The 55,467-nt window shown below is 74.6% G+C and carries 50 protein-coding genes and 1 pseudogene (1 of these 51 cut by a window edge); 20 read left to right on the plus strand and 31 right to left on the minus strand.

Translation table 11 applies throughout. The annotated features are described in order from the left end of the window. From ACH4J0_RS07380 to ACH4J0_RS07390, 3 genes are all read right to left on the minus strand, one after another. On the minus strand, positions 1–1,399 hold a 1,399-nt coding region (locus ACH4J0_RS07380; RefSeq protein ID WP_396237149.1), incomplete at its 3' end, for a hypothetical protein. A 203-nt stretch (positions 1,400–1,602) separates the two neighbouring features. Further along, entirely contained in the window at positions 1,603–3,249 is a 1,647-nt protein-coding gene (locus tag ACH4J0_RS07385; protein ID WP_396237489.1) for a lipase maturation factor family protein, read from the minus strand. A gap of 315 nt (positions 3,250–3,564) precedes the next feature. Beyond that, a complete protein-coding gene (locus tag ACH4J0_RS07390; protein ID WP_396237151.1) occupies positions 3,565–4,641 on the minus strand; it encodes a GAF domain-containing protein in 1,077 nt (358 codons plus the stop codon). Positions 4,642–5,069: 428 nt separating this feature from the next. Here ACH4J0_RS07390 and ACH4J0_RS07395 point away from each other — a divergent pair, with 428 nt between their 5' ends. The 5 genes from ACH4J0_RS07395 (at position 5,070) to ACH4J0_RS07415 (ending at position 10,399) form a co-directional block, all read left to right on the plus strand. After that, positions 5,070–6,404, plus strand: coding sequence for an acyl-CoA dehydrogenase family protein (locus ACH4J0_RS07395; RefSeq protein ID WP_396237153.1), 1,335 nt, complete (start codon positions 5,070–5,072; stop codon positions 6,402–6,404). A 411-nt stretch (positions 6,405–6,815) separates the two neighbouring features. Further along, positions 6,816–8,936 (plus strand): sensor histidine kinase, encoded by a 2,121-nt coding sequence (locus ACH4J0_RS07400; protein ID WP_396237155.1) that lies wholly within the window; start codon positions 6,816–6,818, stop codon positions 8,934–8,936. Further along, entirely contained in the window at positions 8,936–9,367 is a 432-nt protein-coding gene (locus tag ACH4J0_RS07405) for a roadblock/LC7 domain-containing protein (protein ID WP_396237157.1), read from the plus strand. Before ACH4J0_RS07400 ends, ACH4J0_RS07405 begins: the two co-directional genes overlap by 1 nt. Further along, complete coding sequence (locus tag ACH4J0_RS07410) at positions 9,364–9,747, plus strand: DUF742 domain-containing protein (RefSeq protein WP_396237159.1); 384 nt, start codon at positions 9,364–9,366, stop codon at positions 9,745–9,747. Before ACH4J0_RS07405 ends, ACH4J0_RS07410 begins: the two co-directional genes overlap by 4 nt. 76 nt (positions 9,748–9,823) lie before the next feature. Next, a complete protein-coding gene (locus ACH4J0_RS07415) occupies positions 9,824–10,399 on the plus strand; it encodes a GTP-binding protein (RefSeq protein WP_396237161.1) in 576 nt (191 codons plus the stop codon). Between the two features lie 94 nt (positions 10,400–10,493). Here the strand turns inward: ACH4J0_RS07415 and ACH4J0_RS07420 are convergent, their stop codons facing one another. From ACH4J0_RS07420 to ACH4J0_RS07455, 8 genes are all read right to left on the minus strand, one after another. Next, positions 10,494–10,946 (minus strand): MarR family winged helix-turn-helix transcriptional regulator, encoded by a 453-nt coding sequence (locus ACH4J0_RS07420; RefSeq protein ID WP_396237163.1) that lies wholly within the window; start codon positions 10,944–10,946, stop codon positions 10,494–10,496. 102 nt (positions 10,947–11,048) lie between these two features. Beyond that, complete coding sequence (locus ACH4J0_RS07425; protein ID WP_396237165.1) at positions 11,049–13,082, minus strand: hypothetical protein; 2,034 nt, start codon at positions 13,080–13,082, stop codon at positions 11,049–11,051. Beyond that, entirely contained in the window at positions 13,079–16,993 is a 3,915-nt protein-coding gene (locus ACH4J0_RS07430) for a DUF5682 family protein (protein WP_396237167.1), read from the minus strand. Before ACH4J0_RS07430 ends, ACH4J0_RS07425 begins: the two co-directional genes overlap by 4 nt. A 2-nt stretch (positions 16,994–16,995) precedes the next feature. After that, a complete protein-coding gene (locus ACH4J0_RS07435; protein ID WP_396237169.1) occupies positions 16,996–18,159 on the minus strand; it encodes an AAA family ATPase in 1,164 nt (387 codons plus the stop codon). Continuing rightward, complete coding sequence (locus ACH4J0_RS07440; RefSeq protein ID WP_396237171.1) at positions 18,156–23,231, minus strand: hypothetical protein; 5,076 nt, start codon at positions 23,229–23,231, stop codon at positions 18,156–18,158. The genes ACH4J0_RS07435 and ACH4J0_RS07440 overlap by 4 nt, the downstream gene beginning before the upstream one ends. Beyond that, positions 23,228–24,085 (minus strand): DUF4132 domain-containing protein, encoded by an 858-nt coding sequence (locus tag ACH4J0_RS07445; protein ID WP_396237173.1) that lies wholly within the window; start codon positions 24,083–24,085, stop codon positions 23,228–23,230. The genes ACH4J0_RS07440 and ACH4J0_RS07445 overlap by 4 nt, the downstream gene beginning before the upstream one ends. A 221-nt stretch (positions 24,086–24,306) precedes the next feature. Continuing rightward, positions 24,307–24,846 (minus strand): GNAT family N-acetyltransferase, encoded by a 540-nt coding sequence (locus tag ACH4J0_RS07450; RefSeq protein WP_396237175.1) that lies wholly within the window; start codon positions 24,844–24,846, stop codon positions 24,307–24,309. Positions 24,847–24,867: 21 nt separating this feature from the next. Then, positions 24,868–26,010 (minus strand): CapA family protein, encoded by a 1,143-nt coding sequence (locus ACH4J0_RS07455; protein ID WP_396237177.1) that lies wholly within the window; start codon positions 26,008–26,010, stop codon positions 24,868–24,870. A gap of 397 nt (positions 26,011–26,407) precedes the next feature. Here ACH4J0_RS07455 and ACH4J0_RS07460 point away from each other — a divergent pair, with 397 nt between their 5' ends. From ACH4J0_RS07460 to ACH4J0_RS07475, 4 genes are all read left to right on the plus strand, one after another. After that, positions 26,408–27,157 (plus strand): universal stress protein, encoded by a 750-nt coding sequence (locus tag ACH4J0_RS07460; protein WP_396237179.1) that lies wholly within the window; start codon positions 26,408–26,410, stop codon positions 27,155–27,157. Between the two features lie 117 nt (positions 27,158–27,274). Next, complete coding sequence (locus ACH4J0_RS07465) at positions 27,275–28,594, plus strand: M48 family metalloprotease (RefSeq protein ID WP_396237181.1); 1,320 nt, start codon at positions 27,275–27,277, stop codon at positions 28,592–28,594. 48 nt (positions 28,595–28,642) lie between these two features. After that, entirely contained in the window at positions 28,643–29,065 is a 423-nt protein-coding gene (locus tag ACH4J0_RS07470; protein ID WP_270142454.1) for a MarR family winged helix-turn-helix transcriptional regulator, read from the plus strand. Between the two features lie 198 nt (positions 29,066–29,263). After that, entirely contained in the window at positions 29,264–30,403 is a 1,140-nt protein-coding gene (locus ACH4J0_RS07475) for a PP2C family protein-serine/threonine phosphatase (protein WP_396237491.1), read from the plus strand. A 304-nt stretch (positions 30,404–30,707) separates the two neighbouring features. Here ACH4J0_RS07475 and ACH4J0_RS07480 read toward each other — a convergent pair whose 3' ends face one another. Together ACH4J0_RS07480 and ACH4J0_RS07485 are read right to left on the minus strand one after the other, a co-directional pair. After that, on the minus strand, positions 30,708–31,484 hold the full coding sequence (locus ACH4J0_RS07480; protein ID WP_396237183.1) for a GNAT family N-acetyltransferase: 777 nt from the start codon (positions 31,482–31,484) through the stop codon (positions 30,708–30,710). Between the two features lie 56 nt (positions 31,485–31,540). Continuing rightward, on the minus strand, positions 31,541–31,924 hold the full coding sequence (locus ACH4J0_RS07485) for a MerR family transcriptional regulator (protein WP_396237185.1): 384 nt from the start codon (positions 31,922–31,924) through the stop codon (positions 31,541–31,543). A 77-nt stretch (positions 31,925–32,001) separates the two neighbouring features. Between ACH4J0_RS07485 and ACH4J0_RS07490 the strand changes: the two genes are divergently transcribed. After that, positions 32,002–32,961, plus strand: coding sequence for an NAD(P)-binding domain-containing protein (locus ACH4J0_RS07490; RefSeq protein ID WP_396237187.1), 960 nt, complete (start codon positions 32,002–32,004; stop codon positions 32,959–32,961). 42 nt (positions 32,962–33,003) lie between these two features. On the opposite strand, the gene ACH4J0_RS07495 is transcribed toward ACH4J0_RS07490, so the two are convergent. Then, a complete protein-coding gene (locus ACH4J0_RS07495; RefSeq protein WP_396237189.1) occupies positions 33,004–33,933 on the minus strand; it encodes an NADP-dependent oxidoreductase in 930 nt (309 codons plus the stop codon). Between the two features lie 208 nt (positions 33,934–34,141). Here ACH4J0_RS07495 and ACH4J0_RS07500 point away from each other — a divergent pair, with 208 nt between their 5' ends. Genes ACH4J0_RS07500 through ACH4J0_RS07510 form a run of 3 tightly spaced genes read left to right on the plus strand, consistent with a single transcriptional unit; the run spans position 34,142 to position 36,213 of the window. Further along, positions 34,142–35,470, plus strand: a complete 1,329-nt coding sequence (locus tag ACH4J0_RS07500) for a LuxR C-terminal-related transcriptional regulator (protein ID WP_396237191.1) — start codon at positions 34,142–34,144, stop codon at positions 35,468–35,470. 42 nt (positions 35,471–35,512) lie between these two features. Continuing rightward, on the plus strand, positions 35,513–35,761 hold the full coding sequence (locus ACH4J0_RS07505; RefSeq protein ID WP_396237193.1) for a hypothetical protein: 249 nt from the start codon (positions 35,513–35,515) through the stop codon (positions 35,759–35,761). 8 nt (positions 35,762–35,769) lie between these two features. Continuing rightward, on the plus strand, positions 35,770–36,213 hold the full coding sequence (locus tag ACH4J0_RS07510; protein WP_396237195.1) for a protein phosphatase: 444 nt from the start codon (positions 35,770–35,772) through the stop codon (positions 36,211–36,213). Positions 36,214–36,312: 99 nt separating this feature from the next. Here ACH4J0_RS07510 and ACH4J0_RS07515 read toward each other — a convergent pair whose 3' ends face one another. From ACH4J0_RS07515 to ACH4J0_RS07525, 3 genes are read right to left on the minus strand one after another with little or no spacing between them, the layout of a single operon-like run. Further along, positions 36,313–36,648, minus strand: coding sequence for a hypothetical protein (locus ACH4J0_RS07515; protein ID WP_396237197.1), 336 nt, complete (start codon positions 36,646–36,648; stop codon positions 36,313–36,315). A gap of 22 nt (positions 36,649–36,670) precedes the next feature. After that, positions 36,671–36,844 (minus strand): DUF2867 domain-containing protein, encoded by a 174-nt coding sequence (locus ACH4J0_RS07520; RefSeq protein WP_396237493.1) that lies wholly within the window; start codon positions 36,842–36,844, stop codon positions 36,671–36,673. 27 nt (positions 36,845–36,871) lie between these two features. Then, a complete protein-coding gene (locus ACH4J0_RS07525) occupies positions 36,872–37,744 on the minus strand; it encodes an NmrA/HSCARG family protein (protein WP_396237199.1) in 873 nt (290 codons plus the stop codon). A 68-nt stretch (positions 37,745–37,812) separates the two neighbouring features. Here ACH4J0_RS07525 and ACH4J0_RS07530 point away from each other — a divergent pair, with 68 nt between their 5' ends. Next, positions 37,813–38,340, plus strand: coding sequence for a MarR family winged helix-turn-helix transcriptional regulator (locus ACH4J0_RS07530; protein ID WP_396237201.1), 528 nt, complete (start codon positions 37,813–37,815; stop codon positions 38,338–38,340). On the opposite strand, the gene ACH4J0_RS07535 is transcribed toward ACH4J0_RS07530, so the two are convergent. The 10 genes from ACH4J0_RS07535 to ACH4J0_RS07580 form a co-directional block, all read right to left on the minus strand. Then, positions 38,337–39,287: an urease accessory protein UreD gene (locus ACH4J0_RS07535; RefSeq protein ID WP_396237203.1), complete on the minus strand. Its 951-nt coding sequence runs from the start codon at positions 39,285–39,287 to the stop codon at positions 38,337–38,339. The genes ACH4J0_RS07530 and ACH4J0_RS07535 overlap by 4 nt on opposite strands. After that, on the minus strand, positions 39,284–39,904 hold the full coding sequence (ureG, locus tag ACH4J0_RS07540; RefSeq protein WP_396237205.1) for an urease accessory protein UreG: 621 nt from the start codon (positions 39,902–39,904) through the stop codon (positions 39,284–39,286). The genes ACH4J0_RS07535 and ureG overlap by 4 nt, the downstream gene beginning before the upstream one ends. A 26-nt stretch (positions 39,905–39,930) precedes the next feature. Then, a complete protein-coding gene (locus tag ACH4J0_RS07545; RefSeq protein ID WP_396237207.1) occupies positions 39,931–40,635 on the minus strand; it encodes an urease accessory protein UreF in 705 nt (234 codons plus the stop codon). Further along, the gene (ureC, locus tag ACH4J0_RS07550; RefSeq protein WP_396237209.1) at positions 40,632–42,356 is read right to left on the minus strand and encodes an urease subunit alpha; all 1,725 of its coding nucleotides are present in this window, start codon (positions 42,354–42,356) and stop codon (positions 40,632–40,634) included. The genes ACH4J0_RS07545 and ureC overlap by 4 nt, the downstream gene beginning before the upstream one ends. Then, entirely contained in the window at positions 42,356–42,784 is a 429-nt protein-coding gene (locus tag ACH4J0_RS07555) for an urease subunit beta (protein WP_396237211.1), read from the minus strand. Before ACH4J0_RS07555 ends, ureC begins: the two co-directional genes overlap by 1 nt. A gap of 23 nt (positions 42,785–42,807) precedes the next feature. Next, a complete protein-coding gene (locus ACH4J0_RS07560) occupies positions 42,808–43,695 on the minus strand; it encodes a sirohydrochlorin chelatase (RefSeq protein WP_396237213.1) in 888 nt (295 codons plus the stop codon). A gap of 3 nt (positions 43,696–43,698) precedes the next feature. Further along, complete coding sequence (locus ACH4J0_RS07565; protein WP_396237215.1) at positions 43,699–44,004, minus strand: urease subunit gamma; 306 nt, start codon at positions 44,002–44,004, stop codon at positions 43,699–43,701. A 98-nt stretch (positions 44,005–44,102) separates the two neighbouring features. Next, a complete protein-coding gene (locus tag ACH4J0_RS07570) occupies positions 44,103–45,095 on the minus strand; it encodes an urea transporter (RefSeq protein ID WP_396237495.1) in 993 nt (330 codons plus the stop codon). Positions 45,096–45,514: 419 nt separating this feature from the next. Next, complete coding sequence (locus tag ACH4J0_RS07575) at positions 45,515–46,327, minus strand: alpha/beta hydrolase (RefSeq protein WP_396237217.1); 813 nt, start codon at positions 46,325–46,327, stop codon at positions 45,515–45,517. A 294-nt stretch (positions 46,328–46,621) separates the two neighbouring features. Continuing rightward, complete coding sequence (locus ACH4J0_RS07580) at positions 46,622–47,386, minus strand: alpha/beta fold hydrolase (protein ID WP_396237219.1); 765 nt, start codon at positions 47,384–47,386, stop codon at positions 46,622–46,624. Between the two features lie 96 nt (positions 47,387–47,482). Here ACH4J0_RS07580 and ACH4J0_RS07585 point away from each other — a divergent pair, with 96 nt between their 5' ends. Genes ACH4J0_RS07585 through ACH4J0_RS07595 form a run of 3 tightly spaced genes read left to right on the plus strand, consistent with a single transcriptional unit; the run spans position 47,483 to position 49,526 of the window. After that, entirely contained in the window at positions 47,483–48,040 is a 558-nt protein-coding gene (locus ACH4J0_RS07585) for a GNAT family N-acetyltransferase (RefSeq protein WP_396237221.1), read from the plus strand. 56 nt (positions 48,041–48,096) lie between these two features. Next, positions 48,097–48,630, plus strand: a complete 534-nt coding sequence (locus ACH4J0_RS07590) for a SigE family RNA polymerase sigma factor (RefSeq protein WP_396237223.1) — start codon at positions 48,097–48,099, stop codon at positions 48,628–48,630. Further along, entirely contained in the window at positions 48,627–49,526 is a 900-nt protein-coding gene (locus tag ACH4J0_RS07595) for a hypothetical protein (protein WP_396237225.1), read from the plus strand. Before ACH4J0_RS07590 ends, ACH4J0_RS07595 begins: the two co-directional genes overlap by 4 nt. Before the next feature lie 76 nt (positions 49,527–49,602). On the opposite strand, the pseudogene ACH4J0_RS07600 reads toward ACH4J0_RS07595, so the two are convergent. The 4 genes and pseudogenes from ACH4J0_RS07600 to ACH4J0_RS07615 form a co-directional block, all read right to left on the minus strand. Further along, positions 49,603–49,783 (minus strand): annotated as a pseudogene (locus ACH4J0_RS07600) (MarR family transcriptional regulator); the annotation flags it as partial. Positions 49,784–49,825: 42 nt separating this feature from the next. Continuing rightward, positions 49,826–51,031 carry a glycosyltransferase gene (locus ACH4J0_RS07605; protein WP_396237227.1) on the minus strand — a complete coding sequence of 402 codons (1,206 nt, stop codon included), beginning with the start codon at positions 51,029–51,031 and terminating at the stop codon, positions 49,826–49,828. Positions 51,032–51,153: 122 nt separating this feature from the next. Beyond that, positions 51,154–51,966, minus strand: a complete 813-nt coding sequence (locus ACH4J0_RS07610) for a nucleotidyltransferase domain-containing protein (protein ID WP_396237229.1) — start codon at positions 51,964–51,966, stop codon at positions 51,154–51,156. A gap of 158 nt (positions 51,967–52,124) precedes the next feature. Next, a complete protein-coding gene (locus ACH4J0_RS07615) occupies positions 52,125–53,045 on the minus strand; it encodes a LysR family transcriptional regulator (protein ID WP_396237231.1) in 921 nt (306 codons plus the stop codon). A 99-nt stretch (positions 53,046–53,144) separates the two neighbouring features. Between ACH4J0_RS07615 and ACH4J0_RS07620 the strand changes: the two genes are divergently transcribed. The 3 genes from ACH4J0_RS07620 to ACH4J0_RS07630 all read left to right on the plus strand — a co-directional run. Then, entirely contained in the window at positions 53,145–54,035 is an 891-nt protein-coding gene (locus ACH4J0_RS07620) for an NAD-dependent epimerase/dehydratase family protein (protein WP_396237233.1), read from the plus strand. Beyond that, positions 54,032–54,928, plus strand: coding sequence for an aldo/keto reductase (locus tag ACH4J0_RS07625; RefSeq protein ID WP_396237235.1), 897 nt, complete (start codon positions 54,032–54,034; stop codon positions 54,926–54,928). Before ACH4J0_RS07620 ends, ACH4J0_RS07625 begins: the two co-directional genes overlap by 4 nt. 303 nt (positions 54,929–55,231) lie before the next feature. Continuing rightward, positions 55,232–55,467, plus strand: the 5' portion of a protein-coding gene (locus ACH4J0_RS07630; protein WP_396237237.1) for an SDR family NAD(P)-dependent oxidoreductase. Its footprint extends 715 nt past the window's final position; 236 of the gene's 951 nt are visible here — the first part of the coding sequence; its start codon is at positions 55,232–55,234; the stop codon falls past the right edge of the window.

The raw sequence follows: 55,467 nt of genomic DNA on the forward strand, positions 1-55,467 counted from the left end.
CCTCGGTCACGGGCTCCCCCACCTCAAAGGCGATGGCCTCCGGCTCGCCCTCGACCTCGACCTCGGCAGTCACTGCCTCGGCACCGGCCACGGCCTCGACCTCAGCGGCAGGCTCCTCGACCTCCACCTCAGCGGCAGGCTCCTCGACCTCGCCGACAGGCTCCTCGACCTCAGCCGCTTCGGCCTCCACCGCCACCTCATCCGCTGCGGCGGCCTCGGCCAGCGCGGCGGTCGCGGCGGCCACGAGGTCGTCGGCGGCCGGGGAGGGCGCCGGGAGGGAGACCACCGCAGCCGGGGCTTCCTCCGTCACCTCCTCCACCGCGACCGACTCGAGTTCGGCGGAATCGGTGTCCGAGCCCGAGGCCACCTCGACATCCTCGGCCTCTGCCCCGACCTCCGCCTCAGCGACGTCCTCGACCGGAGCCGTCACCGAAACCGGCGTCTCCTCCGTCAGTCCGTCCCGCTGCCCACCCGCCAGCGCCTGACGCGCAGCGTACGCGGCCTCGGCGGCGCGGCGGTCGGCCTTGGCGGCGGTGAGTTCGGCGAGCAGGTCGGCGAGGCCGGCCTCCTCAAGGGTGGCGCGCAGGCCACGGATGGTGGGCAGGCGGTAGAGGGTACCCTCGTCCGCGGCGAGGCGCTCGACCAGGTCCGCCAGTTCCGCGAAGGCGAGCCCGTCCAGGTCGTGGTCGGGCAGCAGGCGGGCGAGGTCGCGCAGGCCGGTGTTGATCGGCTCGAAGGCCTGGGCGGTGCGCTCGACGAGGGCGCCGTCGGCGGGCACGTTCGGGAGGGTGCCCGCCGGGGCGAGGGCGGCCCAGGCGCGGCGCTCGATCTCGGCGGAGGTGAGCGCCTCGTGCAGGTCCTCGCGGCGGACCTTGCGGTCGTGGGCGAGGGCGGTGGCCTGCTTGCGCAGCGAGCGAGCGCGCAGCCAGGAGAGCTTGACGCCGTTCTCTCGGCGCCAGGTGCTGTCGGCGGTGGCGGCGGCGAGGGCGACGAGGTCGGCGTCGTACGCGGCGGCGCTGAGAGTGGCGGAGGTGCGGTGAACGCGCTGGAGCATCTCGACCAGCAGCGCGGCCTTGGCGACGGTGTCGGGTTCGTCCAGCTTGGCCTCGGTGGCCAGGGCCGTGACGGCTTCCCAGGTCTGCCGGAGGTCACGGCCGCGCAGTTCGGCGAGGGCGGTCGAGGCGGCGCGGGCGTCCTCGGGCGTGGCGACGGTGTCGACGGCCGCGTACCAGGCGTGGGTGTCGGCGCTGAGCGTGAAGGCCCCGAGTTCGGCGTAGCGGCCGAGGTCTTCGCGGAGGTCGGGTTCCGCTGCGGCGTCCTGGGGGTCCTTGACGTCTGCGGCGTCGGCGACGTCCGCCGGGTCGGCTGCGTCGGCGTTGCGCGAGTGAAGCACTGTCATGTGAGGTCCGGTTCTGGGCGACGACGGCGGGGCTGGCGGCGGGGGCGGCGGACCGGTAGCGCGGGGTGCCCCGGAGGCGGGGCACGGGGGCGCGCGGTCGGGCCGCCGGTTGTGGAGGCCCAGAATACGGGTGCCCGTTCGAGCCTTGCACGCACCCACCGCCGGTCGGGCCGGTGTCGTGTGCCATACCGCCCGCCTGGCCGCTACCCGGGAGGTCCGCCCGGGTGGTCCCGGCCTGGTCCGTACGGGTGACCGGACGGATGACCGGGCTGGTCACCGGGCCCGTCACCGGCCCGTCCTCCGCGCCGGTCACCGGAGCGGTGACCGGGGGGCTCCGCCCGGGTCCGGCCCGGGCGCCGCAGCCGGTCCAGCGGGACGCGGCGGACGCCGCGGGCCGGGCGGCCGAGCGGCGGACGGAAGCCGGCCCGGCCGAGGGTGGGCAGGTCGACCGGCGCGAGGTACTCGTGGAGCGCGGTGCGGTGCCACCACGCGCCGGTTTCCCGTAGTTCGCGCCATCCGGTGAACCGGTAGAGATAGAGGGTCGCCCGGACGTGGGTCGGTGGGGCGTCGGGGAAGGGGTTGTGGCGCAGCAGCCGCAGGGTCGCCCGGTCGCCGGTGAGCAGGCGGGCGACGAAGGGCAGGAACCAGGGGCGGGCGTAGGCCGGGGAGATGCCGGCGAACCACATCAGCCAGTCCAGCCGCAGGTGGTACGGGGCGTACTGGCGCGGCAGGCGGCGCACGTCGCCGGGTTTGCCCTTGAAGCCGTACTCGCGCCAGACGGTGCGCGGGGTCAGGACGGCTTCGTCGGTGCCCTCGATGACCACCTCCTGGCGGAGGCGGTTGACGCTGCCGAAGGCGCCGTAGGTGTTGACGAGGTGCAGCCGGTTGAAGGAGCGGTTCATCGCCTGGCCCCGCGAGAGCATGTTCCGCACCGGCCAGTAGCTGAGCACCAGGACGGCCGCGGTCACGGCGGTCACCAGTGCCTGGTACCAGACGGGGGTGCCGGGGAAGTCGTGGGCGTGGCGCGGCAGTCCGAGGCGGGCCGGTTCGACGGCGGCGAGTGCGAGGACGACGGTCAGCCAGTTGAGCCAGGCGAAGTTTCCGGAGGCGATCAGCCACAGCTGGGTGGCGACCACGGCGCAGGCCGCGTAGCTCGCGACCGGCTGCGGGAGCAGCAGGGCGATGGGGACGACGAGTTGGACGAGGTGGTTGGCCGCCACCTCGACCCGGTGCAGCGGGTCGGGCAGGTGGTGGAAGAACCAGCTGAGCGGTCCGGGCATGGGCTGGGTCTCGTGGTGGTAGCGCAGGCAGGTCAGGTCACGCCAGCAGCTGTCGCCGCGCAGTTTGATCAGTCCGGCGCCGAACTCGACCCGGAAGACCAGCCAGCGCATCAGCCAGAGCACGGGGGTGGGCGGCGCGGTGTCGGCGTTGCCGAGGAAGACGGCCAGCGAACCCGCTTCGAGCAGCAGCGACTCCCAGCCGAAGGAGTACCAGGTCTGTCCGACGTTGACGATGGAGAGGTAGAGGAACCAGAGCGCCGCCCAGAGCAGGATCGAGCCCCAGAGCGGGACGGCGTCGCCGAACCCGGCCACGACGGCGGCGGACAGCGCGGCGCCGCTCCAGGCGACGGCCGCGAAGAAGCGGTCGCTGTAGTGGAGGTGGAAGAGCCCGGGCGCCTGGCGGAAGGGGACCCGGGCGGTGAAACGGGGCACCGGCAGCATGCCGTCGGTGCCGATGAGGGCGCGGAACTGCGCGGCGGCGGCGAGGAATCCGATCAGGTAGAGGCCGGCGAGCAGACGTTGGACGAGCAGTCGGCTCAGCCAGTAGTCGGGGGCGGCGAACCAGTCCATCCAGTCCATGCGGCCCATGCCTACCACCGGCGGACCGCCGCCGCGCCCGGCCGGGGGTGGGGGCGGCGGGCGGTTCACCCGCTCGGCCCGGAGCGGCGGGTCCGACTGCCTCGGCGACGGGGGCGGCAACCGCGGCGGCTGCTGCCGTGGAGGAGGGTGAACCGCCGCGGGCCCGCCGGCCCCGGACGGCAGCGTGGCGGGGAGCCTCTCCTCGGGGGTGAGAGGCGCCCCGCCACGGTGGTGGACGGTACGGATGGTGCGGTCGGCGGGTGAGGGCGCGGGCCGCGCTGCCGCGCACGGGCGACGGTCGGCCGCTCAGCTCGGCAGGACGAGTCCGGACCCGCCGGCGATGCCGGGCCGGCCGGTCGGGGTGGCGGCGCCGTTCTGCTGGAGCCGGTCGACCAGCAGCGCGGCCAGCGTGCCGAGTTCCTCCTCGGTGCGGGACTGGGCGGTGACGTCCATGCCGACGGTGAGGACGCCGTTGACCTGGCCGGTGCGCGCCACCCGGAGCGGGGTGCAGGTGAAGCTGAAGATCTGCTGGATCCGCTGCGCCTCGGGACGGCCGGACTGGACCCGGACGTCGTTGAGGACGGTGGCGCGACCGGTGTGGTACGCCTCCGAGACGGCCTGCTGGAGGCCGGCGGCGCCGAGCTGCGGGTAGGCGGCGCCGATCGAACCGTAGGCCACCGGGGCGCCGAAGGTGTCGGCGTGCTGGGCGTTGGCGTAGCGGATCTCCTGACCGGGGCCGTCGGTCAGCATGATGGGGAACGGGGATCCGTCGAAGGCCGCGAACATCTCCTGCTGCTGGGCGAGCAGGTTGTCGCGCAGCCGGATCTCGGAGAGCAGCGCCTCGGCGAGGTGCTGGATGTCGCGCAGCCGCTCGCGCCCCCACTGCCGGGGTTCCCGGTCGAGGACGCAGACGGTGCCGATGACGGTGTTGGTGTCGTCGACGAGCGGGGCTCCGAGGTAGGCCCGGACGCCCAGTTCGTCCACGACGGGGTTCCCGGCGAACCGGGGGTAGGCGAGGATGTCGTCCAGCGCGAGGGGCGAGCGCTGGGCGACCACGTGCGGGCAGAAACCGTGGCTCATCGGCATCTGCCGGGTGGGAAGGTCGAAGGCGATGCCCCGATCCGCCCAGGAGGCGCCCTCTTCGGCCGCGACTTCGGAGGAGTTTGGCGGAATGTAGAGCCCCCGGAACATCTGGCGCTCGTCGTTGATGAAGTTGACCATCGCGATGGGAGCGCGGGTGATGCTGGCTGCCAGGTGGGCGAAGCGGTCGAAGGCCTCGTCCGCGGAGGGTTCGTTGAGACCCAGGCTGCGCAGCCTGCGGGTCCGCTCGGACTCCCCGGCAGCACCCGGGAACTGGCCTTGAGTGCTCATCACATCAGTCATGGCGCACATGTAATCAGACATCCGGGCGCCGCGGTGCTACCGGGACCGATCGCCGCCCTTGCTGATGAACAGCCAAAGCAGCATGTGGGCGACCCCGCGGTGGACCGCCGGAGCGGGGCAAGGTCAATCCCCACCCGATGTGGCGGTGAAACCCGTTGGTGGTGCGACGGGCCGAATCCCGCCATTCCAAGATCAACTATGTGTGTAGCCCATGTGCACATATGACAATGAGCCCTGCCGAAGACACGGACGGTAGTTCCCCAGCCCCACGGGAAACCCGATCCAGGGTCCGCATGCACCGATGGCTTCGACGCGATCGGCACCGCCACACCTCCACACCCCCACCCTGATCTCGCAGGGGGAGCGGCCGGAGCGGCATCTACGGCGTGAACGGAGGCACGACACCCACTGGAACGAGAGGACCAAGCATGGCGATGGACTACTTCACCGACGAGCGACACGAGAGCCTCCGAGCGGAGGTCCGTGAGTTCGCGGAGAAGGAGGTACGTCCTCAGGTGGCCAGAATGGAGGCCGACCGGGAGATCGAGTTCGAGCTCTCGCGGGAGATCGCCCGCCGCGGCTGGATCGGCGTCACGATCCCCCGCGAGTTCGGCGGCCTGGGCTTGGGGCACCTCGCCAAGACCATCATCGTCGAGGAGCTGGCACGGGTCAGCGGCGCGATGGGCGCGATGGCGCAGGCCTCCCAGCTCGGCGTCGCCAAGGTCATCCACTTCGGCTCGGACGCCCAACGGCGCTTGTGGCTGCCGAAGTTCGCCTCCGGCGAGTCCCTGCCGACGATCGCGGTCACCGAGCCGGAGTCCGGCGGCCACGTGCTCGGCATGGCCGGCACCGCCCGCCGCGAGGGCGACGAGTACGTGCTCAACGGCCGCAAGGTGTTCGTCGGAAACTCGCACATCGGCGACGTCCACGGCGTGGTATTCCGCACCGACACGGGCAGCAAGGGCCTGTCCGCCTTCCTGGTGGAGAGCGACCGGCCCGGCTTCCGCGCCGGCGCGACCGGCACCCAGGGCGGCCTCCACGGCTTCAGCTTCGGCGAGCTCGTCTTCGAGGACTGCCGGATCCCGGTCGGCAACCGGCTCGCCCGGGAGGGCCAGGGCCTCGACGTCGCGTACTCCTCCTCCACCCTGTACGGCCGGCTCAACCTCGGCGCCGTCGCGCTCGGCATCCACGTCGCCGTGGTCGAGGACACCGTGCGCTACGCCGAGGAGCGGGTGCTCTACGGCAAGCCGATCAACCAGCTGAACAGCATCGCGCTGAAGCTCGGCGAGATGCAGTCCCGGCTGATGACGGCCAAGTTGGCCGCCTACCACGCCTCGCACCTGCTCGACCACGGCAAGGCCTGCGACGCCGAGCTGATGAACGCCAAGCTCATCAACACCGAGTACGCGATGGACTCGGCGCGCCAGGCGATGGAGATCTTCGCCGCGCGCGGCACCCAGGAGGAGCACCACGTCATCCGCTACCTGCGGGACGCCACCCACATCTACGCCCCGGCCGGCACGTCGGACGTGCAGAAGCTGCGGCTCGGACAGGTGGCGGCGGGCACGTACGGCAAGCAGTGGTCGGCCGAGCTGTCCGACCTGACGAGCTGGGCGTGGACCGAGCTCAACCAGCTGGAAGCCGAGGCCGCCGCGGCGTCCGCGGCCTCCGTGCTCTCCGCCTCCTCGGTCTCCGCAGCCTCTGCCGCCCCCGCGGCGGAGGAGCGGTACGGCCGGGTGGTGCCGTTCTCCGCGGCGAGCTGAGCCGCCGGAGGAGCCGCCGCCCGCACGGTGGTGAACCCTCGGCGCGGCGACGGTTTGACCTGTTCCTGACGGCTCCCGGAGAGGCCCGTGCGGCCTCCCCGGGAGCCGTTTCCGCTCCGCGGCGACCGTACTGAGCTGCGGCGCTACGTCGGCGAACGCTCCGGCGAGAACCGCCCGGCACTGCCATCAGCCGTTCACATATCGTCAGTTGATGTTGCGATGAGGCCACCTGGGACTGATAGGTTTCCTGCCGTCGGCGGCCGCGCTGCACTCCGCCCGGACGGTGACACCGCGTCACCCGTCCGGCGACCCCGGCCTCGGCGCCCTGAAGCCCGGTCCGGGCCGCTCGGGCCGATCCGCCGTTCGGACCCGAGACCCGGCCTGCACCTCGGCCCTGCAACAAGGAATCAGATGCCAGGCATATCGGCCCCCCGCACGGGCCACCGCGCCGGCCGGTCCGGCTCCCTCCGCAGCTCGCTCCTCGCCCTCGTGCTGGTCCCCAGCCTGGGCCTCGCCGCCGCCTGGGGCTACGCCGCCTACCTGCTGCGCGACGCCGGGAACCGCACCGCGCTGGCGGCCGGCACCGCCGTCGTCGCCGTGGTGCTGCTGGTCAGCCTGGTCCGGGGTATCCGGGCCGCCCGGGCCCTGTCCGCCCGGCTGGCCGGACTGCGCACCGACACCCTCGCCCTCGCCCAGCAGGAGATCCCCGAGGTCGTCGAGCGGCTGCGCGCCGGGGAGCCGGTGCCCACCCCGCCCACCTGGGCGCCGTCCCGGCGGGTCGGCGACGAGGTCCAGCAGACCTCCGACGGCCTGGCCGCCGTCCGGCAGGCCGCCGTCGCCGCGATCGTCCACCAGGCCCAGGGCCGCGAGGGGACGAAGAAGGTCTTCCTCAACATCGCCCGGCGCACCCAGATCCTGATCCACCGGCAGATCAGCATGCTCGACGCGCTGGAGCGCGAGCACGAGGAACCCGAGCTGCTCCGCGAACTGTTCGCGGTGGACCACCTGGCCACCCGGATGCGGCGCAATGCCGAGAACCTGGTCATCCTCGGCGGCGCGCTGCCCGCCCGGCGCTGGCGCAACGCCGTGCCCATGGTCAACGTGCTGCGCAGCGCCGTCTCCGAGACCGAGAACTACGCCCGGGTCGTCGTCCAGGGCGTGCCGCGCGCCTCGCTCAGCGGGCAGGCCGTCGCCGACGTGATCCACCTGGTCGCCGAGCTGATCGAGAACGGCACCACCTTCTCCCCGCCCTACACCCAGGTGCAGGTCTCCGCGCAGGAGGTCCCCAAGGGGCTGGCCGTCGAGGTGGAGGACCGCGGCCTCGGCATGACCGAGGACGAGTACGAGCGGCTCAACGAGTACCTGGCCAACCCGCCCGAGCTGGACGTCTCCGCGCTCGGTGACGACCTGCGGCTCGGCCTGTTCGTGGTCGCGCGGCTGGCCGCCCGGCACGACATCCAGGTCACCCTGCGGCCCTCGCCGTACGGCGGCACCCGGGCCGTGGTGCTGGTGCCCGCGGTGCTGCTGGAGCAGCCCGACCAGCCTGCCGCGGTGCCCGGGCTGCCGTCCGGCGCCCGGGTCACCCGGACCCCGGTGCCGGAACCGCGGCCGTCGGACGGCGACTTCGGTGAGGTCGACGGGGAGCTGTCGGGCGCGCTGGCGGGAGTGCTCACCGGACTGCTCGGCGGTGGACCGGCCGGGCCGGCGGATCCGGCGGCTGCTGGTGCGGCCCCCGCTGCTGATGCCGAGGGGCCCGCGGCCGCCGCCCCGGGGGCCGTCGCTTCCGGTTCCGCCGCCTCCGTCCGGGAGGACGGCGGGGTGATCATCGGTGAGCTGCTCGGGCGGCAGGACGGTGTGGCCGGCGGGGCCGCCCCCGACGACGCCGCGCTGCCGGTCGGCGCCGAGATCCCCGGGCTGCCCGGTGCCGTGGTGGTCCCCCGGCCCGCGCTGCCGCGTCCCTACGACCTGCCGACCGATCCGTCGACGGACCTCGTGGCGGGGCTCGTGCCGGGGCTCGTGCCTGGACCCGCCGGTGAGGTCGGCGCCGACGACGGCGTGACGGGCCCGCTCGCGGACGCGGCGGCCGGGTTCGACGGGGTACCCGGCGACCGGTCGACGCCCACCCACGAACGCCCGCAGGAGGACCACGTGGAGCACGGCCCGGACGGCGAACTGCGCACCCCGCGGGTCCTGCCGCAGCGGGTCCGCAACGCCAGCCTCGCCGAGCAGCTCCGCGAGGCCAACGCGCCCGGCGGCCTGATCCCGCCGTCGGTGCCGGCCGGCCCGACCGCCGCCCCGGCGCCGTACGGGGCCCACGCCGCCCCGACCGGTCCGCGGTCCGGCGAGGCCGATGACGCCTCGCCGGCGCGGTCCCGCGCCACCATGGCCGCCATTCAGCGCGGCACCCGGAGCGCCCGCGCGACCGGTTCCGAACCGGACGCGCCCGCCATTGCCCCCAACCCGGCCGCGGCCTCCGCCCCCGCGGAAGCCGCGGAAGCCTCCGCCGTTCAGGAAGCCAAGGAACAGCAGTGATGACGCAGCACACCGACACCCAGCGCGACCTCAACTGGCTGCTGGACCAGCTGGTGGCGCGGGTACCCGAGACCCGCCACGCCATCGTCCTCTCCGAGGACGGCCTGCTGGTCGGCATGTCCCAGGGCCTCGACCGGGCCGACGCCGAGCACCTGTCCGCCGTCGCCTCCGGCCTGCAGAGCCTGGCCCGCGGCGCCGGGCACCGCTTCAACGGCGGGCGGGTCCGGCAGACCGTCGTCGAGATGGACCAGCTGTTCCTGTTCGTCACCACCGCCGGGCAGGGTGCCCGGCTCGCCGTGCTCACCAGCGAGCAGGTGGACGCCGGGCTGATGGCCTACGAGATCAACATGCTGGTCAAGCAGGTCGGCCAGTACCTCACCGCGGCGCCGCGCAGCGACGCGGGCCAGGTCGGCGTGGGTGGCGGTGCGTGACCACCGCCGACGCCGACGAGGGCTGGTTCTACGACAAGGACGCCGGCCACCTGGTCCGCCCCTACGCGATCACCAACGGGCGCACCGGCCCGGTCCGTGACGGCTTCGCGCTGATCACCCTGGTGGTCACCGCCGACCCGCGCACCGACACCAGCCGGTTGACCCCCGAACCGGCCGCGATCCTCGACATGTGCCGCGAACGCCCGCTGGCCGTGGCCGAGATCGCGGCCGCCATGGACCTGCCGGTGAGCGTGGTCAAGGTGCTGCTGGACGATCTGGCGGAGGCCCGGCTGATCCTCACCCGCGCCCCGGTCCAGCTCGCCGAGGCGCCGGACATCTCACTGATCCAGGCCGTGATCGAGGGTGTCCGCCGGCTCTGACGGACGGCCCGGGGGCGGCGACGCCCCCTCTCCTCCCCTCCTCGAAAACTCCCCGTTCCCTTCCAGGAGACCCGAATTGACGACCCAGAGCCTGGTGCCGGGCGCGGTCAAGATCCTCGTCGCCGGCGGCTTCGGCGTCGGGAAGACCACCATGGTCGGCTCCGTCAGCGAGATCGAACCGCTGCAGACCGAGGAGCGGATGACCCGCGCCAGCATCGGGGTCGACAGCCTCGAAGGCGTCCAGGACAAGTCCACCACCACGGTGGCGATGGACTTCGGGCGCATCACCGTCCGCAACGACCTGGTGCTCTACCTCTTCGGCACGCCCGGGCAGTTCCGGTTCTGGTTCATGTGGGACGACCTCGCGCTCGGTGCCCTCGGCGCGATCGTCCTCGCGGACACCCGGCGGCTCGAATCCAGCTTCGCCGCCGTGGACTTCTTCGAGCAGCGCGGCATCCCGTTCGCCATCGGGGTCAACTGCTTCCACGGGCGCCGGGAGGCAACCCCGGAGGACGTCCGCCGCGCCCTCGACCTCGGGCCGGAGGTGCCGGTGGTGCTGTGCGACGTCCGGGAGCGGGCGTCCAGCAAGGAACTGCTGCTCGCCCTCCTCGACCGGGTGCACCGGGACGCACTGGCCGCCGGGCGGCGGTGAGGGCCGCCTCCCGGCGGTGGTGATCCGGCGGGAGGTGTTTGGATGCCGGGCGATCCGGCGGTCGTGCTCCGGCGTCGCTGATCCGGTGCCGCGGTTATGCCTTCGCCGGGGTGAGTTCGGCGAGCGCGTCCACCAGGGGGGCCAGCTCGGGGAGTTCAGCGGCCTGCGTCAGGGTCGTCTCCAGGGTGGCGTCGTGCACCGGGCGGGCTGCCTCCAGCAGGGCGCGGCCCTCCGGGGTCAGCTCGGTGTAGATGCCGCGCCGGTCGTCCGCGCAGAGGTAGCGGCCGAGCAGTCCGCGGTCCTCCAGGCGGCTGACCAGCCGGGTGGTCGCGCTACTGCTCAGCGCCGCCGCGCGGGCCAGCTGCTGCATCCGCATGTGCCAGCCGTCCTGCCGGGAGAGTGCCTCCAGCACCGTGTACTCGACCACCGAGAGCTTGTGCTCCGCCTGGAGCGCCTTCTCCAGCGCGGCGTCGATCAGCCCGTGCAGCGCGGCGAGCGTCCGCCAGCCACCGGCCCTGACCTCGGCCGCGTCGTCGCGGATGGACATGGCTCGCCTTCCCTTCGCGTTGCTCCATGTGCCGCTGTGGTCCCTGCTCTCCCCCAAGTATGCCAGTTTGCGCTGGTAATCGGTCTCTGCAATTACCTCGGCTCATACCCGCGTTGTCCGCCGGGCCTCGGCGGTGGTCGTTTCCGCGGCTCCCCCGGTGGCTTCCCAGGCGGCTCCCCCGCCGGCTTCCCAGGTGGCTTCCCAGGTGGCGGAGCAGAGCGCGGTGGCCAGCGCCTCGGTGTAGTCGGCGGCGGCCAGCCAGGCCGTGGCGAAGGCGTCGTGGTCGTCCGGGGCGACCCTGCCGAACACGTCCCGCCGCTGGTTCATCGCGGTCGCCCGCAGGCCGTCCAGCAACTGGGCGGCGGTGGCCAGTCCGGCGGCGCGCAGCAGGCTCCGGTCGGCCGCCGCCGTGGCCGCGCTCGGGCCGAGGGCGGACCGGCCGGTGGTCACCGTCTGCTCCACCCGACGGCCGAGCACGTGCACGGGCGGGCCGACCGGGGGTGCGGTGGGGAGCAGCGGCACGGGCCCTGTCGGGTGTTCTGAGGTCAGGTCGACGGTCTGGAGGTCGGCGGTCTGGAGGCGTTCCAAGCCGAGGTTGGCCCGGCCCGCGCGGTCGGCGGAGAGGGCGAGGCGCACGGGCGACGACTGGTCGGGGGCAGGGTGGTCGGGGGCGTCCGGGGGTGTGCCGATCGCGAGCAGGCGCAGTTCCGGACGGTCGGCCCGTTCCAGTCGGCCGATCAGCCGGAGCCGCAGGCCGGGGACGGTGGCGAGCAGGGCGAGATTGGCCCGGAACGCCAGGTCGGGGTGCTCGTGCCCCGGGCGCAGCGCGATCACCAGGCCGCGCCCGGAGGCGCGGGCGAGCAGCTGGAGCGCTCCGCCGGATCCGGTCGCGGCGGCGCCCAGCAGGGTGACGTCCAGGAACAGCAGGTCGCTCCCGGCCGGGCGGCTCTCGTACGGCAGCTCCTGCGCCGCGAGGGCCCGCGCGACCTGTGCGGCGGGCGGCTCGGACCAGAGCCTGGCCACCAGCTCCGCCGTCCAGTCCGCCCCGGACGCGCGGACTGCCCGGACGGAGGCCCCGGCGCCCAGCCGCCCGGTGGCGGACCTCGTCGCGCCCTGGACGGCCAGCCCTGCTCGGCTGAACTCGCGGTGGCTGAGCGCGGCATCACCCAGTCGGACCGTACGGTTGCCCGCCCCGACGGCCAGCGGAGCGGCGGTCGCGGCATCACCGTGCGGGGTCACCTCGGCGACCGTGCTGAGCCGGCCGCCGGCGTCCACCGCCCAGCTGACCACGCCGGCATGGGCTGCGGTCAGCACCGGTTCGGCGAACAGCCCGTACAGCCGCAGGCCGCCCTGCTCCGCGTAGGCCTGGCGGGCGGTGCCGCGCAGCGCGGCGAGCGGGGTGGGGGCGGGGGCGCCGGGCGGCGCCGTCAGGGCGACGGTGAGGCCGAGCAGCTCGCGCAGGACCGCCACCAGGTCCGCCAGTCGGTGATCGGGCGCGCCGGAGCGCGCCGCACGCACCCTGGTCACCACCGCGACGGCCACCGCGGCCGGGCGGTACAGCCCCGCCACGCGCGCCCGGTGGGCGGCGCGCAGCAGTTCGGCCTGGGAGACGGCGCCCGCACCGCTCACTCCGGCGGCCAGCAGGGCACAGGCGGCCTGGTGGAGGTGCCGGGCGGCGGCGAGTTCGGGCGCGGTGAGGGCGGCGGCTTCGGGTACGGGCGCGGTTTCAGGCCCGGGCGCGGCTTCGGGCGCCGGCGCGGCTTCGCGTGCTGCTGGTGCCTCCGGTGCCCCGGCTTCGGGAGCTTCGGAGGGTTCAGCGACGGCATCGGTTGCCTCGGCCAGCGGGCAGAGGGTGACGGCGGCGGCGCGGTGGACGCAGGCGGGGGCGAGCAGGCAACCGCACCGGACGTCGGACGGGTCGGCGATCACCCCGCCCGGGGCGTGCAGGACGAGCAGGGCCTCCTCGTCCACCTGCACCCGCCAGTCGTCGCCCTCCCGGCGCAGCGGCCGCTGCGCCAGCTTCGCCGCCGCGCCGTCCAGCCGCTTCTGCAGCCGGGCACTGAGCCCGGACACCACCTCCGCGACCACCTCGGGCCGGACGCCCGGCCAGCAGTTCTCCTGCGTCGTCGTGTTCATCGCACCTTCTCCCCCACCCAGCGGGCCAGTTCCAGCGGACTCAGCGCCGCCACGGGCATGCCGACCGCGACCAGCTGCCCCGCGACCGCCTTCGAGTACCGGGCCGTCCCGGTGTCGTCCAGTGCCGCGCAGCCGAGCAGGTGCACGCCGGAGTCCACCAGGGCCCGGGTCTGGGCGAGCAGCCCGTTGACCGGGCCGCCCTCCTCGAAGTCGCTGACCACCGCGATCAGCGTCCTCGACGGCACCGTCACCAGCTCGCGCGCGTAGCGCAGCCCGGTCGCGATGCTGGTGCCGCCGCCGACCCGCACCTCCAGCAACAGGCTCAGCGGATCCGTGACCCGCTCGGTCAGATCGAGGACCTCGGTGGAGAAGGCGACGAAATGGGTGCTCAGCGAGGGCACACCGGCCAGGATCGACGCGGTGAGCGCCGCCCAGACCGTGGACGCCTCCATCGACCCTGACACGTCCACCACCAGGATCAGCCGCCAGTCGTTGGCCTGCCGCGCCCTGGTCCGGAACACGGGACGGTCCGGCACGATCAGGGTGCCGACGCCGTCCGGTGCGGGGCGGGCGGTGGCGAGGTTGGCCCGGACGGTCCGGTGGAGGTCAAGCCCGCCGCTCGGCCGCCGGGACGGGCGGGGCACACTGATCCCGGTCAGCGCCGGGCGCAGCCTGGTCGCCAGCTCGCGGCTCAACTCGTCCACCAGCCGCCGCACCAGCGGGCGCAGCCGCGCCACCCGGGCCTCGGGCAGACCGCCGGCATGGTCCAGCACCGTCCTCAGCAGGTCGACGGACGGGCGGACGGCCGACGGGTCGATCGCCTCCAGGACGTCCGTCCGGCCGTGGGCGACGGCGGCGGCCAGCACCTCTTCCCGCAGGCCCGGACCGAACAGCGCTTCCAACTCCTCGGCCCACTCGCGCACCCCGGGAAAGGGGGCCTCGCGACCGCCCCGGTCGCCCAGGCCCGGACCGGAGCCCTCACCGTGCCCGGTCCCGTACAACTCGTCGAGAGCGGTGGCGAGTCGGGCACTGCGGCCGGACAGGCCGCCGATGCCGGGGCGGCCCAGCAGCAGGCGCCAACGCTCGGCGGGTGCGAGGGTGTGCGGGGCGGTACCCGGGGGCTGGGCGGCGGGTGCGTGTTCCGGTGCGGGTGCGGGATCCCCGTCCGCGTCCGGAGGTGACTGCGGTGCCAGCCCCCGACGGGCGAGCGCCGCGCGGGCGGCCAGGTCCGCCCGGACCCAACTCGCCACCACCGCGGGGTCGGCAGCCTCGGGCAGGGCGGCGAGGCGGGTGTCGAGACGCTCCTCCACCAGGGCCAGCAGCCGGTCACGGGCGGCCGGGCTCAGCGTGTCGAAACCGCCGCGCAGTGCGGGCAGCCGGTCCAGGAAGGCGGCGTCCGACAGCGACGTCACCCGCTCCAGCACGGGTGCCAGCGCCTCGGGCGCGCTGTCGAACAGCCCCTCGGCCGCGGTCAACAGCCCGACCAGCGCCCGCCCCAGCGTCTGCCGCGCCCGGACGTCGGTCGCCCCGTCCACCCAGGACGCGGCCCGGCCGCCGAACACCCCGGCCGGCTCCTGCCCGAGCAGCACCCGCACCGCCCCGGCCGCACCACGCACCATCGGGCTGCCCCGCTCGGCGAGTTCCCCCAACACGTACCCCAGCCGCACCCCGCCCAGCCGATCCGCCCGCCGCGCCAACTCCACCAGTGCCCGCGCGTCCGCCGGATCGTCCGACCCGCCCAGCCCCTCCACCTGCCGAACGGCAGCGACGGTGAGCAGTTCTGCGGCAGCATGGAGGGAGTTGGCCGGGTTAGCCAGCCCCGAGGCGGGGTGACCGAGGACGGCGGCGGGATCCTCAACGGCCTTTCCGGAAAGGGACGTTGAATCACCCCCGTCCGACACGGCCGGTGAGTCGGCGGATGGCCCGGCTCCGGCAGCGGGTGCGGGCGCGGGCGCGCAGGCCGGCCCGGCCGAGGCACCCGGGACAGTCGCCCTGAAGGGCGGGCTCGTCGCATCGGAACCGCCTTCCCCCACGGCCTCGCCGAGCGGGAGCGCGGGGGCGCACCCGGTCTGAGCCACGCCGGCGGCGGGTCGGGAACCGACTGGTACGACCGGAACAGCCGACCCGGCGGGACGTGCCGCGGAAGGTGGCGGGGCGTCGCCGAGGGCTGGGGTGAGGCCGGGGAAGTGGCCGGCGGCGAGCCGGTCCAGGAGGGTGAGGGCGTCGAGGAGGTCGGGGAGGGCGGCGGTGGTGGGGAGGATGGCGGTGAGTTGGACGAGGCGGGTGGTGGTGAGGGCCGGGAGCGCGCAGGAGGCGGCGGCGGTGAGGCCGTCGATGATCTGGCGGGGCGTGGGGGCGTCGCCGAGGCGGGTGCGCAGGGCGCCCTCGGCGGCTTGGGCGGGAGTGACGCCTCGGGTGCCGGCGACGGTGAGCAGGGCGGCGACGGTGGGGGTCCAGTGCAGGCGCCAGCGGGTGCCGAGGGTTTCGGTGCCGCCCGGCCCGGTGGTCGGGACGGGCTCGGCATAGGGGACGCCGCAGGCGGTGAGGCGGTGGAGGAGGACCTCCCTGCGCCGGTCGAGGGCGCTGCGCAGCGGGTCGAGGCGCAGTTCGCGCGGGCCCGGATCGGTGGGGCCCGGGAGACCGAGCTCGGCGAGGAGGGTTTCGACCGCGGGGGCGAGGCCGCTGCGCGGGGCGGCGGGGGTGGGGCGCCCGGTGCGGGTGCCGACCAGGACCTGTTCGAGGGCACGGGCGACGGCCCGGCCGCGGCCGAGGGGTTCGCCCTGGGCGAGGACCGCCTGGACGGCTTCGACGAGTTCGCCGCGGCCGGGGGCGGCGTGGCCTCGCAGCCGGGCGAGGTCGCCGGCGAGGCGGACGATCTCGATGGCGTCGGCCGGGCCGGAAGGGTGGTCCTGGGTGCGCAGGGCGGCGCAGATCCGGACGGCAGTGGCGGTGAGCGCCTCGGTGAGGCGCTCCGGGTCCCCGCCGGCGTCGAGGACGGTGTGCTGCCACTCCGGGTCGCGGATGCCCGCCGGGTAGCCGGAGCGGGCGTCGAGCAGCGGGTAGGTGTACGGGATCAGCGAGAGCACGTGCCCGGGGTCGTCCGGGCCGGGCGGTCCCTCGGGGGCGATCGGCCCGTGCAGCAGGGCGGGGGCGTGGAAGGAGCCGACGACCACGGCGATCCGGCGCCCGCCGGCCGAGGCGGCCCGGATGCGGGCGCGCATCCAGGCCTCGCGGCGCAGGTCGTACGGGTCGACGCCGGGGCCGGTCTCGGCGTCGTGGCGCAGGGCCCAGCCGACCAGCAGGGCGGCGCGGCGGACGGCGTCCGGGGTGGAGCCGGGGGCTGCGGTCTCGACCAGGCGGTCCCACAGGTCCTCGTCGGAGTCGCGACCGGTGAGGCGGTGGCGCAGGGCGTCCGCCACGCCGGGGGCCGTCGGTCCTTCCGTCGGGCGGCGGTCCCGGGTGCCGTCGGGGGCGGTGCGGTGGGCGAGCGGGAGGTCGCAGGCGATGGCCTCGACGCCGTTGCGCCGGGCCCAGCGCAGTGCGACGAGTTCCGGGGAGAAGTCGGCGAAGGGGTAGAAGGCGAGGCCGCCGGAGTCGTCCTGGCCCGCCGGGGCGGCGGCGAGGGCGACCGGGGCCTCGGTGGCCTCGTCGGAGAGCCGGTCCAGCCAGGGCTGGAACTCGGCGGGCAGTTCGACCAGGACCGCCTCGGGGCGGGCGGCGTCGAGCAGCGCGGGGAGGACCGCGCTGAGTGACGGCGCGTGGTGACGCACGCCGATCAGGTAGGGCCCGGGACGGTCGGTGCCGGAGCCTGCCAGCCGGTCGGTCTCGGCGCGGACGTCGAGGTCGGTGGCAGGGTGTCGGCCGGCCCCGAGGGGGCCGTCCGGGACGGGCTTCACCGCGCTGCTCGTCATCGTCAGGCCTCCAGTGCCGAGCGGAGGTCCCACAGGGTGCGCCAGGTGGCGGCGCCCTGTTCGGCGCGCCGGCGGACCGGGCCGTCCCAGTAGCCGAGCAGCCGGGCCGCGTCCGCCGGGTCGTCCTTGCGGACGACGCCGAGGAGCTGGCCGGGGAGGCGGCCGAGGAGGTCGCCGCCGTCGGGCAGGTAGGCGGCGGTGACGCCGAGCGCGGTGGCGACGGAGACGGCTTCCGCGGTGCTCATCACGGTGGACGGGCGCTCGACGTCCCATCCCTCGGTGGAGCGCCCGGTGCGCAGGTCTCGGAAGGCGGTGACCAGGGCTTCCAGGACGGCGTCGTCGACGGCGTAGCCGGCGCCGGCCCGGGCGACGGCGGTGGTGGACTGGCGGCGGACCAGTTCGACCTCGGCGGCGAGGCTGCCGATCGGGCCGACCGTCTCGAAGTTGAACCGCCGCTTGAGGGCGGCGGACATCTCGCTGACGCCCTTGTCCCGCAGGTTGGCGGTGGCGATCAGGGTGAAGCCGGCGGCGGCGTGCAGCTGCCCGTCCGGGGTGCCGGCCAACTCGGGGACGGCGATGCGCCGTTCGGAGAGCAGGGAGACCAGGGCGTCCTGCACCTCGGGCAGGCAGCGGGTCACCTCCTCGACCCGGGCGACGGCCCCGGTGGTCATCGCGGTGAGCACCGGGGAGGGGACGAGGGCCTCGCGGCTGGGACCCTTGGCGAGCAGCAGGGCGTAGTTCCAGCCGTACTTGAGCTGGTCCTCGGTGGTGCCGGCGGTGCCCTGGACGGTGAGCGCGCTGGTGCCGCAGACGGCGGCGGCGAGCAGTTCGGAGAGCATCGACTTCGCGGTGCCGGGCTCGCCGACGAGCAGCAGGCCGCGCTCCCCCGCGAGGGTGACGACGCAGCGTTCGACCAGGGCGCGCTCGCCGACGAACTTGGGCTCGATCACCAGGCTCCGGCGCCCGGCCTTGAGCTTCTCGCCGCCGCTGCCCATGACGAAGGTGACCACGGCTCGCGGGGTGAGGCGCCAGCCGGGCGGGCGCGGGCCGCTGTCGTGGGCGGCCAGGAACTCCATTTCGGCGGCGTGCTTCTCCTCGGGTGGGACGATCTGCCGTTCCACGGTCGCCGTGGTCGCAGCGGTCGTGGTGGTCACGGTGGCGGTCATCGGCGGGCCTTCCTGCGCTTGCCGGTCTGGAGTTCTTCGTAGCCGGGGGCGTCGCCGTCGACGGTGCGCTGCCACGCGAGGGCGAACAGCTCGGGGACGGGCAGGTGCGGCAACACCGGCTGGTGGGTGGGCAGTTCGTACAGGGCGGCCTTCCAGGTCTCCACCGGCAGGGCGGGCGACTTGGCCTCCTGCCAGCCGCCGGGCAGGAAGAGGCCGCGGCCGGCCCGGGACCGCTTGGCCTCCAGCACCAGGCCGGAGGCGGCGAGTTCGGCGCGGGCGCGCCTGAGCCGGGCGGGCTTCCAGCCCGTCCAGCGGGCGGTGTTGCGGTCGGTCGGGTCGGGCAGGGCGAGCAGTTGGAGGTGGAGCACTGCCGCGTCCTCGCCGAGGCCGTGGGTGCGGGCCACCTCGGCGACCAGCCCGGGGGCGGACAGCTGCGGGTTCTGCAGCCAGGCCGGGCCGTCGCCGGTGGCCGTCACCGCGGCGGAGGCGGAGGCCAGGCGCTCGGGTTCACCGCGCAGGACGGACTCGATCGCCGCCCGCTCGGTGCCGAACCAGTAGCTGCCGGCGAGCCCGTCGAGCAGTTCGAGCAGGGGGTCGTCCGGGCCGGTGAGGGCTGCCGGGCGCAGCCAGACCCGCTCGAACTCGGCGTGGTACGGGGTGAGGACGAGCGCCGGGCCGCAGCGGACCAGGCCGTCCGGGTCGGCCCCGCCCTCGGCGGGCAGGCCGAAGTGGGGGCGCAGCACGGCGGCCAGCGAGCCGCCCTTGGCGGTGCGGACGAGGTCGAGGTCGAGCAGCAGCTCCGGGTCGGCCAGCCGCTCGCGCAGTGCGGTGGCGGCCCGGGGCATCAGTGGTCGCAGCGGGCTGTCGGCGGCCAGGTGGTAGGCGAGCCAGCGCAGGGCGCGGATGGTGGTGCCCAGCGCTCCGGAGCCGGGGACGGCGGAGGCGTCCTCGGGCGCCAGTCGGGGGGTGCCCTGTCCGTCGTCGGTGAGCCGGAAGGTGGTGGTGCCGGTGAGCCAGGGGGTGTGGCCGGGATTGAGCACCGCCTCGATGGTGGTGATGGGCACGCCCTGGACGGTGGCCTGCGTCTCCTCGGGGAGGGTGACGAGCCGTCCGAATTGGCGGATCCAGGCCTCGGCGCCCGCGGCGAGGTCGGGGCCCTCGGTCCACAGCCGTTTCGGGTCGTCGGTGGGCAGGAGGGCGGCCCAGACGTCGGCGATGCCGTTGTGGTCGTGTCCGCGCAGCCAGTGCTGGGCGGCCTTGACATCGGCGGGCTTGAGGCCGTACTCGGCGGGCACCTGGGCGTTGCCCCAGTGCAGCAGACCGGGCGGCGGACTGAGCAGCAGGGTGGCGCGGGCGGTGCCGATGCCGGTGAGTTCGGCGAAGGCGGCCGCGCGGGCCGCGTCCCAGGGGACGGCCCGGCGCAGGGCGCAGACCCGCCAGAACTTGGCGATCCAGGCGGCGCTGAGCCGCTCCTCGGTGCCGCGCTCCTCGACGGTGGTGAAGTGGGCGACGGGGCCGAACTCGCCGCTCGGGTCGTGGTCGACGGCGAGCCAGTGCACCGTGTCCTCGGTGTACTGGCGGCGGTGGCCGAGGATGATCACGGTGCGGTCGCCGTGCCTCAGCACCTCGCCCTGGCGTTGGGTGGTGGTCGGCCGACCGCTCGCGGTGCCCTCGGCCCGTTCGGCGAGGACGATCTCGCGCAGGGTGGCGCCGCGGTCGGCGAGCGGGCCCTTGGTGAGCTCGCCGAGCAGCAGCACCAGGGAGGAGCGGTGGGCGGGATCGGTGAGCGGCGCGGCGACGGCGTGGGCCAGGACGTCCAGTCGGCCGAGCAGGTGCAGCCAGCCCTGGTGGGCGTCGCCACCCTGGAGGGTGACGGTCGCCGGGGTGCTCCAGCCCTCGCCGCTCGCGGTGGGCGGATCGGCGAGGACGGCGCTGACGGTGCGCAGGTTGTTGAGCGTCCAGCAGTGGTCGGAGGTGCCCCAGCTTCTTCCGAAGCCGTCGATTCCGGGCAGGACGGCGTTGACGGCGTCGCGCAGTTCGTGGTCCCGGCCGTGCTCGGGCCGGTACTCGGCGGCCTCGGTCTTGGTGGGTCGTTCGGCGTCGGGCTGCGGGAGGAACCGGGCCGTCCGGTCGAGCAGGTCGGCGGCGGCGCGGGCGAACCCGGCGACGCCGGCCAGCAGCAGCGGGTGGGTGATACCGGGCAGGGCGGCGCCGACCGCCTCGACCGGCAGGCTGTTGCGGGCCTCGCCTCGCTGGGCGAGCGGGCGCCGGACGCCCTGGACGGTCAGCCAGCGCTGTTCGTCCTCCGGGACGGGTTCGGTGTCGACGGGCCAGGCGAGGTCGATCAGTCGGGCGGCCTGGTCGGCGGTCAGGGCGCGCAGCACCCGGGAGCCCGCCTCGTCGCGGGGCCGCAGGGCGTGCCAGTGGCCGTACGGCGGGACCAGCGCCGTGCCGGCGGCGGCGAGGTCGCCTGGCTTGCAGGAGCGCAGCGCGGCGGTGCGGTCGGAGCGTTCGGCGAGGTCGGGCAGGCCGAGGTCGAAGAACTCGCCGGTGCGGCTGACCACGGGGCCCTGGGCGCCGGGCAGGGCGAGCCGGCCGACCGGAAGGACGTGGGTGTCGTCGCGGTCGTTCAGCGGCAGCACGATGCGCCGTCCGTCGGCGGTGAAGGTGGTGACGGCGCGTCCGGGATCGCGACGGACCCAGCTGCCGAGCACGGTGCCGTCGGTGCCGAGCGGGGTGCCCTCCAGGCCGGGCTGCATCGGTAGCAGACCGGTGCAGCCGGTGACGAGCCGGCCGGCCTCGGCGGTGGCGGCGATCAGGGGCGGTTCGGCGGCGCGGCCCAGGGCGCCGGTGGCCGGGTCGAGTTCGCGCAGGACGAGGCCGCCGTCCTGGGCGCGGCGCACCGTCCAGTGGCCGGTGCCGTCGCCGAGGACGGGGTGCTCCTCGGGCAGGGCGGTGTCGCCGGGGTGCAGCGGGCGGGTGCCGGTGCTGCGGCCGCCGCCGGGCAGCGGGAGGGAGGCGGCCTCGGGGTGGCGGTCGCCGTAGTGGTAGCCGGCGATCCTCGGGCCCTCCAGCTCGAAGGTCTGGTCCGGTCGGCTGGACCAGTACGCCTTCTGGTCCCCGCCCTCGTACCAGATGACCAGGAGTTCGCCGTCGACGAAGCGCAGCCGGGGGCGGTTGTGGGCGCCCGGCAGCGGGGGCAGCCGCAGGGTGTGTTCCAACACGATGCCCTGCGGGCCGACCACGAGGGCCTGGTCGCGGCGGGCGAGGACCAGGCACGGCCAGGCGTCCTCGACGATCAGGCCGTCCAGGCCCCGGGTGCGGTGACCGGGGGCGGTGGCCGGGAGGGCGTCGGAGGCGGGCGGGTCGGCGAGCCGGCCGAGCGCCTCCTCCAGGGCGGGCCAGCCGAGTTCGTCCAGGATGCCGGCGCCGAGGGCGCGGGTGAGCAGCCCGGTGACGTCGAGCGCGGCGATCCTCTCGGCGGCGGCCGGGGCGACGGTGCGGATGGCGGTGCGGAACTGCGTCAGCGAGCGGACCAGGCTGTCGGCACCGGCCAGGCCGCGGACGGCGGCGAGTTCGTCGGCGCGCTCCTCGGCCCACTCCCTGAACAGCTCGTTCAGCAGCGGCAGGACGGCAGCCTGGTGCTGGACGGCCGGCTCCCAGGCGGACGGGGCGGCTCGGCGCAGCAGCGGCCGGAAGCGCTCGTCCGCGGCGATGGCCGCGAGGGCGGTGGCGTCCGGACCTCTCTGGCCGACCCACTCGCGCAGGTCGAAGCCCTTCAGGTCAGCCGGCGGGTCGGCGACCGGGACGCCCGCGGCGAGCAGCAGGTTCAGCAGGTCGAGTCGGGTGTGGCCGGCCCGCATGTCGGTGAACAGGTCGACCGGGACGGCGTCGGCGCGCAGCCGTTCGACCATCCGCCCGGCCAGGGCGACGGTGGCCGGGCAGCTGGGGCGGCTGCGCCAGCCGCGGCCGAGGTGGTTGCACCAGCGCTGCAGCCAGGCGGCGGCGGGTTCGGCGCCTTCGGCGCGGGGGCCGGTGAGCAGTTCCTCCGCGCCGGTCTCGGCGAGGACCGCCAACCAGGCGGTGTCGTGCGGGGCCGCGTCGGTGCCGGAGGCGGCCGGGTCGGGCAGCAGCTCCAGCAGGCGGGTGCGGACGGCGGCGTCGTTCCTGCCCAGGTCGACCAGCGCGCCGTGCCAGGACTTCCAGAACGCCGCGGGCGCCCGGTTGACCGCCGGGGAGTCCAACAGCTCGGCGAGCAGGGCCCGTTCGTGCTCGGTGCGGTCCAGGCCGGCGGCCCGGATCAGCGCCCGGGCATCCTCGGCGACGCCGGCGTACGGGGCCATGCCGGCCGCGGAGCGCTCGGTGCACAGCTGCCGGAAGCGCTGCCAGGCGGTCAGCGGATCGAGCCGCCGGGCGAGCTCCTTGACGTACTGGCGCAGGGACTTGACGGTGAGCGCGCCGGCCAGGGCGAACTCCAGGAAGACGGCGCGCAGCCGTTCCTCGTCCACGGCCAGGTTGTGGGTGCGCTCGGCTTCGCGCGCCTTGCCGAACCAGGCGGCGGCGTACGTCCGGTTGTCGTGGGCGAGGAAGATCCGGCCGACCTCCTCGCAGAAGGTGGGCAGGAAGTGCGGCACGGCGCGGCCGAGCCGGGTGGCGAGCGCGTCGAAGCCGTCCTTGGCGGCGCCGGGCTTGGACCGGGCCTGGCGGGCCAGCCGCTCCAGGTCCTTGACCAGGGCGAGCGCGTGGTGCCCGTTGGCCGGGTCGTGGACGAGCGCCCAGGCCGGGAAGCCCAGCGCCTCCTGGCGGACCTGGCCGACCTCGGCGGGCTCGCCCTCGGGGGCGAGGCCGAGGAACTCCAGGGCGAGGTCCTCCGCCTGGCCGAGCGTGCCGGGGACCAGACGGACGATCCGGCGGCCGTCCAGGGCGGGGTGGGCGTAGCCGCGGGCGGTCAGCACGTCGGCGGCGCTGTCGGGGCGGCCGGCGCCGGGCAGCGTGCCGTGCGGGAGGACGGCGCCGGCGTCGAGCAGCGCCTCGGGCGTCGCGGCGCCCTGGTTCGGGACGGTGGTGGTCATGCGGCTTCCTCCCCTTCGATCGTGCGGCCCGCGTACAGGGCGGCGGCCATCCTCATGCCCTCGGACCAGGCGACCGGTCCGACCTCGGCCAGCGGCAGGGCGCGGCCGTCGGGGCCGGCCCAGCTGAGGGCGCCCGTCTCGCAGGCGTCGTACTCGTAGTAGTCGCCGATCCAGACCCGGGCCTCGACGGTTCGGCCGCCCTCGGTGATCGGCTGCACCGCTGAGCCGCCGCGGACCCGGCAGCCGAGCCGGGTGCAGCGCCCGACCAGCTCGCGCAGTTCGCGGTAGCGGCCACCCGCGTAGGTGGTGACCTCGGTGCCGGCCGACGGCTCCCCGGGCCGGTGCCAGACCTCCCGGTAGAGCTGCTGGACGCGCTGGGAGACTCCGAGTTCGACGGCGAACTCCCGCAGGTCGTCGAGGTCCGGCAGCAGCACCGGGTGGGGTATCAGGACCTCGGCGTCGGTGAGGCGGACGGTGTCCCCGTCGAGGTCGACCAGTCCGAGGCCGCGCTCGGCGTCCGCGTCGCGAAGGAAACCGGCGACGGCGCCGTCCGGGCCGGTGACCACGACGTCCCGCAGGACGGCCTGCCAGGCCTCGTCGGGCCAGACGGCCGCGAGCACGGCGGCGGGCACCGGCAGCGAGCGCACCATCCACCGCTCGACGTCCTCCTGGCAGCGCCGCTCGTGTGCGGCCAGCCACTCGGAGAGCTGCTTGAGCCGGGTGACCACCGGGTCGTCACCGAGCTTCGAGGGCAGCGACTTGAGCGCGCGCCCCGCAGCGTTGCGGCACACCACCCTGCCCTCCTCGTCGAGCGTGACGCGGTACCCTCCCGCGTCCGTCTCCACCCATGCCACGGCCGTACTCCTCCCAGCGGGAACGACGTTCTGATCGCCTGCTGACCAGCGATGCGAGGAACGTAGCGAGGGGTACTGACAACGCGACGGGCGGAGGGAGGCCCGCGGTGGCCAGGGGGTTTCAAACCACTCGAACGAGTGAGCGATGACGTGGACAACGGCTCGGGCGGCCGCCTCCTACGGTGAGGCGGCCGCCCGGACCCCTCCCGGCGGCGCGGGAGTCAGACGGTGGCAGACGGTGCCCCCTCGGAGACGTAGATCCAGTCGAAGCCGTCGTACCCGGGCCCGTCCAGGTGTTCGGCCCGGTGCAGGCCGGCCCGCAGGGCGACGCGCTGGGAGGGCAGGTTCTCGGGACGGATGCGGGCGATCAGCGGCAGCCCGGGTACGTGCGCGGCGGACCAGGAGACGACGGCGGTCGCCGCTTCACCGGCGAAGCCCCGGCCCCAGGCCGCTGGGGCGAAGCGGTAGAAGAGGTTGAGGACCGGTCGCCCGGCCAGCTCCATCGGTTTGACGCCGCAGAAGCCCAGCACGGGCTCGGCGCCCAACGAACGGACCGTCCAGTAGCCGAAGCCGCGGGCCTGCCACTGGGCGTCCCAGAGGCCGTACCGTTCCTCGGCCTCCGATCGCACACTCAGAGCGTCCGAGGGGTTGTGGCGGCAGGCGGCCGGGTCCCGGTGGATGGCGAGGAGGGCGTCGATGTCGCCCTCGGTGGGGCGGCGCAGGGACAGTCGGCGGGTGGTCAGTTCCTCGTGTCGGCTCATCCGGTGATCGTACGAGCGACGTCAGTGCGAAGACGGCGCCGCCGGGGGCGGGGTGAGCCCGGCGCAGCCGCGCAGGCCGTCGCGGCGCTTGAGGGCGGCCTCGGCGGCGGCGCCGGTGACCGGCTGGGGGATGCCCTTGTCGTCGATGGTGGCCGGGGCGAAGGCCTCGCCGGTGACCTTGCCGTCGGCGGCGAGGGTGAGGGTGGTGACGCCGGTCTCGTTGGAGAAGGCGTAGTCGGAGGTGCCGTACCAGAGGAAGTTGCCGAATCCGTACCCCACGTAGGTGTTGCCGAGCATGCCCGAGCCGACCATGGTGTGGGCGTGGGTGCCGACCACCGCGGAGGCCCCGACGGCGGCGAGCTTCTTGGCGATGGCGGTCTGCGCACCGGTCGGGCAGGCCTTGCCCTCCTCGCCCCAGTGCAGGTAGACGAGCACCACCGGGGCCTGCTGCTTGGCCGCCTGCACCGCCGAGACCAGTGCGGGGACGTCCAGCGCCGAGGCGATGCCGGGCTTGTTGGCGCCTGCCCGCCACTTCTGGTTGGTGATGTCCTCGACCTGGCTCGCGGCGACCACCGCGACCTTCACCCCGCGCACGGTCGTCACGTACGGCGCGTACGCCTCCTTGGCGTTGTGCCCGACGCCGAGCACCGGGATGGGTGAGGAGTCCTTGGCGGCCAGGGTGTCGGCGAGGCCGTCGGCGCCGAAGTCGACGGCGTGGTTGTTGGCCATCGAGACGACGTCGACGCCGGAGTCCTTGAGGACGGACAGCGCCTTGGGCGTGGTGCGGAAGGTGTACGTCTTCGGCTCCGGCGCGCCGCGCCCGGTGATCGCGGTCTCCAGGTTGAGCACGGACAGGTCGGCGTCGGCGAGGGTGCGGGATATCGGGCCGAGCGCCGTCTCGGGCGGCTGGACGGACAGCCGGGGCTGGGTACGGCCCTCGAAGTGGACGTCCCCGGCGAAGGCGACGGTGATGGTGCCGTCCGGGCGGGGCGCACCGCCCTTGGTGGGGGCCGGAGCGGCGGTACCGGAGGGTGCGGCGGAGGAGGCGGGCGCCGCGGCGGGCGGGGCGCTCTTCGCCGGGGCGGGCACCGGGTCGTCCGGCCCGCAGGCGGCGACGGCGGTCAACCCGACGAACACGGCGACGGCGGCCGCGGCACGGCGCATGAGTGGTTCCCCCCGGAGGTCGATGCAAGAGCGGTCAGCCTACGCCACCGAATCGGCACCACTTGAGCCCGCACCCGCAACATTCCGGACACAAAAGGACACGGCGGCCGTTCCGGAGCGCCGTTCGACGGCAGCCGTCCCGCTACTGCCGTCCCGCCGCCCTCGTTCCACAGCCACCGTCCCGCCGCCCTTCCACAACCGCCCTTCCACAGCCGCCGATCCACAGCCGCCGATCCACAGCCGCCGCGGCGTCGACCAGGCGCCACCGGGCCCGTCCGTCCCAATCCCCCGCCCCCACCCGGCCACCGTGTCCCTGGCGCCCCGGCCGGGCGGCGCGCAGCGTGGAGGGGAGGCGGCAGGCTACGCGGTCACGCCTGGGCGCCGGAGGAGGAACGTGATGGCCACCAACCAACCCGCCCCCGGCCTGAAACGCCGGATCGTGGTCGGGATCGACGGATCGGAGCCGTCGAAGGCGGCGCTGCGCTGGGCGGTCGGCCAGGCGGTCCTCACCGGGGCCACCGTGCACGCGGTGGCGGCCTGGGAGTACCCCTCGCTGTACGGCTGGTTCGCGCCGATGGTGGACGAGGGCTTCGAGCGGGCCGCCCACCGCACGCTGACCGCCGAGGTCGACCAGGTCATCGGGCCGGAGCGCCCGGTGGAGATCCGGGAGAGCCTGGTGCTCGGACACGCCGCCGACGTGCTGCTGGAGGCGGCCGAGGACGCGGACCTGCTGGTGCTGGGCAGCCGGGGCCGGGGCACCTTCGCCCGGGCGCTGCTCGGCTCGGTGTCCACCCGCTGCGCGGTGCACGGGGCCTGCCCGGTGGTGATCGTCCGGTGCGACGGTACGGCCGTCGCCCCGCCGCCCCCGGCGGCCACGGCCGGGGAGCAGGCACCGCAGGCCGTCCGCACCAAGGACTGGCAGCTCAGCCTGCACGTGGTCGAGGACCAGGACACCACCCGGGTGCACGCCGTGCTGGACGCCGACGGCAAGGTCCTGCACAGCGACGCGCTGGCCCGCCGCAACCCCCGCGACACCCCGGTCCCGGCCGTCGGCGACGACTTCGCGGTCGGCCGCGCCCTGGTCGGCCTCGGCCACCAGCTGCTGCGCGCCGGCGTCCACAGCGCCACCGGCCCGGCGGAGGAGTGAGCAGCGGGGGTGAGCGCGAGGAGTGAGCGCCGGCCGTGCGCGGTAGGAGATGCTGAACCGCGACGCCCCGCACCCTTCGCCCGCACCCTTCGCCCCCTCGCCGGAGCCCACCCACCGATGAACACGCCTGACCCCGACGCCGCCCCCGTCCCCACCAGCGCCCCGGTAGCCCCGGCGGCCCCGGCAACCCCGGGAGTGGGCCCCGACGCTCCCGATGCCTCCACCGCCCCCGACGCCCCCGACTTCAGCCCCGCCGAGCGCGCCCGCGGCCGTGCGCTGCGCCGCGCCCAGCTGCCGTGGGCCCTCGGCGGCCGGCTGGCGGGCCTGGCCCTGACCCTGGTGCTCGGCCTCACCCCGGCCGGGGCCGCACTGGTGACGGCGACCGGCCGCTGGTTCGGCGGCACCCGGACGGCCGAGGTGCTGGCCGGCGGCGCGGCCCTGGTGCTGCTGGGCCAGGTGCTGCAGCTGCCCTTCGGCGCCGGGGTGCGCACCGTCCGGGCCCGGTACGGGCTGGTGACCCAGGGCTGGGCGGGCTGGGTGATGGACGCCGTGCGGTCGCTCGCGCTGACCCTGTTGTTCGTCCTCCCGCTGGTGCTCGGCCTGTTCGCCTTCACCGCCTGGTCCCCGCGCCACTGGTGGGTCCCGGCGGCGGGTGCGGCGGCGCTGCTGACGGCCGCGCTGTCCTTCCTCCACCCGCTACTGATCGAGCCGGTGTTCAACCGCTTCTCACCGATGCCCGCGGGTGAGCTGCGCACCGCCCTGCTGGCCCTGGCCGAGCGGGACGGTGTCCGGGTCCGGGACGTGCTGGTGGCGGACGCCTCGAGGCGGACCACCGCGCTGAACGCGTACGTCTCCGGGCTGGGCGCGACCCGCCGGATCGTCGCGTACGACACGTTGCTGTCGGCGGCCGAACCGCGCGAGGTGGAGCTGGTGGTGGCGCACGAACTGGGGCACGTCAAGCACCGGGACGTGGCTGTCGGAACGGCGCTCGGGGCGGTGGGTGCCGCCGTGGCGGTGGCGGTGCTGGGCCTGCTGGCCGACTGGCACCCACTGCTGTCGGCCGCCGGGGCGAACGACGCGGCTGACCCCCGGGCGCTGCCGCTGCTGGCCGCGCTCGCGGCGCTGATCGGCGCCCTGTCGGGCCCGGTGCAGTGCGCGGTGAGCCGCCGGATCGAGGCCAGGGCCGACCTGCACGCCCTCGAACTGACCGGGGACCCCGAGCAGTTCACGGCGATGCAGCGCAGACTGGCCGTGGTGAACGTCTCGGATGTCGACCCGCCGCGGGTGCTTGAGCTACTGTTCGCCACTCACCCGAGTACGACCCGCCGGATCGAGGCGGCCCGCGCCTGGCAGGCCGAACGGGAACGAGCGGCGAGCACCTCGGCCGGTGGGCCGGTGGCGGAGCCGCGCACCACTCCGGGCAAATCCGTTGTATAGTGCAACAAATTTCGGTGCAGCAAGCAGCCCCAAGGAGGTAGGAACGCCGTGCCCGGCCGCCAGTCGTCCATCGACACCATCCAGCGCGAGCTGACCGCCTTCGCCCGCCGTGCCCGGCACAAGGCCTCCCAGCTGCACCCCGACCTCTCCCTGGTCACGTACAGCATCCTCGACCTGATCACCGAGCGCGGCGGCTGCCGGGCCGCCGACGTGGCCGCGCACTTCATGCTCGACAAGTCGACCGTCAGCCGCCAGGTCACCGCACTGGAGCGGCTCGGCCTGCTGCGCCGCGAGGCCGACCCGGACGATCAGCGCGGCCAGATCCTGCGCGCCACCGAGGCCGGGCTCACCCTGCTGCGGGACGCCAACGAACAGCGCCGGCTGGCCTTCACCACCCGCTTCACCGACTGGTCCGACGAGGACGTCGCCCGGTTCGCGGCGTACCTCGCCCGCTACGGCGAGGAGGGCTGACCCCCAGGTCCGGGCCACGGGTCCGGGCCACGGGTCCGGGCCGCCGGCTCCCGGCCGCCGGCTCCCGGCCGTCCGGACCGCCTCCGGGTGCGTCCCACCATCCCCACGGTGTACAGAGGAGAGGTGCCCTTCCGGCAGCGTCCCCATGAGCCGCGTCCGCGCGCCCGCCCCCGCTCCTGGCGGCCCGACCCCCGCGCGATGACGGCGCTGCCGCTCGCACTGATCGTGCTGATCACCGTCGTCGACATCCTGTCGCCGCCGGAAGTCCACCTGGGCCCCCTGCTGATCGTCGCCCCCGCCCTCACCGCCTCCTTCGCCGGGCCCAGGGCCACCGGCGGCGTCGCCCTGCTCGCCCTCGCCGCGCTCACCGTCATCGGCGGCGTCCGGGACGACCTGACCAGCGTCAACATCGAGACCCAGCTCAGCGCGCAAGTGATCGTGTCGGTGCTGATCGTCGGCCTGCGGGTGCTGCGCGAGCGGCACGAACGCGAACTGGCCCGGGTGCGCTCGGTCTCCGAGGCCGCCCAGCGGGTGCTGCTGCGCCCGCTGCCGGAGCGGATCGGGCCGCTGGCCCTGTCCTCCGTCTACCTGGCCGCCGAGGCCGAGGCGCAGGTCGGCGGCGACCTGTACGCGGCCGCCCGGACCACCAGCGGCACCCGACTGCTGGTCGGTGACGTCCGGGGCAAGGGGCTGTCCTCGCTCGGCGACGCGGCCCTGCTGCTCGGCGCCTTCCGCGCCGCCGCCCACCTGCACACCGACCTCCCGAGCCTGGCCGCGTACCTGGACGGCAGCGTCAGCTGGGACCTCGCCCAGCTGGCCGAGGGCCGCCGCACCGAAACCGGACGCCCCGAGATCCGGAACTCCGACGCCCCACGCGCCGAACCGTCCCGACGCCTGCCACCGCCCGAGAGCGCACCGGACGAGGGCGGCGAGTCCTTCATCACCGCCGTCCTGCTCGACATCCCCGACCACGGCGAGTCCGTCCACCTGATCGACTGCGGTCACCCGCCCCCGCTGCTGCTGCGCCCCGAGGGCATCGCCACCCTCGTCACCAAGTACCCCGCGCCGCCCCTCGGCCTCGGCGAACTCGCCCCGGCCACCTACGAGGTGCAGACCTTCCCGTTCCGCCCCGGCGACCGGCTGCTGATCTACACCGACGGCGTGATCGAGGCCCGGGACACCCAGCGACGCTTCTACCCGCTCACCGAACGGGTCTCCGCCTGGCAGACGGAGCGCCCCGCCGCCCTCCTGCACCACCTGCGCCGCGACCTGCTCGCCCACGTCGGCCACCGGCTGGACGACGACGCGGCGATGGTGGTGGTCGAACGGCTCCCGTAGGCCCGACGCTCGGAGCGCTGGGCCACAACCTGCGCCTCGGCGCCCACTCCTTCGACCCGCAGCTCGACGCACCGGCCGAGGGCTCCGGCACCTTCATCGGCGACCGCTTCGGCAACACCATCGGCGGCACGACGGGCGACACCACCTCGGTTCCCCCCTACGACGACGGCACCAAGCCGTCCCACCCGCAACAGCGGCAGGTCACGGTGGTGACGGTCCCGCTGCACCGGTCCGGACCGCACCGACTCCCGGCCCCGGTGTCCGCCGCTCCGGGGGCCGGCCCGACCCGGCCCTCGCCGCTCGCCTACGGCTGGAACACGTAGGGGGTGGTGGTGCTCAGCCGCGCGAAGCCGAGCCGCTCCAGAATGGGGCGGCTCTGGTCGCTCGCGTCGACCTGGAGGTACTCGTAGCCGAGTCCGGCGGCGAGGCGGGCGCGGTGGGCGACCAGTGCGCGGTAGACGCCCCGGCCGCGCCAGGCGGGAACGGTGCCGCCGCCCCACAGGCCGACGAACCCGGTGCCCGGGACGAGCTCCATCCGGGCGGCGCTCACCGGTCGGTCCCCGGCCATCGCGACGACCAGGCTGATCGTGTCCGGGCTGTGCCGCAGCTGGTCGAGGATCCGCTCGCGCAGGCCGGGGCTGTCGGTCCCGAAGGCCTGCTCGTGGACCGCGACCATGAGGTCCACCCCGGCCGGGTCGGTCACCGGCTCCAGCCGGACGCCCTCGGGCAGCACCGGGTCGGCGGGAAGGTCCTCGATCCGGGCGATCATCAGCGCCTCGTCCGGCTCGGCGGTGAAGCCGGCCGCCAGCAGCCGCCGGCCGAGGTCGGCGGGGCGGTCATGGGCGTACGTCTTCCACTCGAACTCGAGCCCCAGTCCGGTGAAGTAGTCCACCTGCGCGGCGATGGCGGCGTCCGCCCCGGCCTCGTCCAGACCCGACCAGACGACGCCGTTCCAGGCGTGCTCCCCGCCCACCTGGCGCACCACCGCGCCGTCGCGCTCGACGCGGACGGCGGGGCCGTCCGGCTGCGCGTCGCGCCGGATCCGCTGGTCGAACAGGGCGAGTACGTGATCACGGTCCATCCGACCACCTCAGCACGCCACAGCGGTGCGCGCCAGCGGTTTTCCGCCGCCCCGGCTCACGTCCTGGGAGTACGGATCACCTCGCTCGGCGCCTCCGCGCCCATGATGGCGTCCAGGATCGCCCGGGCCGCCGCGAGTTCGTCCATCTGACGGGTGATCCGGTCCCGCTCCCGGGCCAGGCCGTCGAGCAGTTCCGGGCAGGTCGGGCCGGCGCGGCGCTGCCCGGGCAGCGGCAGGCCCGGGAGGATCTCGGCGATAGCACTGCTGTTGAGACCGGCCGCGAGCAGGGTGCGGATGCCGTGGACGGTGTCCACGTCCCGGTCGCCGTAGTCGCGGTAGCCACTGGGACGTCGTTCGGGGGTGAGCAGGCCCTGCTCCTCGTAGTAACGCAGGGCGCGCGGGGTGACCCCGGTCCGCCGGGCGAGCTCTCCGATCCGCATCGCGGCACCTCCCATCGACCGGCCGACGGGCTCCGAGCTTGACTCTGCCGTCGGCGTGAAGGTCTAGCGTAGCCGCCATGCCGAACCGACCGCCTACCTCAAACCCACTTCCCCGTAACGAAGTTGCCGTTCTCGGACTGGGCCCGATGGGCCGGGCGATGGCCGCGGCGCTGCTGGCCGCCGGCCATCGCGTCACCGTCTGGAACCGCACGCCCGGTCGGGACACCGAACTGCTCGCGCTGGGTGCCCGGGCCGCCGGGAGCGCCGCCGAGGCCGTGGCGGGCGCGAATGCCGGCGCCCCGCTCGCACTGCTCTGCGTCCGTGACCAGGCGGCCGCCCGGTCGGTACTGGACGCCGCCGGGGAGTCGCTGCGCGGCCGGACCGTCGTCAACACCACCTCGATCACCCCCGAGGACGCCCGGGCCGACGCCGCCGACGCCGGGGCCCGGGGCTTCCGACTCCTCGACGCCGCGATCCTCACCCCCACCCCGACCATCGGCCACCCGCAGGGCACCGTCCTGCTCAGCGGCGACGCCGGGGCCTTCGCCGCGCACGAGCCGACGCTGCGCGCCCTCGGCACCGTACGCCACGTCGGCGCCGATCCGGGGCGGGCGGCGGCCTACGACGCGGCCCTGCTGGACCTGTTCTGGACCACCGTGCACGGCTGGGTCCACGCCCTCGCCCTGGCCCGCGCCGAAGGCATCAGCGGGGCCGAACTCGTCCCGTACGCGCAGGGATTGCCGAAGCTGCTGCCGCCGCTCATCGAGGACTTCGCCCGGCGGGCGGACGAACGCCGCCACCCCGGCGACCGCAGCAGCGTGGGCTCCGCCGAGGCCGGGCTGGTCCACGTCGCCCACACCGCCCGGGCACGTGGCCTGGACACCGCCGTCCTGGACGCCGCCCTCGCCGTCACCCGGCGCGCGGTCGAGGCCGGACACGGGGCGGACGGGGTGTCAGCACTGGTCGAGCTGTTCGCCCGACAGGTGAGTCCCACTGCGCCAGGTGCCCGCCGTCGACCGGCGGGACGGTCCCGGTGACGGTCGGGGCGGCCGGCCGGCACCGGCCACGGGCCCGGGGTTTCACACCGTGAGCACGATCTTTCCGCGCAGGTGCCCCTGCTCGCTGATCCGCTGCGCCTCGGCCGCCTCCGCCAGCGGGAGCACCCGGTGCAGCGGCAGCCGCAGGGTGCCCGCCTCGTGCAGGGCGAGCGCGGCCGCCAAGGCGCGCCGGTGGTAGACCTCGCCGTTCTCGGCGCCTCCGCTGAAGCGGACGCCGTACTGCTGCGCGCCCGGGATGTCGGCGATCGTCAGCACCCGCTCCGCGCTGCCCGTCAGCTCGATCGACAGCGGCAGCACCCCGCCCTTCCCGGCGGCGTCCAGCGCCCGGTCCACCCCGCCCGGCGCGGCCGCCCGCACCCGCTCGGCCAGGCCGTCCCCGTACGTCACCGGGATCGCGCCGAGTTCGCGCAGGTGGTCGTGGTTGGCCTCGCTCGCGGTGCCGACCACGGTGATGCCGCGGGCCCGGGCGAACTGCAGCAGTACGGTCCCGACGCCGCCGGCCGCGCCGTGCAGCAGCAGGGTCTCCCCCGGCCGGACGCCGAGGACGGCCAGCGCCCGCTCGCCGGTTTCGGCCGCCAGCGGGATCGCCGCGGCCTCCTCCCAGCTCAGCGTGGCGGGCTTGTGCGCCAGCTGGTCCGCGTCCAGCAGTGCGTGCTCGGCGTAGCCGCCTCCCATCAGGACGCCGAACACCTCGTCGCCGGGCGCGAAGCCGGTCACCTCCGCGCCGACCGTCTCCACCACCCCGGAGAGCTCGTAGCCGGGCACGGCGGGGAAGGTGACCGGGAAGAACCCGGCCAGTTCGCCGCTGCGCAGCTTGTGGTCCAGCGGGTTGACGCCCACCGCGCGGACCGCGACCCGCACCTGGCCGGGGCCCGGGGCGGGCAGCTCGATCTCGATCGGTTGCAGCACGTCCGCGCCGCCGAACCGGGGGAAGGCGATCGCCTTGGTCATGGGAGTCCCTTCGTCCTTGTCCCGTCCGGGAGTTGCCGGGAATCTCCGGAGCGTCAGGAGTTCCGGCCGGGAACCACCGGGGGTCCGTTGTGTTCCGACGGATCCATCCTGCTGCGCCGGGCACACTCCTCCGGCCGGCCGTTCGGACAGTTCGGCCCGGCCGAAGGGAGGGGTGGTCGGTGGTCGCCCACGCCCTAGGGTGGAGGGCATGGACGAGACCTGGCAGGAGCAGTGGGGCCGACCCGAGGACGCGCTGGCGCGGGCCGTCGAGGTGTTGCGCTCCCCCCGGCCCGAGGTGCTGCCCCGGCTGTCGGAGGTGATCGGCGCGCTCGTCCCGCACACGGCGCTCGCCCACCTCAGCGGCATCTGCACCTACTCCCCTACCCACATCCACGGTCCGCGCGGGCTGGCCGAGGGCATCAGCGGCCTGGAGCTGTCCCGGCTGGCCGACCGCGCCGCCGCGACGACGGCGACCGGCCGCCCCTGGCAGGGCGAGGCCGAACTCGCGGGCCGCACCCGGCCGGTGGTGGCGGTCGCGGCCGCACCGGGCGACGGCAAGGGAACGGTCCTGGTGCTGGTCCGGTCGTCCGCCGAGCCGGTCGCCCCCGGCGCGCTGGCCGTCCTCCAGCAGCTGTGCGAGCTGGTGGTCGCCCACACCGACCACCGCGCCACCGACGCCTCGCCCACCCACGCGGCGGTCTCCCGCGCCGCCGCGAACACCCGCGCCCGGGCCATCGCCGAGTTCACCGGCACCCACAGCGCGGCGCTCAGCGCCGTGCTCGCCCCGCTGCGCTCGGCCGACCTGGACGACGCCGCCGCGCGGCGCGCCGCCACCGAGCTCGCCGTCAGCGCCCTGCTCGACCTGCGCCGCGCCGCCGACCTCGACCGCGCCCTCAGCGAGGAGCCGGCCGACGCGGCCTTCGCCCGGCTCGGCCGCGAACTGCGCCCGCTGATGCGGCACACCCGGGTCCGGCTCGACCTCGCGCCCCCGGCGGACGCCACCCGGTCCGTCCCCGCGGACACCGCCCACACCGCCCGGGACGCCGTCCGGGTCGCCGTCATGCTGATGCTGGAACAGGAGAAACCCAGCAGGCTGCACCTGAGTTGGCAGTTCACGGCCGACGGTGAGCTGCGCGCCGTGGTGCGTGATGACGGCCTCGGCCTGCTCGCCGCCGACGCCCTCACCGTCCACCGCACCGCCGAGCGGATCGCCGCCCTGGGCGGCCGCTACGTCGTCGAGTCCGTCCCCGGATGGGGGACGACCGTGACCGTCGACCTGCCGCTCGGCCTGCCCTCACCCGCCGCCACCGACCCCCTCGACGGGCTCCAGCCCCGCGAACTGGAGGTGCTCGACCAGTTGGCACAGGGCGGCCGCAACCGGGACATCGCCGCGGCGCTGCACATCAGCGAGTCCACGGTGAAGTTCCACGTCGCCAACATCCTGGCCAAGCTGGGCGTCAGCTCGCGCGGCCAGGCGGCCGCCCTCGCCCACCGCGCCGGGATGCCCGGCGCCGCGCGGCTGCACGTGGCATCCTGAACCGGTTCCGCCCCTCCCCGCCCCTCGGCCCCAGGAGTTCCGATGCCCCCGCCCACCGCGCCGCGGACCGTCCTCGCGGTGCTGCGGGAGATCGGCTACAGCATCGACAGCCTGGAGGGCGGTGTCACCGCCACCCACCGGCTGGTCACCGACCCGGCCCTCGACGGCGTCACCGGCCGCTACTACGACCGGACGCGCGAAGCCCGGGCCGACCACCAGGCCTACGACCTTCGGGCCCGGGCGGAGCTGTGGGAACGCAGCCTGAAGCTCGTCGACCACGCCGACATCTGAGAGCCGACATGACCGACCGTCCACTCCCGACCACCTGGGACCCGACCGCCCCGGGCGTGCTCCGACTGCCCTCCGGGCGGCTGCTGCGCGGCCGCGGCGTACGCGACCCGCTCCCGCCCGGTCCGTCGCCCGACTTCGGCGTCTACCTGTTGGACCGCGAGCCCCAACCACTGCCCTGGGAGAGCCGCTGGGTCCGTTGGCCCGACTTCCGACTGCCCGCGGACCGCGCGGACGCGGCCGACGCCTTCCGCCAGGCCTGGGAGCGGTGCACCGCCGAACGCGTCGAACTCGCCTGCGCGGGCGGCCGCGGCCGCACCGGCACGGCACTCGCCTGCATCGCGGTGCTCGACGGCGTCCCACCGGACGAGGCGGTCGCGTACGTCCGGGCGCACTACAGCCGGCACGCGGTGGAGACGCCCTGGCAACGGAAGTTCGTGGAGCGGCGGGCCTAGGCGGCACGGGTGGGGATCCGGCTCCGGGTGGGGCCGTGGCCGCCGCGCTGGAGGAGTACGCCCGCCGGGCCGAGCGGCGAGCCGCCGCCCGGCCACCGTTCACTCCTCCGAGTCCTCCGCGAGGACCAGCGCGGCTCCCTTCTCCTCCGGTCGCCAGCCGGCGGCGAGGGCCGCCCGGATCAGGTCGGCGATCAGGGCGGGCTTGACCGGCTCCAACTGGAAGACCTCGCCGATGCGTTCGGGCGGGGCCGTCAGCAGGACCCCGTAGTGCAGCCACGGGTCGTCGAAGCGCCGGGTGGCGACGAGTGGCCGGTACGGGCCGCCGGGGCCGTCGAGCCAGACGCGGACGTCCACGTGGGCGCTGTCGTGGAGGCGGACCACCCAGCGGTAGTCGCGGTCGTCGACGTGGATGCGGCGCGGTGTCCTCGATCTCACCCGGCGACGATACGCCCGCTCCTCAGCCCGTGGTGGGCAGCGCCCGTTCCCTCCGGGCGCGTTCGAACTGCCGGGTCGTCCCGGGGTGGACGACGTGGTGCCGGAACGGCGCGATGAAGCCCGTGTAGAGGCGCCCGAGCCGTCCGTCGCACTCGACCAGGACGGCCATCCGCAGTTCGTGGCGGCCGCCGGGCAGGGGACTGCGGGCCGCCGCGGACCGGCCTCACAGGTCCCAGGGCTGCCCGGCGGCCCAGTCCTCCAGCGTGCGCCATTCGACGGTCGGGTGCTCGGCGTGCAGGGCGGCGGTGTCGATGTCGAGGCCGACTTCCTGGAAGTAGCGGAACATGGCGGCGAGGTCCTCGGAGTAGGCCTCCACGACGGAGAGCGGCACCTCCTGGCAGTGGACCGGCCGGCCACTGGCCGCGGTGATGGCTGCGGCGATCTGTTCGCCGGTGCACCACTGCGAGGCGATGTCGATGCGCTTGCCCGCGTAGGCGTCCGGGTGGACGAGGACGTGGGCGGCGAAGTCGCCGATCGTTTCGGCGGCGATCACCGGGAGGGGGGCGCCGGGCGGCATGGGGAGGTGGAAGACGCCCTCGCGCAGGGACTTCAGGGTCCAGTCGTTGGCGTAGTTGTCCAGGAAGGCGGCCGGGCCGATGACGGTCCAGGTCAGGTCGAGGCCGGCCAGGTGCTGTTCGATGCGCTGTTTGGAGTCGAAGTGCGGGATGCCGGTGGAGCGGTCCGCGTTGGCGGCGGACGTGAACACCACGTGCCGTGCGCCGGTTGCGGCCGCCGCTTCGAGCAGGGCGATGCCCTGACGGAACTCGGTGTCGAGGTCCGTTCCAAACGGGGTGGACATCGCGAACAGGGCGCCGGCACCGTCGAGGGCGGCGGTGAGCGAGTCCGGGTCGTCGAAGTCGGCACGCACCAACTCGGCGCCGAGGGTGGCCAGTTCGCGGGCGGCCGGGGAACCGGTCTCACGCGTGAGGGCGCGGACCGGTCGCCCGGCCCGGAGCAGGGCCCGGGCGGTGGCGCCGCCCTGGGCGCCGGTGGCACCGGTGACGGCGACGGGAAGCCGTGAATTCATCTGTGTCATGCAGTTAATGTAGGAGCGCATCTCTGTGTGACGCAACTTATTTCCGGGGAGCCGGTTACCCTGGCCCCATGACGCCCACCCGCGACGAACTGATGGCCCGGCTCTGGCCGGTCTCGCGCCGCTACCTGGCCTCCTACGTGCTGTTCAACCAGGCCGTCGCCGACCACCTCGGCATGCACCCCACCGACGTCCAGTGCCTCAACCTGCTCACCCTGGAGGACGGCCCGGTCACCACCGGCCGGATCGCCGAGCTGACCGGGCTCACCAGCGGCTCGGCGACCCGGCTGGTCGACCGGCTGGAGAAGGCGGGCCTGGTGACCCGGCAGCGGGACGGGGCGGATCGCCGCCGGGTCCTGGTCGCCGTCCTCCCCGAGGCGCTGACGCGCTTCGGGGAGGTGTGGCGCAGCCTCGGCGGCGACTGGGCGGCGATCTTCGCCGAGGACAGCGAGGACGAACTCGCTTTCCTGCTGCGGCACATGACCCGCACGGTCGAACTCAGCAACCGGCAGATCGCCCGACTGGCCGACAACGACCCCGGGGGCGCCAACGACCTCCGGAGCGAGGACGGGAACGGCCTGACCGAGGACAGGCCTTAGGTCTTCCGCAGATCCGGCGCCGGCACCCCGATCAGCAGCCGCCGCACCGCGTCCCAGGCCACCCGCAGTGCGGCCGCGCAGGCCCGGGTGTCGGAGTCGAGCAGCCGCAGCCAGGCGCCGCTGTCCTGCGGCAGCACGCTGACCCCGTACAGCAGCCCGCGCTCCGCCAGCGCCTCGTGCAGCACGTCGGCGATCCGCGCCGCCGGGGCGAGCGGGCTGAGCACGTACAGGCTGGACATCACGTCGTGCCCGCCGAGTACGGCCGGACCGGCCACGCCGCCGCCGGGGGGCTCCAGCCGTACGGTGTCCAGGGCGACCAGCTCCCCTCCCGGGCGCCGCACTTCGAGGTCGGAGGCGAACACCTGGTAGGCGTTGCGCTCGCCCCGGGCGAGCCGCCCGGCCAGGACGGTCTCGCCGGTCAGGACGGTCGCCCCGGCGTCGACGGTCAGTACGGTGCGCTGGTAGAAGCGAGAGTCGACGAAGGGGATCACGGGCTCGGGCAGGTACTCCACGTAGGCGCCCGGCCCCGCCTCCAGGTTGACCAGTTGGGTCGCGTAGTCGTGCTCCATCCGGTAGACCTTGGTGGCCGCCTGGGTGGTCAGGTGGACGGCCGTGTCGGCGCCGCAGCGGATGTCGGTGCGCAGCCGGTCGGCCTGGAGGATGCCGCCGCCGGTGGACATCAGGAGGGTGACGGCGAGGTCGGGGCGGGCCGGGTCGAAGTAGAGCGGGCGCATGATCTGCAGCGGCGACTTCTGGTAGTGGCCGGTGAGCTCGGTGCGCGCGCCGATCCGCTCGAAGGCCAGTTCCAGCAGCCCGACCTTGCCGGGGCGCCCGACCGCGAGGGTGTCGGGCGTCCCGGCGTACCGGCGGACCTGGTACGGCACGCGGGCCGGCTCGTAGTGCCGGGGGTCGAGCCGGGGCGGGTCGGCGACCGGTGAAGCCGTCACGCCGGAACCTTCCGGAAGGTCTCCAGGAAGGTGGCGATGTCCTCCAGCCCCTCCCCCGTCAGGCAGTTGGTGAGCACCACCGGCCCGCCCTCGCGCACCCGCCGGGCGTCGGACTCCATGATGCCGAGGTCGGCGCGGACGTACTGGGCGATGTCGATCTTGTTGATGACCAGCAGCTCCGACTCGGTGATGCCCGGACCGCGCTTGCGGGGCATCTTCTCGCCCTCGGCCGTGTCGAGGACGAACAGGAAGAGGTCGACCAGCACCGGGCTGAAGGTCAGGGTGAGGTTGTCGCCGCCGGACTCGAACAGCAGTGTGTCGACGTCGGGGAAGCGCTCCAGCATCTCGGCCCCGGCGGCGAGGTTCATGGTCGGGTCGTCCCGTACGGCGGTGTGCGGGCAGGCGCCGGTCTCCACGCCGACCACGCGCTCGGGGTCGAGCACCCCGGCGAGGGTGCGGCGGACGTGCTGGGCGTCCTCCTGGGTGTAGATGTCGTTGGTGATGACCGCCGGGCGGTGGCCGCGCGCGAGCAGCACCGGCACCAGCGCCTCGATCAGCGCCGTCTTGCCGGAGCCGACCGGCCCGCCGATGCCCACCCGGAGCACATTGTCGGTCATGGAACTTCCTTTGTTCGTAGGGGTGTTCAGCTCGCGAACAGCCGGGCCTCGGCCCGCTCGTGCCGCCCGGACATCGCGTCCGCGACCGGCACGCAGCCGCCGAGGTCGGCCGAGTCCCGCACCAGCGCGTCCGCCACCACCTCCCGGATCACCGGGGCGGCGGCCCGCAGCACCACCTGGGCCCTGCGGTGGTCGGTCAGCCGCAGCCGCAGGGCGGCGCCGACGAAGCTGGCGCAGAAGGCGAACAGGTCGCTGGCCACGGCCTGTTCGAGCGGAACGGCGGCCGAGGCGTACGCGACCCCGGCGGCCACCGCCTGACAGCCGGGAGCGCGCCTGTCGGCGACCAGTTCCGCGTACCGTTCCAGCGGCTCGCCGCCCACCGACTCCCGGGCGATGTCCAGGAGTTGGCGCCCGGTGCGGGTGGCGGCGAGCCTCAACTCGCGGTTGAGCTTGGTGGCGTGCAGCCGCTGGTCGGTCTCGACCAGCTGCTCCCAGTCGCCCTCCGACGCGGCCCGGTGGGCCAGCGCCAGGGCGGTCGCGTCGGACGGTCCGACGCTGTGCCGCAGCAGGTCGGCGAGCAGTTCGGGCACGGTGTCGGGGGTGACGGCCCTCGCCTGGGCGTACCCCTCCAGGCCGTGCGAAAGGGTGTAGAAGCCGCTGGGAAACGCGGAGTCGGTCAGCTGGAGGCTGACCAGCAGGGCGTCCAGCCCGTCTCCCGAGGGGCTGCTCACGTGAGGTAGAACAGGTGGTTGAGCGGCAGTTCGCGGGCCGGCTCGATGGTGGCGGGCTCGCCGTCCAGGGTGACCTTGTACGTCTCCGGGTCGACCGCGATCTTCGGCAGGGCGTCGTTGCGCAGCATGTGCTGCTTGCCGACCGAGCGGCAGTGCCGCACCGGCAGCACCCGGCTGTCCAGGCCGAGTCGGGCGGGCACGCCGAGGTCGACGGCGGCCTGGGACATGAAGCTGATCCGGGTGGCCTGCTTGGCCCGCCCGAACGCTCCGTACATCGGGCGGTAGTAGACCGGCTGCGGGGTGGGCAGCGAGGCGTTCGGGTCGCCCATCAGGGCCCAGTTGATGAGGCCGCCCTTGATGACCATCTTGGGCTTGGCGCCGAAGGAGTTGATCGGCCAGAGCACGATGTCCGCCAGCTTGCCGGGCTCCAGCGAGCCGATGTGCTCGGCGGTTCCGGAGGCGACCGCCGGGTTGACGGTGAGCTTGGCGAGGTAGCGCAGCACGCGGAAGTTGTCGTTGCGCTCGCTGTCGCCGGCCAGCTTGCCGCGCTGCTCCTTGCAGTGGTGGGCGGTCTGGAAGGCGCGGGTGAAGGACTCCCCGATCCGGCCCATGGCCTGGGAGTCGGAGGAGAAGATCGAGATGACGCCCTCGTCGTGCAGCACGGTCTCGGCGGCGATGGTCTCGGCGCGCACCCGGGAGTCGGCGAAGGAGACGTCCTCGGGGATGTCGTGGCTGAGGTGGTGGCAGACCATCACCATGTCCAGCAGTTCGTCCACCGAGTTGACGGTGTAGGGCAGGGTCGGGTTGGTGGAGGACGGCAGCACGTTGGGCTCGCCGGCGATCCGCATGATGTCGGGGGCGTGGCCGCCGCCGGCGCCCTCGGTGTGGAAGGTGTGGATGGTGCGGCCGTCGATCGCGGACAGGGTGTCCTCGAAGAACCCGGACTCGTTGAGGGTGTCGGTGTGGATGGCCACCTGCACGTCGTACTCGTCGGCGACGCCGAGCGCACTGTCGATCGCGGCCGGGGTGCTGCCCCAGTCCTCGTGGACCTTGAGACCGCACACGCCCGCCTCGACCTGCTCGCGCAGGGCGCCCGGCAGCGAGCCGTTGCCCTTGCCGAGCAGGCCGACGTTGACCGGGAGGTCCTCGACCGCCTGGTACATCCGGCCGATGTTCCAGGGCCCGGGCGTACAGGTGGTGCCGTTCGTACCGTCGGAGGGGCCGGTGCCGCCACCGATCAGGGTGGTGATGCCGTTGCTCAGCGCCTCCCGCGCCTGCTGCGGGGCGATGAAGTGGATGTGGGTGTCGATGCCGCCGGCGGTGGCGATCAGGTGTTCGCCGGAGATCACCTCGGTGCCGGGCCCGATCACCAGCTTCGGGTGCACCCCGCTCTGGGTGTGCGGGTTGCCGGCCTTGCCGACGGCGGTGATGAAGCCGTCCTTGACGCCGATGTCGCCCTTGACGACGCCGAGCACCGGGTCCATCACGACGACGTTGGTGATGACCAGGTCGAGCGCGCCCTGGACGGCGGTGGCGGCCGGGTCCTGGGCCATGCCGTCGCGGATGCCCTTGCCGCCGCCGTAGACGGCCTCGTCACCGTAGTGGCCCTGGTTGAAGTCCTGCTCGACCTCGACCACCAGGTTGGTGTCGGCGAGGTGGAAGCGGTCGCCGACGGTGGGGCCGAAGAGGTCGGTGTACTGCTTGCGGGGCAGGATGGCCATCAGCGGTCGCCTTCGTTCCGGAAGCCCGCGCGGGGCTCGTCGTCCTTGTGGTCGAGGTTGGTGCCCTTGAAACCGAGGGCGATCGCCCGGTCGATGGCGCGGGCGCGGGTGTCGCGCGCGGTGATGCCGCCGTCCACGAGGTTGCTGAAGCCCACCAGCCGGCGGTGCCCGCCGAACTCGGCGAGCGTGACGTCCTTGCTGTCGCCGGGCTCGAAGCGGACGGCCGTGCCGGCCGGGATGTCGAGGTGCTTGCCGAAGGCGGCGTTGCGGTCGAAGTCGAGGGCCCGGTTGGCCTCGAAGAAGTGGTAGTGGGAACCGACCTGGATCGCCCGGTCGCCCGTGTTGCTGACCGTGATCGTGGCCTTGGCTCGGCCGGCGTTGATCTCCACCGGGTCGTCGCCGTACAGGTATGCGGCGCCACCAGACATGGCTGGCCTTCCTCTCTGCCGGTTCAGTGGGGGGTGTGTGCGGGGGTGTTCACGGGGGTGCTCGCGGGGGTGTGGGAGTGGCTGTGGTTGCTGCTGTGGGGGTGGTGGCCGTGGTGGTGGTCCTCGCCCGGACCGTGGCTGTGGGCGTACCCGTGGCCGTGCTCGGCGTCGAGACCCGCCAGGATGCCGTCCTCACCGTGACCGAGCAGGTGCAGCGCCGCCGACGTACGGGCGGCGATCACCCCGGCGATCGCGGACGGCCGCAGCAGTGGCCCGCCGTCCCGCAGGTCGCCCCTGAGGCCGCGCAGGCCGGCGGGCAGGGCCGGGCCGAAGGAGGCCGGGACGACCGTGATCCGGTCCGCGCCGAGCAGGCGGCAGCGTTCGGCGCCCTCGGCCGGGGCGGGGTCGCCGCCCGCGAAGGCCACCTCGACCAGGCGGTGCCGCCCGTACTGGCGGACCAGGCGGGCGATCCGGAACAGTTCGGCGTCCTCGAAGGGGCCGGCGGCCGGGGCGGTGACGAGTACTGCGTCCCCGCTGCCGGCCGAGACCGCGGCGGCGCGCAGCCAGCCGATCAGGTGCTCGGCCGCGCCGAAGGGCGCGGTGAGCGCGAGCCGTCCGCGGCCCTCGCCGGCGGCGAGCCAGCGCAGGGCGCGGGCGGTGTCGGCGACCAGCTTCGGGTCCCGTCCGAGGGTCATCGGCACGACGCACACCGGCGCGTCGCCGGCCGCCAGGGCCGAGCGGACGGCTTCGGTGAGCGGTCGGCCGGCGGGCGCCGCGGCGTGGACGACCGGCCCGCGCCCGGCGGGCGCTTCCCCGGCGCGGTCGCGGTCGACCAGGGCGGCCAGGTCGCGGCCGCCGCCGCTCTCGTGCCCGCCGGCCAGGACGACCGCCGCAGGCTGGGGTGCGGTCATCGCTCAGGCACCCACCGGGTCGTGGCAGGAGACCAGCTTGGTGCCGTCCAGGAAGGCCGCCTCGACCTGCAGCAGCGGCAGCATCTCGCGCACGCCGGGCATGACGTCCGCGTTGCTCACGGCCTGCTTGCCGATCTCCATGCACTCGGCGACGGTGCGGCCGTCCCGGGCGCCCTCCATGATGGCCTCGCTGATCAGCGCGCAGGCCTCGCTGTAGTTGAGCTTGACGCCGCGGTCGCGGCGTTTGCGGGCCAGATCGGCCACGACGTAGATGTAGAGCTTGTCCATCTCACGCGGGGAGAGGTTCACGGGAACCACTCCTCCTTTCCGGAAAGCCGACGGAATGCAAGTCCGATGAAATTCAGGGCAGTTGGGCGGAGGGATGCCAGGTTCGGGCGCCTTCGGGATCAGACCCGGCGCAGCCGGGGAATCACCGGCACCGCCGCCAGGAACAGCATGGTCGTCAGGACGAAGGGCCACGTGAAGGCGTGGCCGCCGAACGGCGCGGTGATCGCGCCGAGCGCCGGGGTCAGCACGGTCGCGGAGGCCGCACCGAGCGCGGCGTAAGCCGCGCTCCAGCCGCCGGGGGCGACGAACACCCCGCACAGCGCCAGCACCACCAGCACGCCGCTGTAGCCGAGCAACCCCTGCCCCACGGCCTCGGCCGGCGCGCCGAACGCCCAGGCGGTGAGCAGCCCGGTGGCACTGCCGACGCAGGCCATCAGCCCGGCGAGCCGGCCGGCCGCGAACAGGCCGGCCAGGAACAGCAGGCCGACGTACCCCTGGGGCAAGAAGAAGATCTGGCCGATGTTCGCGAAGAACCCGTGCCAGAGCTGTTCCCAGCTCAGCCCGGTCCCCCCGGCGGTCGGCACGGGCAGGGCGGCCGGGCCGGGGCCCTCGTGCCACAGCCGCCGGAACCCGGGCGCCGCGGCCGTGACGGCGGTCGCGACCAGGCAGAACGGCGCGGTCAGGGCGGGCAGCCCCCGCCCCTCCAGCAGCGCCCCGAGCCCAGCGGTCACCACCACGGCGACGGCGGCGCCGAGCACCGCGACCACGACCGTGGCGGGGTGGCCCGGACCGAGGAAGACCGCACACCCGAGCGCCACCAGGCACCCGTTGTACCCGGTCAGCCCGGCCTCGACGGTGTCCCGCCGCAGCCCGAGGCCGTACGCGACGGCGGTGGAGACGGCGCTGCCGAGCAGGCCGTAGAGGCCGTACTGCCGGCCGGCGGCGAACAGTGCGGCGACGAAGAAGAGCCCGCACACGGCGGACGGCATGAAATCGACCTGAGCGACACCGCGCAGGACTTCGACGACTAACTTGACGGATATCGGACGGGCGGCGACGGGAGCCCCTCCCGGGGGCCCTCCCCCTCCCTTTCGTTGACCCATACGGCCCATACGGCGCACCAATTTCCCGGTACGGCCGAAGGGCTCGGGAGATCGCTCGGGAGCCCGTTCGGCGATTCGTGGGGAACCGTACTCCTGCGGATTCCCGAGCGGGATGGGCACCTGGCGTTACGTCAAATCGACCCAGAGCTACGACTGATGCGCTGAGCTGCAACATTCTGTTGAATCAACGGCCGGGCCAAGTGGCCGAAGAGGGCAATTCTTTGCGAAGTTTTACTCGCCGCAGACAAGCGCCGGAATATGTCCAGGCCGAGTAATCCACGACAAATTCCAGCCATCCCGGCAATACGGACACACAAAGCTGCGGGAAAGCTGTGGGGATGCCGTGAGACGCGGGGTCGGTGTGGCGGAAATGTGACTCTTCGGGGTGCGACCGCGCGCGAATGCGCGGGCGGGCTCCACGCCGGTGGTCAGGCTGGTTCGGGGCCTGCGCCGGGGCATCCTCCGGGGGCCGTTCCGGGCGCCGTCCGGCCGAGGTGCCCGAGCAGGAAGCGCTCCGAGGCGGCGCACTCGAACTCGGGCACCGCCAGGTGTCCCCCGGGATTGGCGTGCAGCGTCTTCTGCCGCGAGCCCAGCGCGCCGTACAGGGCCAACGCCGCCTCTCGCGGCTGGAGCTCGTCGTCCCACTGGAGGACGAACTCCACCGGTACGGCCACCCGCCGGGCCGGCTCCGCCAGCGAGGCGTGGCCCGCCAGCCCGAACACTGCGGCCCCGATACGCGGTTCGACCGCCGCGAGCGGGATGCCGATCACCGTCCCGAGCGACAAACCCCAGTACCCGACCGGCCCGAGGCCACCGCCCGTACCGTCCAGGCCCGTGCCGGTTCGGCCCAGGTCCTCCAGTGCGTCCAGCACCGCCCGCCACTCGGGTACGGCCCGCTCCGCGAGCGCGGCCGTGTGCCGCGCCACCCAGGCGCTGATCGGCCGCCCGGCCGCCAACAGCTCCCCGATCTCGGTGGCGAACCGCTCGTCGTGCGCGGTGCGCTCCCGCTCGCCGTGCCCGGGCGCGTCGACCGCCACCGCCGCCCACCCGTACCGCGCCACGCACCGCCGGGCCCGGTCCCGCGGGCCCAGCTTGTGCTGCCCGCCGCCGTGTCCCAGCAGCACCAACGGCCGTCCCCCGAGGGCCGATCCGGCCGGGTGCCAGAGCACGCCGGGCACGCCGTCATGGACGAAGCGGCGCTCCGAGACGCCGTCCGCGCTGGTCTCCGAAGTGAAGTGCACCCACCCATGATGGCGCCCGACACACGTTCGAGTCCGGCCTTTTCGCCGCCTGGCCGATAGTCGCCGAAGCAGCGTCGCCCTCACCCGCCGGGCCGCCCTTCGTGCATCGACCTCGCGGATCCGGCTCCCGCCGAGCCCCAGGGGATCTTCCACCGGTGCTCGGTGGTTCCGGAGCCGGCCGTCCGGGTCTCGCCCGGTCGCCCGCCAACACTCGCACGAGGCGGTACATCAATCACCGCTGCCCAGCACGCCGCCGGCCCGGGAACGGCCATGGGGCCGGGGCGGCCATCGGGGCTACTCCCCGGTCCGCGGCGACGGCTCGCGCAGGAAGTCCGTGAGGAGGGCGGTCACCTCGGCGGGGCGTTCCAGGTTGGGGAGGTGGCCGGCCCAGGGGAGTTCGAGGTGGCGTGCGTTGGGGAGGACGGTGGGGAGTTCGGCGGCGATGTGGCGGAAGTCCGGGAGGTCGTGGGCGCCGGAGATGGCGAGGGTGGGGGCGGTGATGCGGGAGAGGTCGACGTCTTCCTTCTCCGGGCCGCCCGTCGCCTCCAGCTGTACGTCGAAGTTGTGGCGCTGCATCCGGCGGACGAGGTCGCGGGTCCGTTCGTCGGCTTCCGGGCCCAGCCAGGTGCGGACGTTGAGTTCGACGGCGGCCTCGATGTCCCCCGCCTCCAGCAGTTCGTCCTCCTGGGCGCCGAAGGCGAGCAGGGTCCGGGTGGGTTCGTGGCCGGGGCGGCCGGCGCCGAGCAGGGCGAGTGCGGTGACCGCGTGGGGCCGCAGGGCGGCGGCGGTGAGGGCGATGCGGCCGCCGTACGAGGCGCCGATCAGGGCGGTGGTCTCGATGCCGAGGTGGTCGAGGAGGGCGAGTACGTCGGCCGCGGCGCCGTAGGGCCCGTCGGGGAGCGGGGTGTCGCCGAAGCCGCGGAAGTCGCAGCGGACGACGCGGTGGCCGGCGTCGAGGAGGGCCTGCCACTGCGGGTCCCACATCCGCCGGTCGCACACGGAGGAGTGCAGCAGGAGAACAGCCGGTCCGGTACCTGAGTCGTCATGGGAGAGGATCACTCGGCGGATGGTAGCCAGCGGCACCGGTCGGGCGCGAGGCACTTCCGGCCGGGAATCCGATGGCGTGGCCGACTGCCGCGCTCCGAGAATGTCCGGATGCGCGAACTGGAGCTGTCCGACGGAGTGATCACGCTGTCCCCGCTGCGCCCGGAGGACGCGGCGGCCCATCTCGCCGGGGAGGACGAGGCGCTGGTGCGGTGGCTGAGCGGCGGCCCGAGCACCCCGGAGGGCGTCGCGGCGTACTTCCGGCACTGCCGCGAGCAGTGGGAGACGACCGGTCCGCTGCGCGCATTCGGGATCCGTGCGGCCGGGGAGGGCGTCGATGGCGTGGAGGGCGAGTACGGCGTACTGGCGGGGACGGTCGACCTGCGGTTCGAGCACAGCGACCTCGCCCCCGGCCAGGTGAACGTCGCCTACGGCCTCTACCCGTCCTGGCGCGGCCGGGGTCTGGCCACCCGTGCCGTCCTACTGGCCTCCGGGTACGCGGCCCGGGTGGGTGCGCGGGAAGCGGTGATCCGGGTGGAGCCGGAGAACGCCGCTTCCGCCGCGGTGGCCCACCGGGCGGGGTTCCGGCCCGCGGGGCGGGCGCGGGACGAGCACGGCACGCTGCACGACTGGTACCTCCGCGGTCTGGGCCTCCTGGACCGGAAGTAGACGGGGAGTAAGCGCTTCCGGCCCCGTTCGGGCTCTGGGTGGGTGAGGAGGTGCTCATGGGAGAAGCGAAGAGCGCTCGGGACGAGGAGTTCCAGACGTTCGTCGCCGCGGTCTGGCCCCGGCTGGTGCGGACGGCGTTCCTGCTGGCCGGGGAGCAGTACGCGGCGGAGGACCTGGTGCAGTCGACGGCGGAGAAGGCCTGCGCGGCCTGGTCGAAGGTGCGTCGGGCGGACGATCCGTACGCCTACGTGCGGCGGATCCTGGTGAACCAGCACGCCCGCCGTTGGCGCCGTCGGCCGCCGGAGCTGCTGGTGGACGCGGTGCCGGACGCGGCGGGGTCGGAGGACGGCTTCGCCCGCTCGGACCAGCGCGGGGCGTTGCTGGCCGCGCTCGCCACCCTCCCGCCGCGCCAGCGGGAGGCGGTGGTGCTGCGGTACTGGGAGGACCTGAGCGACAGCCAGACGGCGACGGCGATGGGGTGCTCGGCGGGCGCCGTGCGCAGCCACGCGGCGAAGGGCATCGGCCGGTTGCGACAGGTGTCGGCGCTGGTGGAGCTGAAGGACAGGACCGGGATCGGAGGGGCGGTATGAGCATGAACGCGGACGAGGACGCCGACCTGTGGGTCGGGCTGGGCCTGGCCGAGGCGGCGTCGAAGGCGAGGATCGGTCCGCCGCCCGTGGCGGACATCCTGGCGGGCGGCCGGCGGATCCGGCGCCGTCGCCGGACGGTGGTCGGCGCGCTGGCGCTGGCCTCGGTGGTGGTGCTGGCGGGCGGGGCGGTCACCGAGCTGCGCCCGGAGCCGGCCGCTTCCCACTCGCTGGTCCCGGCCGGCGCCGGTCACGGCGCCGGCACCGACGGCCCGCCGACGGCGGCGACGACCGCCACCCCGTCCGACCGGGACCCGTTCACCCCCGTCCGGGTGATGATCGGGGTGGGCACCACGCCCGACGGCAAGGTGTGGAAGGCGTGGCAGGCGCTGTGGCCGACGGCGCCGAGGGAGCGCGCGTACGAGCAGGCGCTGGCGGTCTGGCAGGAGCGCAGCCCGTACGATCCGGCGATCTCGAAGCCGACGAAGGAGTTCGTCGACCAGTACTACGATCCCCGCTCCGATGTCGTCGACACCTACTTCACGGTGGACGGGGTGCGCCTGGGCCACGACGCCGCGGGCACCAGCCCGGCGCCGGGCAAGCTCGACCCCCGCGACAGGACGTACATCGGCGGCGGGCTCCTGGGCGCCCGGGGCAAGGGCGACACCGTGGCCCCGGGAGAGATCGTCGGTCTGACCCTGGGCCCCGACATCGGCCGGGTGAGGGTGACCTGGACGGACGGCACGGTCACCGAGCCACCGGTCATCGGCGTGGGCGACTCGCCGGTGCGCCAGGCGGTGGTGGCCCGGCCGGAGGGCAAGACGGCCAAGCTCTGGGAGTACTTCGACAAGAACGGCAACAAGGTCCCGGACTCCGGAGCGCAGTTCCTGACGCGGTAGTGCGGCCGCTGGCGCGGCACGCAGGACGACGAGCGGGGAGTCGGCGCCGCCGGCTTCCCGTTCCCGCTGCGGCTCCTCACCCGATCCGCTTCTCGAACCAGTGATGGGCGTACGGCTCGTCGTTGACGGCGGGGACTTCCCTAAGCCGGCGGAGTGGTAGAAAGGCCGATCGCGGCGGCGAGGGCCCTGTTGGTGTCGAGGCTCAGGACGGTGCGGGCGTGCTCCACGGCCCTTGCTTCGAGTTCGGCGAGGAGGCGGAGGCAGCGCAGGAGCCTGCTGACGTACCCGGAGTCCGCGCGTCAGCCCAGCAGCAGCTTCGCCGCCAGCTCCGCGCCGTCGGTGCGGATCTCGCCCGCGACGGCCGCCGCACGCGCGCCGACCTCCGGCGTCAGGGCCTGCCCGAGGGCGGCGGACAGCGACCCGACCGTCGGTACCGCCCCCTCGTGGGCGACGCCCATGCCCAGTTCGGCGACGCGCCCGGCCCAGTACGGCTGGTCCACGATCTGCGGCACCACGACCTGCGGGGTGCCCGCCAGCGCGGCCGCGGTGGTGGTGCCCGCGCCGCCGTGGTGGACGACAGCGGCGACCCGCGGGAACAGCGCCTGCTGGTTGACCTCGCCGACGGCGAAGCAGTCGTCCCCGCCGTCGGCCGGCGCCAGTTCCGCCCAGCCCCGGGCGAGTACGACCCGCCGCCCGTGCGCCCGGGCCGCCTCGACGGCGACGCGGGCGGCGTCCGGCGCGCCGCTCAGCGGCATGCTGCCGAAGCCCACGTAGACCGGGGGCTCGCCCGCGTCCAGGAACGCCGACAGCTCGGCGGGCAGCGGGCTCTCGTCCGCCAGCAGCCAGGCGCCGGTCTGCACCACCTCGCGCTCGGCGGGCTGCGGCCAGGGGCCGAGCACCCGGTCGGTCGCCAGCCAGGGGCGGTCGGTGAACACGTGGTCGCGCACGTTGTCCACGGTCGGCAGGCCGACCGACGCCCGGTGGGCGTTGACCTGTTCCCGGAACAGCGCGTTCATGGTCCGGACGTTGTCCTCCCACAGCTCCCGGTTGCCGGTCAGTTCCGGCCGGTACGGCTGGCTCGGGAACTCGAACGGCCGGTGGTGCGGGGAGGGCAGCATGGTCGGCTGGAGCGCGACGTACACGAAGCGGGCGTCCACCGCCTCGGCCGCCGCCTGGGCGCCGGCCACGGCGGGGAAGAACCCGGTGGCCACCACCGCGCCGCCCGGCTCGGCGGCGGCCGCGACCGCCTCGTGGAACCCGGCGACCAGCGCGGCCACCCGCCGGGGGAAGTCCCCCGGCGCCGGAGGCCTACCGTTCACCAGCCCGCGCACCGAGTCCCCGACCGGCACCATCTCGACGCCGACGGCGGCCAGCCGCTGCGCGAACTCCTCGTCCGGCGGCGCGCACACCCGCACCTGCGCGCCGAGTTCCCGCAGCTTCACCGCGAGACCCGCCAGCGGCTGGACGTCGCCGCGCGACCCGTAGGTGGACAGCACCACTCGCATGTCGTCGTTCCTCCCGTTTCCCCCAGGGCCGCCCTGGAGTTGACGATTCTGCGGCACACCCGGGGCCTTGCGGCAAGGGACCCCGTGCGCTATACGTTGGGAGTGGCGGGAAGCGCGTGCGGTCATCCGCGCAGGACGGCCATGACCTCCCCGACCAACTCCCGCGCCCGCTCGACCGTCGAGGACAGCGCCTCCGGCGACTGCCCGGCAGCCCCCAGCATTCGCCCCACGCGTGCACCGAACTCGGCCGGAGCGCCCGGCAGTCGGTCGGCCACCGCCAGTGCGCCCTTCTCGTTGAGGCACCAGCGCCGGTCGCGCGCGTAGAGCGCCTGCACCAGCACGCCCACCGCCCGGGAGAGGCAGAGCGCGACGTACAGGGTGTCGCCCCGGGCCGCGCCCTTCGCCGCGACGCCGACCAGGAACTCCGCCTCCCACGCCCCGCCCGTCAGGGCATCGCGCAGCGGCTCGGGGTACCGGGCGGTCTGCGACCGGAGCGCGCCCAACTCACCTCCGGGGTCGGCGAGCACGCGACCGAGCGCGACCTCGCCGGCGTAGCAGGGCGACCAGAATCCCAGCGGGTGACCGGCTTGCACCCCGACCTCGTACCGGCCGGCCCGGCAGTCCTCCCACACCCGCTCGACCCTGTCGAGGTCCCGCAGGATCCAGTCCACGGCGACCCCGTCGACGCGCAGCCACGCCCCGCCGTTGACCCAGGGCCCCCAGCCGCCCGGGCCGGCCACCTCCACGTCCGGCCCGGCCAGCGCCCGCAGCGCGGCGAGGTCGGGCTCGCCGCGGTAGTAGACGCCGAGGTCCCAGTCCGACTCCGGCCGGTGCTCCCCGCGCGCCCGGCTCCCGCCGAGCATCACGCCCACCACACCCGGTACGTCTGCGAGTCGGGCCGCCATGGCCTCGACGTGTTCGTCGATCGGCTGCATGACGGGAAGTCTGACGGCCGAGCGGGCGCCGGGCCAGCGGATTCGGATCCCGCAGGTGGACGGAGCCGCCGCGGCATCCGTCCGCTGCCCTCCTGGGGCGCGGCCTCGATGTGCAGGCGCATCCCGTCGCCGCCGAACGCCGCGGCCGCCCGCTCCCGCTACTCCGGTCCCGCTCCCCCGGCCAGCCGGGAGGCCAGTTCCTCCGCCAGCCGCGCGGTCCGTCCGCGTCGGCGGCGGGCGAGGGCCAGACCGAGGTAGCGGCGCGGGCCGGGTTCGGCCAGGGGGAGGGCGACCAGTTCCGGGTGCCGGGCCAGGCCGATCCGGGGGATCAGCGCGATGCCGATTCCCGCGCGGACCAGTGACTGGGCGAACTCGTAGTCCGTCGCCGTGCACGAGATCCGCAGGTCGACGCCGGCCAGGTCGGCGTAGCGGGCGAGCTGGCCGGCGGACTTGCGGCAGCCCAGGATCCAGCGCTGGTCGGCGAGTTCGGCCAGGTGCGGCGGTTCGGGCCGGGCCCGGTAGCGGGCAGCGGCGGGGTGGTGACGCGGCAGCACGACCCGTAGCGGGTCCTCGCCGAGCTCCGTCCAGTCCAGTCCGGACCGGTCGCCGGGCCGGGCGGGCGGCGGGCCTTCGAGGTGGTAGGCGAGGGCGAGGTCGGCCCGCCCCTCGCGGACGGCGGGCAGGCTCTCCTCCGGTTCCGCTTCCAGGATGGTCAGTTCCACCTCCGGGTGGTCGGCGGCGAACCCGGCGAGCGCTGCGGGCAGCAGGCGTCGCCCGCCGCTGGCGAAGGTGGCGACGGTCAGGGCGGTCCGCTCGGCGGTCAGACGGGCGATGCGCTGCTGGGTGTCGGTGAGTTCGGCGGCGATCGCGTCCGCGGCCTCGACCAGCAGCCGGCCCGCGTCGGTGAGCGTCACGCCGCGGGTGGAACGCTCCACCACGGGAGCGCCGAGGCCGCGTTCCAGGGCGGCGACCTGCTGGGAGACGGCCGAGGGGGTGCAGTGCAGCGCCAGGGCCGCCTGGTTGAAACTGCCGCAGCGGGAGACTTCCCGCAGCACCGCCAGTCGCTGGACGTCGATCAACAGTTCTCCTAACGATGGACCCACCGACTCGACACTACTGCTGACGTCCGGTCCACGGCAGGCTGACCCCACCGGAAGCGACGGGAAGGGATCAGAAGCGTGGACGTGTGCGTGATCGGCGGGAGCCGCTACTTCGGCAGGCGGGCGGTCGAGGAACTCCGCGACGCGGGCGCGTCGGTGACCGTCGTCAACCGCGGCTCGACCCCCGCCCCGCACGGTGTGACCCACCTGCGCGCCGATCGCGACGACGAGGCCGCACTGCGCGCCGCGCTCGCCGACCGGCACTTCGACGCCGTCATCGACCAGGTCTGCTACACGCCGGTCCAGGCGGCCGTCGCCGCCCGGGTGTTCGCCGACCGCACCCCGCGCTACGTGCTCACCTCCACCGTCGAGGTCTACGCCCACCTCGGACGGCCCGACGGTCCGCCGCTCGCGGAGCAGGCACTCGACCTGTCGGCCGAACCGGTGGACCTGCGACTTCCCTGGAGCGACCGGCAGTTCCTTGCAGGCCACTACGCCGAGGGCAAGCGCCAGGCGGAGGCACTGCTCACCCGGCAGGCGCCCTTCGACCTCGTCACCGTCCGGACGGCGCACGTCCTGGGCGGCGCCGACTTCACCGGACGGCTGGCCCACTACGTGGAACGGATCGGGCGCGGCCTGCCCGTGGCCGTCCACGCCGCGCCGCAGCGCGCCTCCTTCGTCCACGAGGCCGAGATCGCGCACTTCCTGGCCTGGACCGCGACGGCCGACTTCACCGGACCGGTCAACGCGGCCTCGCAAGGTTCGATGGACGTACGGGAGTTGTGCGCGGCCGTGGGGCGGGTGACCGGCACCGAGCCCCGGATGACCGCAGGAGGGGGCGAGCGGCCCTCCCCGTTCTCCTTCGACCGCTGCTACGCGATGGACACCGGGCGGTCGGCCCGCCTGGGCTTCCGTTCCTCCGCCGTCACCGACTGGCTGCCCCGGGCCATCAAGGAGGCCCACGCATGACCGCCGTCCAGGCGACCGCCCTCACCCGTACCATCGGTGGCAGCGCCGTCAGCGCCATCGGCCTCGGCGCGATGCCGCTGTCCGTCGAGGGCCGTCCCGACGAGCAACAGGCGATCGCCACCGTCCACGCCGCCCTGGACGCGGGCGTGACGCTGATCGACACCGCCGACTCCTACCACTGGCACGCGGACGAAGTCGGCCACAACGAGCGTCTGATCGCCCGCGCGCTGGCCGCCTACGGGGGCGGCGCAGGCGGCGTCCTGGTGGCGACCAAGGGCGGTCGGGGGCGCCCCGGCGACGGCAGCTGGACGGTCGACGGCGACCCGCGCCACCTGCGCCGCGCCGCCCAGGCGTCGGCCGCCCGGCTCGGCGTCGGGACGATCGACCTCTACCAGCTGCACAAGCCCGACCCGGCGGTCCCGTTCGCCGAGTCCGTCGGTGCGCTGCGCGACCTGGCCGACGCCGGCACCGTCCGGATGGTCGGCCTGTCCAACGTGGACTGCGAGCAGATCCGCACCGCACGGGAGATCCTCGGCCCGCGCCTGGCCTCTGTGCAGAACCGTTTCTCCCCCGCGCACACCGCCACCCGCGACACCCTCGACCTGTGCACCGAACTCGGCCTCGCCTTCCTCCCCTGGAGCCCGCTCGGCGGCATCTCGCTCAGCGCGGTCGACGACCCGGGCAGCGGCGCACCCGCGACGGACACCGCGTTCCACGCCTTGGCCCGCGCCCGGGGCGTCAGCCCGCAGCAGGTCTGCCTCGCCTGGCACCTGGCGCAGTCCCCGGCCGTCCTGCCGATCCCCGGCGCCCGCCGGCCCGCCTCCATCCGCGACTCGGCCGCGGCGGCGGGACTGGCGCTGTCGGTGGAGGAGCTGGCCGGACTGCGCCTGTAGTAACGACAGGCGTCGCCACTACGGGCGCAGCGACCGAACCCTTGGACGCCGGACCACGTCCTCCACCTCCGCACCTACGCGGGGGAGCACGCGGTCCGGCTCGCCGCCCGGGCAGGCGCGGAGATCATCGGCGAGCCGCACCGGTTCTGGCCCGGCCCTCCGCCCGTGCAGGTGGGATGCCTGCCGTCCGGCAGGCACGGCAGTGATCTGTGAGCAACGTGTGGGCGGCCGCTGGAACCGTGGGCTCCGAGCCGCCCCGCAGGCGGCTCAGCCGTCCTCACCAGCAAGGGAGCCCGTCGCGCCATGTCATCCCCCTCCTCCACCCCGCCCTGGAACGTCCGACGGCTGCCGCGTGCCGACGGCAGCGTCTTCCTGGTCACCGGCGGCAACGCCGGCATCGGGTACTTCGTCGCGGAGCAGCTGTCGGCAACCGGGGCGACCGTCGTGCTCGGCAGCCGGAATCCCGCGAAGGCCGAGGACGCCACGGCTTCGATCCGTGCGCACGTCCCCGGTGCACGGGTGCGCGCCGTACGGATGGA

This window comes from Kitasatospora sp. NPDC017646 (assembly GCF_044329365.1).
GTDB lineage: Bacteria > Actinomycetota > Actinomycetes > Streptomycetales > Streptomycetaceae > Kitasatospora.

Excerpts from the sequence above, each read along its gene's own strand:
- ACH4J0_RS07385 (WP_396237489.1), bottom strand. The coding sequence starts at position 3,249 with ATGGACTGGTTCGCCGCCCCCGACTACTGGCTGAGCCGACTGCTCGTC.
- ACH4J0_RS07390 (WP_396237151.1), bottom strand. The coding sequence starts at position 4,641 with ATGACTGATGTGATGAGCACTCAAGGCCAGTTCCCGGGTGCTGCCGGG.
- ACH4J0_RS07395 (WP_396237153.1), top strand. The coding sequence starts at position 5,070 with ATGGCGATGGACTACTTCACCGACGAGCGACACGAGAGCCTCCGAGCG.
- ACH4J0_RS07400 (WP_396237155.1), top strand. The coding sequence starts at position 6,816 with ATGCCAGGCATATCGGCCCCCCGCACGGGCCACCGCGCCGGCCGGTCC.
- ACH4J0_RS07405 (WP_396237157.1), top strand. The coding sequence starts at position 8,936 with ATGACGCAGCACACCGACACCCAGCGCGACCTCAACTGGCTGCTGGAC.
- ACH4J0_RS07420 (WP_396237163.1), bottom strand. The coding sequence starts at position 10,946 with ATGTCCATCCGCGACGACGCGGCCGAGGTCAGGGCCGGTGGCTGGCGG.
- ACH4J0_RS07425 (WP_396237165.1), bottom strand. The coding sequence starts at position 13,082 with ATGAACACGACGACGCAGGAGAACTGCTGGCCGGGCGTCCGGCCCGAG.
- ACH4J0_RS07430 (WP_396237167.1), bottom strand. The coding sequence starts at position 16,993 with ATGACGAGCAGCGCGGTGAAGCCCGTCCCGGACGGCCCCCTCGGGGCC.
- ACH4J0_RS07435 (WP_396237169.1), bottom strand. The coding sequence starts at position 18,159 with ATGACCGCCACCGTGACCACCACGACCGCTGCGACCACGGCGACCGTG.
- ACH4J0_RS07440 (WP_396237171.1), bottom strand. The coding sequence starts at position 23,231 with ATGACCACCACCGTCCCGAACCAGGGCGCCGCGACGCCCGAGGCGCTG.
- ACH4J0_RS07450 (WP_396237175.1), bottom strand. The coding sequence starts at position 24,846 with ATGAGCCGACACGAGGAACTGACCACCCGCCGACTGTCCCTGCGCCGC.
- ACH4J0_RS07455 (WP_396237177.1), bottom strand. The coding sequence starts at position 26,010 with ATGCGCCGTGCCGCGGCCGCCGTCGCCGTGTTCGTCGGGTTGACCGCC.
- ACH4J0_RS07460 (WP_396237179.1), top strand. The coding sequence starts at position 26,408 with ATGGCCACCAACCAACCCGCCCCCGGCCTGAAACGCCGGATCGTGGTC.
- ACH4J0_RS07465 (WP_396237181.1), top strand. The coding sequence starts at position 27,275 with ATGAACACGCCTGACCCCGACGCCGCCCCCGTCCCCACCAGCGCCCCG.
- ACH4J0_RS07475 (WP_396237491.1), top strand. The coding sequence starts at position 29,264 with ATGACGGCGCTGCCGCTCGCACTGATCGTGCTGATCACCGTCGTCGAC.
- ACH4J0_RS07480 (WP_396237183.1), bottom strand. The coding sequence starts at position 31,484 with ATGGACCGTGATCACGTACTCGCCCTGTTCGACCAGCGGATCCGGCGC.
- ACH4J0_RS07485 (WP_396237185.1), bottom strand. The coding sequence starts at position 31,924 with ATGCGGATCGGAGAGCTCGCCCGGCGGACCGGGGTCACCCCGCGCGCC.
- ACH4J0_RS07490 (WP_396237187.1), top strand. The coding sequence starts at position 32,002 with ATGCCGAACCGACCGCCTACCTCAAACCCACTTCCCCGTAACGAAGTT.
- ACH4J0_RS07495 (WP_396237189.1), bottom strand. The coding sequence starts at position 33,933 with ATGACCAAGGCGATCGCCTTCCCCCGGTTCGGCGGCGCGGACGTGCTG.
- ACH4J0_RS07500 (WP_396237191.1), top strand. The coding sequence starts at position 34,142 with ATGGACGAGACCTGGCAGGAGCAGTGGGGCCGACCCGAGGACGCGCTG.
- ACH4J0_RS07505 (WP_396237193.1), top strand. The coding sequence starts at position 35,513 with ATGCCCCCGCCCACCGCGCCGCGGACCGTCCTCGCGGTGCTGCGGGAG.
- ACH4J0_RS07510 (WP_396237195.1), top strand. The coding sequence starts at position 35,770 with ATGACCGACCGTCCACTCCCGACCACCTGGGACCCGACCGCCCCGGGC.
- ACH4J0_RS07525 (WP_396237199.1), bottom strand. The coding sequence starts at position 37,744 with ATGACACAGATGAATTCACGGCTTCCCGTCGCCGTCACCGGTGCCACC.
- ACH4J0_RS07530 (WP_396237201.1), top strand. The coding sequence starts at position 37,813 with ATGACGCCCACCCGCGACGAACTGATGGCCCGGCTCTGGCCGGTCTCG.
- ureG (WP_396237205.1), bottom strand. The coding sequence starts at position 39,904 with ATGACCGACAATGTGCTCCGGGTGGGCATCGGCGGGCCGGTCGGCTCC.
- ureC (WP_396237209.1), bottom strand. The coding sequence starts at position 42,356 with ATGGCCATCCTGCCCCGCAAGCAGTACACCGACCTCTTCGGCCCCACC.
- ACH4J0_RS07555 (WP_396237211.1), bottom strand. The coding sequence starts at position 42,784 with ATGTCTGGTGGCGCCGCATACCTGTACGGCGACGACCCGGTGGAGATC.
- ACH4J0_RS07560 (WP_396237213.1), bottom strand. The coding sequence starts at position 43,695 with ATGACCGCACCCCAGCCTGCGGCGGTCGTCCTGGCCGGCGGGCACGAG.
- ACH4J0_RS07570 (WP_396237495.1), bottom strand. The coding sequence starts at position 45,095 with ATGGGCCGTATGGGTCAACGAAAGGGAGGGGGAGGGCCCCCGGGAGGG.
- ACH4J0_RS07585 (WP_396237221.1), top strand. The coding sequence starts at position 47,483 with ATGCGCGAACTGGAGCTGTCCGACGGAGTGATCACGCTGTCCCCGCTG.
- ACH4J0_RS07590 (WP_396237223.1), top strand. The coding sequence starts at position 48,097 with ATGGGAGAAGCGAAGAGCGCTCGGGACGAGGAGTTCCAGACGTTCGTC.
- ACH4J0_RS07595 (WP_396237225.1), top strand. The coding sequence starts at position 48,627 with ATGAGCATGAACGCGGACGAGGACGCCGACCTGTGGGTCGGGCTGGGC.
- ACH4J0_RS07605 (WP_396237227.1), bottom strand. The coding sequence starts at position 51,031 with ATGCGAGTGGTGCTGTCCACCTACGGGTCGCGCGGCGACGTCCAGCCG.
- ACH4J0_RS07610 (WP_396237229.1), bottom strand. The coding sequence starts at position 51,966 with ATGCAGCCGATCGACGAACACGTCGAGGCCATGGCGGCCCGACTCGCA.
- ACH4J0_RS07625 (WP_396237235.1), top strand. The coding sequence starts at position 54,032 with ATGACCGCCGTCCAGGCGACCGCCCTCACCCGTACCATCGGTGGCAGC.